We start from the raw sequence: 57,671 nt of genomic DNA, 5'->3' as shown, positions 1-57,671 counted from the left end.
GCTTCACGTTCAACGTGTCGAGCAAGGCCTGGGTGTTGAGGGCCAGTTGCTGGAAACTGAACTGGTAATGGCGAGGTTTGCTCGAGGTGCAGAAACCGATCTGGTCCGGCGCGATGACGCGATAACCGGCCTGGCTGAGGCTGTCGATCGTGCCCTCCCAGGTCGCGGCGCAGAAGTTCTTGCCATGCAGCAGCACGACGGTACGCCCGTTCGCCTTGCCGGCTGCGGGCACGTCCATGTAGCCCATCTGCAGGTGTTGACCTTGCGAAGAGAACTCGAAGTGCCGCAGGGGATGCGGGTAATCGAAGCCTTCGAGCTGCTGGCCATAAGACGACGGCTGATCAGCGAAAGCGTGGTTGCCGACCAGGCAGGCCAGGGTCAGGACGGTAGCGCGCAGCATGAGTACCTCGAGCCAGATCATGTAGGAAGTGGTGACTCTAGCAGGTGGCGAACGCCGCGCTGGGTGATGAGGTGTGACGCCTCATGACCCAGCCTGTCATTCGATGGGCTGTTCGACGTCGAGGTCGCGCAGCAGCAACCCATGCTCCAGCGACACCTGTTCGGGGACGGGGATCAACACCACATGCCCATCGCCTGGCGCCACCTCGAGGGGGGCCTGCCGTGGGTCACGCAGACGCTGCAGTTCGAAAGGGTAGTTGCCCTGAGGGGTCATCAGCTCCAGGTGATCGCCCACGGCGAACCGGTTCTTCACCCTGACCTCGGCCCAGCCGTCGATCCGCGCGCCGGTCAGTTCGCCCACGAACTGCTGGCGCTGGGACACCGACTGGCCGCGCTGGTAGTTCTGGTACTCATCATGGACGTGACGACGCAGGAAGCCTTCGGTATAGCCTCGGTTGGCCAGGGATTCCAGGTCCCCCATCAGGCTGCGATCGAAGGGGCGTCCCGCTGCGGCGTCATCGATCGCCTTGCGGTAGGCCTGCACGGCGCGGGCGCAATAAAAATGCGACTTGGTCCTGCCTTCGATCTTCAACGAGTGCACGCCCATGCGCGCCAGACGCTCGACGTGCTGGATGGCACGCAGGTCCTTGGCATTCATGATGTAGGTGCCATGCTCGTCTTCAAAGGCCGGCATCCATTCGCCAGGTCGGCCGCTTTCTTCGAGCAGGTACGCCTGCCCGGTCGGCGTGCCGATGCCCAGGGTCGGCTCGACCGTGTGCACCATCTCGCCACCCAGCGTTTCGCTGGCCGGAGCGGCGTCGTACTTCCAGCGGCAGGCATTGGTACAGGCGCCCTGGTTGGCGTCGCGCCGGTTGAGATAGCCCGACAGCAGGCAGCGTCCGGAATAGGCCATGCACAACGCGCCATGCACGAAGACTTCCAGCTCCATGCCCGGCGCCTGCTGACGGATGTCCTCGATTTCCTCGAGCGACAGCTCGCGCGAGAGGATCACCCGTTGCACGCCTTGACCGGCCCAGAACTCGACGCTGGCCCAGTTCACCGTGTTGGCCTGCACCGACAGGTGTATCGGCATCTGTGGGTAGTGTCGGCGCACCAGCATGATCAGGCCGGGGTCGGACATGATCAGCGCGTCAGGCCCCATGGCGATCACCGGCTCCAGGTCTTTCAGGAAGGTCTTGAGCTTGGCATTGTGCGGCGCGATGTTGATCACCACGTACAGGCGCTTGCCCAAGGCATGGGCTTCACCGATCCCCTGGGCCAGGGTGGCAAGGTCGAAGGCATTGTTGCGTACACGCAGGCTGTAGCGCGGCTGACCGGCGTACACGGCATCGGCGCCGTACGCGAACGCGTAGCGCAGCGTCTTCAGGGAGCCGGCAGGCGCCAGCAATTCAGGTTTGGCGAACAGGGTCATGGGGCACCGCGCAAAAGGCGCCAATGCTAGCGGTGGGCGGGCTCGGGAATATTGACGTGCGTCAACTCAGGCATGGCACTTTGCCGGAGGCGCGCGCACTAATGTCTGAGCTCACGAGGAACCTCCATGAACGAAACTGCACTTCAAAACAAGGCGCTGGCCGTCTTGTTGACCCTGGTCACGATCGCCTTTGTCTGGATTCTGCTGCCGTACTACGCCGCCGTCTTCTGGGCCGTGACCCTGGGTATCATCTTCGCACCGCTGCAACGCAAGCTGCTGTTGCGTTTCGGGCGCCGTCGCAACCTGGCAGCAGGCGCCACCCTGGCCATCTGCCTGTTGATCGCGGTGCTGCCGGTGATCGTCATCAGTGCCCTGCTGGTGCAAGAGGGCGCGACCCTGTACCAACGCATCCAGGGCGGACAGCTGGACCTGGCCGGTTACCTGGAGCACGGCAAGGACATGCTGCCAGCGTTCGCGCAAAACACGCTCGATCGCATGGGCATGGGTAACCTCGACGGGTTGCGCGACAAGATCTCCCACGGCGCGATGCAGGGCAGTCAATACTTTGCCAGCCAGGTGTTCAGCTTCGGCCAGGGCACGTTCGACTTTCTGGTCGGCTTCGGCGTGATGACCTACCTGCTGTTCTTCTTCCTGCGTGAAGGCGCCGAACTGGCCCGCAAGGTTCGTCTGGCCGTCCCGCTGCCCGAGCAACAGAAGCGTCGACTGCAGCTCAAGTTCAGCCGCGTCGTGCGTGCCACGGTCAAGGGCAACCTGATGGTCGCCGTCACGCAAGGGGCGCTGGGCGGCTTCATCTTCTGGATTCTGGATATCCCCAGCGCCCTGGTCTGGGCCGTGCTGATGGCGTTCCTGTCGCTGCTGCCAGCGGTCGGGGCGGGCATCGTCTGGGCACCCGTGGCCGTGTACTTCCTGATGACCGGTGCGATCTGGCAAGGCATCGTGCTGACCGCGTTCGGGGTGCTGGTGATCGGCTTGGTGGACAACCTGCTGCGCCCCCTGCTGGTAGGCAAAGACACCAAGATGCCCGACTGGCTCATCCTGATCTCCACCCTGGGCGGCATGGCAGTCTTCGGCCTCAATGGCTTCGTCATCGGCCCGCTGATCGCCGCGCTGTTCATTTCCAGCTGGGCGATCTTCGCGTCGAGCAAATCGCAGATCCAGCTGCCCTCCTGAGGCTCAGCGCCAGCTGTAGGCCACGCCCGCATAGACGCCCATGCCCTCACCGGGTGTCGAACGGGCGAGGTCGGCGCCCCTGTCGTCATAGCCTGGCGTGACCGTGGCCGCGTAGCGACGGTCGCCCAGGTTGCGCACATCCAGCCAGCTCTGCCAGTCCCGCTTGGGCGAGTCCCAGCCCAGGCGTGCGCCGAACAATGCGTACGCATCGGCCTGGTAGCTGTTGGCATAATCCACCTGCACCTTGGACACCAGCTGCGTATTGACGCCGGCATATAGCCCGCTCGGCCAGTCATAACGCACTTCGGCCTGGTAGTAGTGCATCGGCAGGCCCGGCAGTCGGTTGTCGCCAAAGCGGTCATCGTGCCGGTAATGGAAGTCGCTGAAAGTGTAGGCCTGGCGCAGGTCCAGGTGACCCCGGTCGGAGGCTTCCCACAGCCGACTGACGAGGCTGGCCTCCACGCCTTGGTGAACGGTGCCGCTCGCGTTGAACTCGGACGGTGTCACACCCGGCGTGATCTCCACGGCCAGCAGCTCGTGGCGCACCCGCGCGTAGTACCAGGCCAGGTCCCAGCGCCCGAGCGCCGCGTTGCCGCGTGCACCCAGCTCCAGGGTGGTGGCCGTCTGGTTCTGCATGGCGATGGGCTGGATCTGACGGCCACCGATGGCCGGTGAACTCCAGATCAGCGACCACGGGTGGGGCGGTTCGACCGAGCGGCTGAGATTGCCGAACACCTGCATGTCGGGCGTCAGGTCATAGCGCAACCCCAGGCGCGGCGCGTAATCCCAATCGTGCTGGCTGACCTTCCCGCCGTCTCGCGGGTAGCTGACCGCGCTTTCCCGACGCGTGTAGATCGCTGCCACGCCGCTGGTCAGCCACAGGTCCGGCAGCAGTTCCAGTTCATTGCTCAGGCGCAGGACCGTGTCCGAGCCCTGGTAGCTGAAATCACGGGTGCGCGTCCCAATCGGCCTGAAGCCATTGCCGGCCTCGGGTACGCGCACGAATTCGGAGGCGCCACTGTTGGGCAGGTGCTTGGTGGTGCGCCAGGCCAGGGTGGTCTTGCTCTCGCGGTCGAACACCGTGTCGCGTCGGTGATAGGCCAGGCTGCCGCTCACGTCGGTGTAGGCGACCTTGAGCCGATTGGCCCCCTCGCGCAAGTCCATGGGGTAGTCGTGGTACACCAGCCCGGTTTCCAAGCGCGACTCGTCGTCGAAGTACAGTGTGGTCTTGTTCGCCAGCCACGTGCTGCCCGGTTGCGGGCGGCTGGCGTCGCGGCGCAGGTAGACCGGGTTGGCTGCGCGCGGATCGTGCCTGATCTGGTCCTTGGTCAGGCGACCGGCCAGGTCGTTGTCGGTTTCGCGATAGCGAAGGTAGAAGCGCGTTTCCAGGTTGGTGTTGAAACGGTAACCCGCATTGGCGGCCAGCCCCTTGGAGCGTCCGCTCGTGTGCCGCTGATAGCCGTCGTACTCGGCGTCGGTCAAGGCCACGTAGTAATCGAAGTTGCCCAGGACCTGCCCTGAGCTGAGCTGACGATGCGCATAGCCGCGACTGCCCACTTCGTAGCGCGCCTGCAGCGGCGCCGCATCGTAGCCTGTGTGGGTGACGTAGTTGATCGCACCGCCCAGGGCCAGCGAACCGAGCTCGAACCCATTGGCGCCCGGCAGAACGTCTGCGCGGCTCAACCAGAGCGGTTCGAACAGTTCGTACGGCGTCCCCCCTGGACCGGTCAGCGGCAGGCCGTCGAACAGGGTGTAGACCCCTGAGCCGTGCGCGCCAGGCGCTCGATTGATGCCGGAGCCGCGAATGGACAGCTTGATGCCGTCATTGCCGGCCGACTGGGCAAAGACGCCCGGTTGGTAGGCCAGGACATCCTGGTTGCTGGCCACCCTGCCTTGCGACACCTCCTGCAGGTCGATCACGCGCACTGCGCCAGGCACTGCCTGAAGACGCTCACGTGCGGCGTCTACCTCACTCTGACGCTGGTCCTCGATCAACACCTGGCCCAGCTCCAAGGGCGGCTGCGCCGCCGCCAGGCCACTGGAAGCCATGAGGCCCAGCACACTGAGGGCAGGAGGGAAGATCAGGACCGGACGCATGACGGACTCCAGGGGCAAGAAAAGAAGGCGATGGGCATCAGACGCTGGCCGAGGGATTCGGAGCACGTCTGCGTCGTGGTTTCTCGGACGCACATTCAGGCTGGTCTTGTACCGCAGTGTTTTACAAATTGCTTCGCTAGGGAGGAAGGGCTGCATTGCTTAAGGTGAGTGCATGCCCATTCGAGCCAGGTCTGACCGGCCTTAATTACCTTGACGAGGACGCTGCCATGTCATCACACGTTCGCCCCCTGACACCCCAGACCGAGACGGACGCCTGTCCGATCAAACTGACCCCACGTGAGGAGCAGGTACTGCTCTGGTGTGCCTATGGCAAGACCTCGTGGGAAATCGGCCAGATCCTGGGCTGCCAGGAATGCACGGTCAATTTTCACATCGGCAACATCCTGCGCAAGTTCTCCGTCACCACGCGAATCGCCGCCGTGATCAAGGCCCTGCGCTACGGCATGCTCAAAGACTGAAGGACGGAGACCACGCATCATGCACATTGATGAGACGTACGCAGCAGTCACCGGCCCGCAACGGCTGGTGGGATGTCACGATCCGTTCTGGCCACGCGTTTCACTGGCCGCATTGCGTCACGCGTTGAGGCTGTCAGCCCACGTCAGCGAGGCGCGACTGGAGGTGGCAGCGTACGCGGCCGTCTCGGTGGCCGCCGACGCGTTCGCGCAATGGCGTCACCGCTTGCGTGCCCGTGGCATCCAGCGCTTGCAGGATCTTGACCGTCACGCGGCAGGGCGACGATTGACCCATTGCTACTGGCAGTGCGTGGTGCTGGAGACACGCAATCGGCTGCGGTCGAGCCTGGTAAGGCAACGTTGGAGTTCGGCGCACTGAAGAGTGGGGATGACGTCATGAATAGCGATTCGGAACAGGCCGCCCGGACCTTCGAGACGGCCCAGACCTTGGTCAACGTGACAGGGTTCGACGGCAATGCCCTGTTCGGGGCGGTGCTTGGCGCCTGGTTGGTCAGCAGCTCAAGGCACCGCGTCAAGGCCTGGATGATGATCAGTTCGCGCAAGCGACTCAAGGCATGGCAGCAGGTCGGCTCCCTGATGATGTCAGCCGGCGTGGGTTATCTGTTCACACCCCTGGTGGAAGCATTGGCGCCTCTGTTATCCAGCGGCATGGCGGCATTCGTCGCAGCTGTGGTGGTAATACCCATCAGCGTCAAGATCATGGTGTGGCTGGACACTGCAGATTTGCGTGACCTTTTCCAGCGTTGGCGCAAGGGATGAGTCAGGCATCGTGCACTCTTTGCAGGGTCAAGGCCTCGAGTTGCCGCTCGAGCTGACGCAAGCGCAGCTTGTCATCGACGCTCGAAGCGATGGCCTGCAAGTCTGCCGGCTCGAGCAGGCGCAGACGTTCGAGCAGGTGCGCGGTTGGCTCATCCTCGATACGTGATCGGGCCTCGGCGGGTGAAGAGGGCGGCAATCGCGGTTCCTTGCCCAGCAGCAGCCAATCCAGCGAAAGATCATGACGTATGGCCAGCTCTACGCATAGTGCATAGGGCACGCTCGCCCGAACCTTCCAACTGCTCAAGGTCTGTGGGCTGATGCCAAGTGCACGTGATAAAGCCGAATCTGTCTGGCAAGCGGTAATTTGTTTGAGTCGTTCCAAGATGTCGGACAACGCGTCATTACTCATTTCAAGTATCCATGGCTGGTTTTGACACATTTATAGTGCGTAAACTATTCACAACGAATATGAATTTGGAACCTACTCAGCCCATGAGGTATTGAAACGACATTATGAAAAAGACTGTAAGACTGCGGATTAAATCCTACAGTACAAAACCATTTGAACTATTGATTTTTGGTCAATTTAACTTTTCAGCTTATCTATCCGCTGGACGTGCCTGGATGGGCAAGGCCAGGCGTACAGATGCCCAAGCCGGGAGGTGCGCATGAGCACGTACAAGTTGGTTTGCCCTCACTGCCAAAGCCGCATGCGCATTCGTACCAGCGAAGGCCGGCACGTCTTTTTGCGCGTCGCTTACCTGCAATGCACGTTGGAGGCCTGTGGTTGGTCGGTACGCGCCGAATTCGAGATGACCCACGAGCTGTCGCCCAGCGGCATGCCCAATCCCGACGTGCACCTTCCCTCGGCGACCAGTGAACTGCGTCGCGCGGTGGCCACCTCTGAACGAGTCTGCGTGAAGGGTATGCCGACGTAAACCGTCCCCGGTTTAGCCGGCCCAAAACAAAACACCCCGCCGAGGCGGGGTGTCATTGTGCATCAGTGGCTTAGCCGATCAAGGGCAAGCCAGCCTGCTGAACCAGCTCCAGCAATGGCTGCGGATAGACCCCGAGCACGAATGCCAGAATGGCGATGCCCAGCAACATCACGCCACCGGCACGCTGCTCCCAACGCAAGGGGGCATCGTGGCGGCGCAAGTTGGGTTCGTTCAGGTACAAGGTCACCATCACCCGGAGGTAGTAGTAGACGCCGATGGCGCTGCCTACGACCAGTGCACCGGTCAACCACCACAATTGCGATTGCACACCCGTGGCAATAATGTAGAACTTGCCGATGAAGCCTGCGGTCAGCGGAATGCCAGCCAGCGACAGCATCATCACGGTCAGCACGGCGGTCAGGTACGGACGGCGCCAGAACAGGCCGCGGTATTCGTACAGCGCATCGGCGTCACGGCCCTTGTACGGGGAAGACATCAGGGTGATCACCCCGAAGGCGCCGAGGCTGGTGACGACATAGGTGACCAGATAGACCCCGATCGCCTCGTTGGCCAGGCCTTTGCTCGCCACCAGTGCGATCAGCAGATAACCGAAGTGGGCGATGGACGAGTAACCGAGCAGGCGCTTGAGGTTGCTCTGGGTCAGCGCCAGCAGGTTGCCTACCAGGATCGACGCCACCGCGATCACGGCCAGTACGGTGCTGAGCACACCACTGCTGGCCGCAGGCGACAGCATGAACAGACGAACCACCACGGCGAAGACCGCCACCTTGCTGGCTGTTGCCAGGAAGGCCGCGACGGGAGCAGGGGCCCCTTCGTAGACGTCCGGCGTCCACAAGTGGAACGGCACCAGCGACAGCTTGAAGGCCAGACCGACCAGCATCATGCCCAGCCCCATCTGCGCGAGCAGCGTCGGCATGCCGGTGGTGGCCAGGACCTTGCCCACGCCCTCGAAGCTCAGGCTGCCTGCATCGGCGTACAACAGTGCCATGCCGAACAGCAGGAACGCCGAGCCGGCGGCCGACAGCACCATGTACTTGATGCCCGCTTCCAGGGAGCGTTTGTTGAAGAAGGCATACGCGACCAGCCCGTAGACCGGTACCGACAGCAGCTCCAGGCCGATGAACAGCCCGGCCATGTGGTTGGCGCTGACCAGAACCATGCCGCCCAGGGCAGACATCAGCAGCAGCAGGTACAGCTCTTCGCGGTTGCCCGGGTAGCCCTGTGCACCTTCGCCCAGGTAAGCATGGGCGAGGGTGACGCAGGCCAGCGTCGCCACCAGCATCAGGGCCATGTACAGGCAGGCGAACTTGTCGATGGTCAGCAGCGGCGTGACGGCCAGCGGCGCGACCTTCAACACCGGCAGGATCGACAGCAAGGCCGCGTTGAGGCCAATGGTGGACAACAGGAAGGTCTGGGAATGGTTGCGCTTCCAGGCGATCGCCAGCATCACCACCACCGTGGTGACGGTGGTGATCAGCATCGGCGCCAGTGCGATGAAGTGTTGAGTGGTGAATTCCATAGCGCTCTTACCGGGCCGAAGCGAGTTGAGTGAAAGCGGAGCCAAGCCACTGCTGCACGCCACTCATGGTGGCGGCGGAGGTGTCGAGGAACGGCTGCGGGTAGACACCCAGCAGGATCAGCAGCACCGCCAGGCTCAGGATCATGGCCAGCTCGCGCCCGTTCATCCCGGCCAGCACCGTGTCGGCCTTGGCCGGACCGAAGTAGGCCCGGTGGATCATGATCAGCGAGTACACCGAACCGAACACCAGGCCGGTGGTGGCGATCACCGTAATCCACGGCACGCTGGCGAAGCTGCCGATCAGGATCAGGAACTCGCCGACGAAGTTGCCGGTGCCTGGCAAGCCAAGCGACGCAGCGGCGAAGAACAGGCTGATGGCCGGCAGGTAGGCGATCCGGTGCCACAAGCCACCCATCTCGCGCATGTCACGGGTGTGCAGACGCTCGTACAACTGGCCACTGAGGATGAACAGCGCCGCAGCGGACACGCCGTGGGCGAGCATCTGGATCACGGCGCCCTGCAGCGCCTGCTGGCTGCCGGAGTAGATGCCGATCAGCACGAAGCCCATGTGCGAGACGCTGGAGAACGCGATCAGGCGCTTGATGTCGGTCTGCGCGAAGGCCAGGAAGGCCCCGTAAAAGATCCCGATCAGTCCGAGGGTCATGGCAATGGGCGCGAACTCGGCCGACGCGTTCGGGAACAGCGGCAGCGCAAAGCGCAGCAGGCCGTAGGCCGCCGTCTTCAGCAGGATACCGGCCAGGTCCACGGAACCGGCGGTCGGGGCCTGGGCGTGGGCGTCCGGTAGCCAGGAGTGGAACGGCACCACCGGCAGCTTCACCGCGAAGGCGATGAAGAAGCCCAGCATCAGCAGGTACTCGGTGCCGGCCGGCAACTGCGCCTTGAGCAGGTCGCTGTAGTTGAAGGTGATGACACCCGTGTTGCCGTAGTTGACCAGCACCAGCGCCAGGATCGCCACCAGCATGATCAGGCCGCTGGCCTGGGTGAAGATGAAGAACTTGGTCGCCGCGTAGATGCGGGTCTTCTTGCCGTCGGCCGAGCTGTGACCCCAGAGCGCGATGAGGAAGTACATCGGCACCAGCATCATTTCCCAGAAGAAGAAGAACAGGAACAGGTCCAGGGCCAGGAACACCCCGACCACGCCGCCCAGGATCCACATCAGGTTGAGGTGGAAGAAGCCGACGTGGCGCTGGATCTCGTTCCACGAGCACAGCACCGACAGCACACCGAGCAGGCCGGTCAGCAGGATCATCAGCAGCGACAGACCATCGAGGGCCAGGTGGATGCTGATGCCGAAGCGCTCGATCCAACGCACCTTGAACTCGAGGGCCCAGGTCGGCTCGACGCCCGGGGCCGGGGCCAGCGTGAAGTCACCGGTGCCCCACAGCCACAGGCCGATACCGAGCAGCAGAGACATGGTCAGCAGCGCGATCCAGCGTGGCAGGGTGGCGCCGAAGCGCTCGCCCAGCCAGCACAGGAAGCCGCCGATGAAGGGGATCAGGATCAGCCAAGGCAGAATCATGACGGGTTCGTTTCCTTTCGCAGAGTCGCAAGGTTCATGGTCATGCCGCCATCAGCACGGCGCCGAGCACCAACACGGCACCCACGGCGATCGAAGCGGTGTACCAGCGCAGTTGGCCAGTCTCGGTCTTGCTCATGGCCACGTGGCCAGCACGCGTCAGGCGCGGGATCAGGCCAATGCCGCGATCGACCGGGTCCTTGCGCAACAGGTGGCTGATCAGCAGGTACGGCTTGACGAACAGCTTGTCGTACAGCCAGTCGAAGCCCCAGGCGGCGAACCACCAGGCCGACAGCGCACGGCCCAGGCCACTGTTGGCAATGGCGGTGACGAAGCGACGCTTGCCGAGGAACAGCATGGCCGCCAGCAGGATACCGGCAATGGCGATGGCGCCCGAAGCGATTTCCAGCGAGTGCTTGGCCTCGCCACCGGCATGCCCGACGCTTTGTGGCAGGACGCCAGCCAGCGGTGGATGGATCCAGGCACCGATGAAGGTCGACAGCACGATCAGCACACCCAGCGGCAGCCAGTGGGAAATCCCGTGGCCCGCATGCGCTTCGGTCTTGGCTTCGCCGTGGAAGGCGATGAAGATCAGGCGGAAGGTGTACAGCGAGGTCATGAACGCGCCCACCAGGCCGGCGTACAGCAAGCCGCTGTGGCCACTGGCGAAGGCTTCCCAGAGGATCTCGTCCTTGGAATAGAAACCCGCGGTCAGGATCGGCAAGGCCGACAGGGCCGCGCCGCCCACCACGAAGCTGGCGTAGGCCAGTGGCAGTTTCTTCCACAGGCCGCCCATCTTGAAGATGTTCTGTTCGTGGTGGCAGGCGACGATCACCGCACCCGAGGCCAGGAACAGCAGCGCCTTGAAGAACGCATGGGTCATCAGGTGGAAGATCGCGCCTTCCCAGGCACCGACGCCCAGGGCCAGGAACATGTAGCCGATCTGGCTCATGGTCGAGTAGGCGAGAATCCGCTTGATGTCGGTCTGGACCAGCGCGGCGAAACCCGCCAGGACCAGGGTCACGCCACCGATCACGCCGACCAGGTGCAGGATGTCCGGCGCCAGGGCGAACAGGCCATGGGTGCGGGCGATCAGGTAGACGCCTGCGGTCACCATGGTCGCGGCGTGGATCAGCGCCGAGACGGGTGTCGGGCCGGCCATCGCGTCGGCCAGCCACGTTTGCAGGGGCAGCTGCGCCGACTTGCCGACGGCACCGCCGAGCAGCATCAAGGTCGCCAGCACCATCCAGGTGTCGCCTGCCTGGAATTTCTGCGACGCCAGCACCAGCAGCTGTTGCACCTCAAGGGTGCCGAGCTGGACGAACAGGATGAACAGGCCGATGGCCATGAACACGTCGCCGATGCGGGTCACGATGAAGGCCTTGAGGGCGGCGTTACCGTTGTTGCGGTTGCTGTAGTAGAAACCGATCAACAGGTACGAGCACAGCCCCACGCCTTCCCAACCGAAGTAGATGAACAGCAGGTTGTCGCCCAGGATCAGGAACAGCATGCTGGCGATGAACAGGTTGGTATAGGAGAAGAACCGCGAGTAGCCGGTCTCGCCACGCATGTACCAGGACGCGAACAGGTGGATCAGGAAGCCGACGCCGGTGACCACGCCCAGCATGGTGACCGACAGGCCATCCAGGTACAGGGTGAAGTTCGGCGCGAAGCCATCCACCGACATCCACTGCCAGAGCAACTGGGTGTACGCGCCACCGGGTGGCGGCGCGACGTTGAACTGCCAGATCACGTAGGCGGCCACGGCGGCCGACAGGCCGACCGAGCCGACGCCGATCAGCGCCGAGAGGTTTTCCGAAAAGCGCCCGCGGGAGAACGACAGCAGCAGGAAGCCGATCAGGGGGAAGACGAAGGTCAGGAAGAGTAGGTTCATCCGCGCATCTCACTGGCAGCATCGATGTCGAGGGTGTGGAAGCGGCGATACAGCTGCAACAGGATCGCCAGGCCGATACTGGCCTCGGCGGCGGCCAGGCTGATCACCAGGATGAACATCACCTGGCCATCGGGTTGCACCCACCGGCTGCCGGCGACGATGAACGCCAGGGCCGAGGCGTTCATCATCACTTCCAGACTCATCAGCACGAAGAGAATGTTGCGACGGACCATCAGGCCGACCAGGCCCAGGCAGAAGAGCACGCCGGCTACTGCCAGGCCATGCTCGAGAGGGATTGCAGGCATGAGTTACTCCTTCGCCTCGTTGCGTCCGAGGTGGAACGCCGTGACCGCTGCGGCGAGCAGCAGCATCGACGCCAGTTCGACCACCAGCAGGTAAGGCCCGAACAGGCTGACGCCGACCGCCTTGGCGTCGACCGTGGTACCACTGATGGCGGCATTGCTCGGGTTGACGAACAGCACGTAGAGCAGCTCGATCAACAGCAGGGCGCCCAGCAATACCGGCCCGGCCCAGATCCCGGGGGTGAGCCAGCCGCGCTCCTGGGCCACCGAAGCCGGCCCCAGGTTGAGCATCATCACCACGAAAACGAACAGCACCATGATGGCGCCAGCGTAGGCGATCACTTCCAGGGCACCGGCGAACGGCGCACCCAGCGAGAAGAAGATCATCGCCACGGAGATCAACGAAATGATCAGGTAGAGCAAGGCGTGCACGGGGTTGGTGCCGGTCACCACCCGAAGGGTGGAGACCACGGCGATCCCGGATGCGAAGTAGAACGCGAATTCCATCTGTCTGTCCTTATGGGAGCAAGCTCTTCACGTTGATCGGCTCGGCTTCGTCCTGCGCGGCACCTTTCGGCTTGCCGGCGATGGCCATGCCCGCGACGCGGTAGAAGTTGTAGTCAGGGTTCTTGCCTGGGCCGGAGATCAGCAGATCTTCCTTCTCGTAGACCAGATCCTGACGCTTGAACTCGGCCATTTCGAAGTCCGGGGTGAGCTGGATCGCGGTGGTCGGGCACGCTTCCTCGCACAGGCCACAGAAGATGCAGCGCGAGAAGTTGATGCGGAAGAACTCCGGGTACCAACGGCCATCGTCGGTTTCGGCCTTCTGCAACGAAATGCAGCCGACCGGGCAGGCCACCGCACACAGGTTGCAGGCCACGCAGCGCTCTTCACCGTCAGGGTCGCGGGTCAGCACGATGCGGCCGCGGTAGCGGGGCGGCAGGTACACGGGTTCTTCGGGGTACTGCAGGGTGTCGCGCTTGCGGAAACCGTGGGAGAACACCATGGCCAGGCTGCGCAGCTGGGTACCGGTGCCTTTTACGACGTCGCCGATATATTTGAACATGGTCGACTCCTTACTGGGCCGCGACGGCTGGCGCGTTGTACAGCACGAGCGCAGCGGTCACCAGCAAATTGATCAGGGTCAGCGGAAGGCAGAACTTCCAGCTGAAGTCCATCACCTGGTCGTAGCGTGGACGCGGGATCGACGCTCGCAGCAGGATGAACAGCATGATGAAGAACGCGGTCTTGAGCGCGAACCACAGGAACGGCACTTGCGGCAGCAGATCGAACGGGCCGTGCCAGCCGCCGAAGAACAGCGTCACCAGCAGCGCCGAGATGAGGATGATGCCGATGTATTCACCGACGAAGAACATGCCCCATTTCATGCCTGCGTACTCGATGTGATAGCCGTCGGCCAGTTCCTGTTCGGCTTCGGGCTGGTCGAACGGGTGACGGTGGGTCACGGCGACGCCGGCGATGAAGAACGTACAGAAGCCGAAGAACTGCGGGATGATGAACCACAGGTTCTGCGCCTGGTATTCGACGATGTCGCGCATGTTGAACGAGCCCACCTGCACTACCACGCCCATCAGAGCCAGGCCCAGGAACACTTCGTACGACACGGTCTGCGCCGATGCCCGCAGGCTGCCGAGCAGGGCGTACTTGTTGTTCGACGACCAGCCGGCGAACAGCACGGCGTAGACCGACAGACCGGCCATGGCGAAGAAGAACAGCAAGCCGATGTTCAGGTCGGCCACGCCCCAGGTCGGGGTGATCGGAATCACCGCGAAGGCGATCAGCAGTGCGCTCATCGCCACCACCGGGGCCAGGGTGAAGATCATCCGGTCGACGAAGGGCGGGTTCCAGTCTTCCTTGAAGAACATCTTCAGCATGTCGGCAGCGATCTGGAACATGCCGAACGGGCCGACCCGGTTCGGGCCGTAACGGTCCTGCCACCAGCCCAGCAGGCGCCGCTCAACGAAGCTGAGCAACGCGCCGCAGACCACCACGGCCAGCAGCACCACGATGGCGCGTACGACGGTGAGGATCACATCGATCACTTCAGGGGTGAACCAACTCATCGTGCTGCCTCCTGCAGGCCTTCGACGGTGGCGCCGAAGATGGCCGGTGGAATGCCCTCCAGCCCTTTGGGCAAGGCGACCAGGCCAGCGCCCAGTTGCTCGTTGATGCGCAGCGGCAGGCGCAGCGACTGGCCAGCGACCTGCAGGCTGAGCAGTGCGCCTTCGTTGACGCCCAGGCGCTCGGCTTCGGACGGTGCCAGGGCCACGTAAGGCGTCGGGATGCGCGTCTGCACCGGTGCTGCACGCGAGGAGGTCTCTTCGCTGCCGAACAGGTGGAAGAACGGAACGGCGGTCCAGGTACCCCGTGCCGGGTTGAAGGCGTTCGGGATGGTCGCGAACCAGCCCAGGCGATCGCCTTGCGACTCGATCAGGCGCACGCCGGGGTCACCGGCACGCAGGTGGCCGCCGACTTCGTCCTGAAACTTGTTCCAGGCCTGTGGCGAGTTCCAGCCCGGCGACCAGGCGAACGGCACCTGCTGGCGCGGTTCGGCCGAGCCGGAGTAGCCTTCCATGGAAAAGGCGAAGGCCGTGTCCTTGTCCTGCGGGATGCGCGGCTCGTGCACGCTGATGTTGGCGCGCATGGAGGTCCGCCCGGAGTAGCGCAGCGGTTCACGTGCCAGCTTCAGGCCCTTGATGCGGAACGCGGCGGACGGTGCGGCATCGACGATGCCGGCCAGCTGCGGCGCCGCGTCGGCGCAGGCGCGGGTGACGTGGTCGAGTTGCGTCCAGTCCACCGGTTTTTCCAGCAGGGTGGCGCGCAGGGCATGCAGCCAGCGCCAGCCTTCGTGGACCAGGTTGCCGCTGTCGAGGAAGCTCGGGTCGAAGACCTGGAAGAAACGTTGCGCGCGGCCTTCCTGGCTGACCAGGGTGCCATCGCCTTCGGCGAAGCTGGCGGCCGGCAGGACCAGGTCGGCACGCTCGACGGTACGGGTACGCGAGTGGTCGGCGACGATCACCACCTTGGCGGCGTTCAGCGCGGCATCGACCTTGGCGGCCGGCAGACGGGCGTACAGGTCGTTCTCCAGCACCACGATGGCATCGGCCTTGCCGTCGATGACCGCGTCCAGCGCAGCGTCGACGGACTCGCCGCCGAGCATCGCCAGGCCAAGGCTGTTGGCTTCCGGCACCACCAGGCTCAGGGAGCCGTTCTTCTCGCGCAGCTTGAGCGCCTTGGCGATGTTGGCAGCGGCCTCGATCAGCGCAGGCTCGGCCAGCGAGGTGCCGGCGATCACCAGCGGACGCTGGGCGGCGATCAGGCTCTGGGCGATGCGCTCGACCAGGGCCTTGGCCTCGTCGTCGAGACCGGCCACGGCCGGCGCGCTCGGGTCGATGGCATGGGCTACGGCGAAGCCCAGGCGCGCCAGGTCGGCGGGGGCGGCGTGCACGCATTCTTCGGCGACGTCATCGAGCTTGGTCTCGGCCAGGCTGGCGATGAACAGCGGGTACAGCGCGTGCTGGCCGATGTTCTTCACCGCGGCGTCGAGCCACGGCTGCACCTTCATGCCTTCGGCCATGGCCACGGCCTTGCCCTTGGTGGCCTGGCGGACGGCCAGGGCGACGCGGGCGGCGGTCTGGGTCAGGTCTTCGCCGAGCACGAACACCGCATCGTGGCTCTCGATGTCGCGCAGGGTCGGCACGGGCAGGGGGCTGTCGTTCAACACGCGCAGCGCCAGGCGCACGCGGGCCAGCTCGCCGGCTTCCATGCCGCTGTGGAAGTACTCGGCGCCGACCAGTTCGCGCAGGCCGTAGTTGCTTTCCAGGCTGGCGCGCGGCGAGCCGATGCCGACGATGGTACGACCGCGCAGCAGGGCAGCGGCCTTGTCCAGTGCCGCATCGACCGTCAGGATCGAGCCGTCGGCCAGCGCCGGCTGACGTGGGCGGTCCTTGCGGTTGACGTAGCCGTAGCCGAAGCGACCACGGTCACAGAGGAAGTACTGGTTGACCGAGCCGTTGAAGCGGTTCTCGATCCGGCGCAGCTCGCCATAACGTTCGCCGGGGCTGATGTTGCAGCCGCTCGAGCAGCCATGGCAGATGCTCGGGGCGAACTGCATGTCCCACTTGCGGTTGTAGCGCTCGGAGTGGGTCTTGTCGGTGAACACGCCGGTCGGGCAGACCTCGGTCAGGTTGCCGGAGAACTCGCTTTCCAGCACGCCGTCCTCGACGCGACCGAAGTACACGTTGTCGTGGGCGCCGTAGACGCCCAGGTCGGTGCCGCCCGCGTAGTCCTTGTAGTAGCGCACGCAGCGGTAGCAGGCGATGCAGCGGTTCATCTCGTGGGCAATGAACGGGCCGAGGTCCTGGTTCTGGTGGGTGCGCTTGGTGAAGCGATACCGGCGCTCGTTGTGGCCGGTCATCACGGTCATGTCCTGCAGGTGGCAGTGACCGCCTTCCTCGCACACGGGGCAGTCGTGCGGGTGGTTGGTCATCAGCCATTCGACGACGCTGGCGCGGAACGCCTTGGACTCGTCATCGTCGATGGAGATCCAGGTGCCATCGGTGGCAGGGGTCATGCAGGACATGACGATGCGACCCCGAGTGTCGTTCTCGTCGGTGTACTGCTTGACCGCGCACTGGCGGCAGGCGCCGACGCTGCCGAGCGCCGGGTGCCAGCAGAAATAAGGGATGTCGAGGCCGAGCGACAGACAGGCCTGTAACAGGTTGTCTGCGCCGTTGACTTCGAGCGCTTTGCCGTCTACGTGGATAGTGGCCATGGTTCAAAGTTCTTCGTTGGCCCGCGTGAGCAGGCGTGGCTAATGGAAAACGGTGGGCCAGCGGCCGACGCCGGTCGAACCGGCGGGCCTGCGTGGCCGACAGGTGGCACGGACCACCTGCCAGTCATCTTGTTATGCGCCGACCACGATGGGTCGGGCCAGGTTCGGGCGCAGGGCGTCGCTGCCCACGGGGGCGACACCGGCCTCGAACTCGGCACGGAAGTACTTGATGGCGCTGCCCAGCGGCTCGACCGCGCCCGGTGCGTGGGCGCAGAACGTCCGGCCAGGGCCGAGGAAGTTCACCAGCCCGAGCAGGGTCTCGATGTCCTCCGGCTTGCCCTGGCCCTTTTCCAGGGAACGCAGCATCTTCACGCTCCAGGGCAGGCCATCACGGCAGGGGGTGCACCAGCCGCACGATTCACGGGCGAAGAACTCCTCCATGTTGCGCAGCAGCGACACCATGTTGACGCTGTCGTCGACCGCCATGGCCAGGCCGGTGCCCATCCGCGTGCCGACCTTGGCGATGCCGCCGGCGTACATCTGCGCGTCCAGGTGCTCGGGCAGCAGGAAGCCGGTCCCGGCGCCGCCTGGCTGCCAGCACTTGAGGGTGAAGCCGTCGCGCATGCCGCCGGCGTAGTCTTCGAACAGCTCACGGGCGGTGACGCCGAAGGGCAGCTCCCACAGGCCGGGATTCTTGACCTTGCCGGAGAAACCCATCAGCTTGGTGCCGTGGTCCTCGCTGCCTTCGCGGGCCAGCGACTTGTACCAGTCCACACCGTTGCCGACGATGGCCGGCACGTTGCACAGGGTCTCGACGTTGTTCACGCACGTTGGCTTGCCCCAGACGCCGACGGCGGCGGGGAAGGGCGGCTTGGAGCGCGGGTTGGCGCGGCGCCCTTCGAGCGAGTTGATCAGCGCGGTCTCTTCACCGCAGATGTAGCGCCCGGCCCCGGTGTGCACGAACAGTTCGAAGTCGAACCCGCTGCCCAGGATGTTGCGACCCAGCAGACCGGCGGCCTTGGCCTCGTCGATGGCACGGTTGAGGTTGCGTGCGGCGGTGGTGTACTCGCCGCGCAGGAAGATGTAGCCGCGGTAGGCCTTCAGTGCCCGGGCGCTGATCAGCATGCCTTCGATCAGCAGGTGCGGCTGCTGCTCCATGAGCATGCGGTCTTTCCAGGTGTTGGGCTCCATCTCGTCGGCGTTGCACAGCAGGTAACGGATGTTCAAGGACTCGTCCTTGGGCATCAGGCCCCACTTCACGCCGGTGGGGAAGCCTGCGCCACCGCGACCCTTGAGGCCGGCGTCCTTGACGGTCTGCACGATCTCATCCTGGGACAGCTGCGCCAGCGCCTTGCGAGCAGCCGTGTAGCCGTTCTTGGCCTGGTACTCCTCGAGCCAGATCGGCTCGCCGTCGTCACGCAGGCGCCAGGTCAGCGGGTGGGTCTCGGCGGCGCGCGCGATGCGGTTGGCCGGGCCGAAGGAAGTGATGGTCATGCGTAACCCTCCAGCAGCTTGGCCACGCCAGCCGGCTGCACGTCGCCAAAGGTATCGTCGTCGATCATCAGCGCCGGGGCCTTGTCGCAATTGCCCAGGCAGCAGACGGGCAGCAGGGTGAAGCGCCCGTCGGCGGTGGTCTGGCCCAGGCCGATGCCCAGTTCGCTCTGGATCTGGTCGACGACCGACTCGTGGCCGCCGATGTAGCAGACCATGCTGTCGCAGACGCGGATGATGTGGCGCCCGACAGGCTGGCGGAAGATCTGGCTGTAGAACGTGGCCACGCCTTCGACGTCGCTGGCAGGGATGCCCAGCACCTCGCCGATCGCTGGGATGGCGCCGTCCGGGACCCAGCCGCGCTGCTTCTGGACGATCTTCAAGGCTTCGATGGACGCCGCGCGCGGGTCCTCGTAGTGGTGCATCTCGTGCTCGATGGCCGAGCGCTCGGTTTCGCTCAGGGCGAAACGGTCGGTTTGGATCAGCGTGCTGTTCATGCTTAGCGGTCCACGTCAGCCATAACGAAGTCGATACTGCCCAGATACGCGATCAGGTCGGCGACCATACTGCCCTTGATCACCGAAGGGATCTGTTGCAGGTGCGGGTAGCTCGGGGTGCGGATCCGGGTGCGGTAGCTCATCGTGCCGCCATCGCTCGTCAGGTAGTAACTGTTGATGCCCTTGGTCGCCTCGATCATCTGGAACGACTCGTTGGCCGGCATGACCGGGCCCCACGAGACTTGCAGGAAGTGAGTGATCAGGGTCTCGATGTGCTGCAGCGTGCGCTCTTTCGGCGGCGGCGTGGTCAGCGGGTGATCCGCCTTGTACGGGCCGGCGGGCATGTTGCGCATGCACTGGTCGATGATGCGGATGCTCTGGCGCATCTCCTCGACGCGCACCATGCAGCGGTCGTAGGCATCGCCGTTGTGCGCCAGGGGCACTTCGAACTCGAAGTTCTCGTAGCCCGAGTAGGGGCGAGCCTTGCGCAGGTCGAAGTCCAGGCCGGTGGAGCGCAGGCCGGCACCGGTGACGCCCCACTCGAGCGCTTCCTGGGTGTTGTAGGCAGCCACGCCGACGGTACGGCCTTTGAGGATGCTGTTCTGCAGCGCCGCCTTGGTGTACTCATCCAGGCGCTTGGGCAGCCAGTCGACGAAGTCCTTCACCAGTTTTTCCCAACCGCGTGGCAGGTCATGGGCGACGCCGCCGATCCGGTACCAGGCCGGGTGCAGGCGGAAACCGGTGATCGCTTCGATCACGGTATAGGCCCGCTGGCGGTCGGTGAAGGTGAAGAACACCGGCGTCATGGCGCCCACGTCCTGAATGTAGGTGCCCAGGAACAGCAGGTGGCTGGTGATGCGGAAGAACTCGGCCATCATGATGCGGATGGTGTCGACCCGGTCCGGCACCTTGATGCCGGCCAGCTTCTCGACCGCCAGCACGTAGGGCAGGTTGTTCATTACCCCGCCCAGGTAATCGATCCGGTCGGTGTACGGGATGTAGCTGTGCCAGGACTGGCGCTCGGCCATCTTCTCGGCGCCACGGTGGTGGTAGCCGATGTCGGGCACGCAGTCGACGATCTCTTCGCCGTCCAGCTGCAGGACGATGCGGAAGGCGCCGTGCGCCGAAGGGTGGTTGGGGCCAAGGTTGAGGAACATGTAGTCCTCGTTGGCGCCCTGACGCTTCATGCCCCAGGCTTCCGGATTGAAACGCGCCGACTCTTCTTCGAGCTGCTGTTTGGCCAGGTTCAGGCTGTACGGATCGAACTCGGTGGCACGTGCCGGGAAGTCCTTGCGCAGCGGGTGGCCTTCCCAGGTCGGCGGCATCAGGATGCGCGACAGGTGCGGGTGCCCGGCGAAGTCGATGCCGAACATGTCCCAGACCTCACGCTCGTACCAGTTGGCGTTCGGCCAGATGCTGGTGATCGAGGGCAGGTTCAGGTCGTTTTCGGTCAGCGCGACCTTGATCATCACGTCGCTGTTACGCTCGATCGACATCAGGTGGTAGAACACGCTGAAGTCGGCGGCAGGTAGGCCACGGCGGTGCGTGCGCAGGCGCTCGTCCATGCCGTGGAGGTCGTACAGCAGGCTGTAAGGCTTGGCGACGTTGCGCAGGAAGACGAGGACGTCCTTGAGCCTGGCACGCTCGACCCACAGGACCGGCATGCCGGTACGGGTCTCTTGGGCGACGAAGGCGTCGGCGCCGAAGCGCGTGTGCAATTCGACGACCACATCCTGGTCGTCAGCCTTGTAGGGCGGAATATAAATAGCGGTGTCCGCTGTCATGGTCTCGGTCGCTTTCGGTCAACGTAGAGAATGAAGCCAGGCCGCCGGTTCGCAGGAACGGGCGGCAGGTCGCTGGATCAGACTTCGTCGGGGCTGCGCAGGTTGGTGACCTGAATGCGCTGTTCACGTCGCAGGTCTTTCTGGGCGGGCATCTCGGCACGGTAGATGCCTTGGTCTCCGACCACCCAGGACAGCGGGCGACGCTCCTGCCCGATCGACTCCTGCAACAGCATCAGCCCCTGCAGGAAGGCTTCGGGGCGTGGCGGGCAGCCCGGCACGTACACGTCCACCGGGAGGAACTTGTCCACCCCCTGGACGACCGAGTAAATGTCGTACATCCCGCCGGAGTTGGCACAGGCGCCCATGGAGATCACCCACTTCGGTTCCAGCATCTGTTCGTACAGGCGCTGGATGATCGGGGCCATCTTCAGGAACGGCGTGCCGGCGATGACCATGAAGTCGGCCTGACGCGGCGAGGCCCGGATGACTTCGGCGCCGAAGCGCGCGATGTCGTGGGGTGCCGTGAAGGCCGTGGTCATTTCCACGTAGCAGCAGGAGAGACCGAAGTTGTACGGCCACAGCGAGTTCTTGCGTCCCCAGTTGACCGCACCGCTGAGCACATCTTCGAGCTTGCCCATGAAGATGTTCTTGTGGACCTGATCCTCGAGCATCTGGTCGGTGACGGTGCCGCGCTCACCGACAGGGTATTGCTCGTTGGGCGCGTCCGGGTCGATTCGGGTGAGATTGTATTGCATGCCAAAGCCTCATTGTTTCAGCTTCGCTTGCCGCTTGCGACGACTCTCGGGTGCCCAATCGAGCGCCCCGACCCGCCAAAGGTAGACAAGACCTGCCAACAGAATTGCTATGAAAACGAGTGCTTCGACGAATCCGGTCCAGCCGCTTTCGCGGACGGACACAGACCAGGCAAAGAGAAAGAGGGCTTCGATGTCGAAGATCACGAACAGCATCGCGACCAGATAGAATTTGGCGGACAGGCGCAGGCGCGCGCTGCCGGTCGGCAGCATGCCGGATTCGAACGGCTCGTTCTTGGCGCGGCCCCAGGCCTTGCTGCCGAGCAGGCTGGACAGGCCCAGCATGAAGGCGCACAAACCGATGACGCCCAGAAGGAAGATGGCGAAGCCCCAGTTGTGGGCGATCAGTCCTGCCGTATCGGACATGCTGAAATCCTTATATAGAGGCCGAGCTCTACAGTCTGAAATAAGTAGCGCAGTGACGACGTGTCGCGGAAGCAGTGACGAAATGTCGCAGCGGGATCAATGGCGGCGATTTTATGGGTAAACCCCGCGCAAGTAAAACCGCCAGGGTAAATTTATTCGTAAGCTTAGGAACAAAAAGCATTCATGCCAGGCTGCAGGCCCCGGAATACGGGGATTGGGTGACGAGGCCGCAAGGCTCTTTCTTGTAAAATGCAGTAATGGTCGCTCTGCGCAATGATAATTAATCTCATTCTCACAAGTTGTAACTTTGTACAGGCCGCCTGGTGATTCAAAGTTCATGTGGCCACCTTGCCTTGCACGCCGGAGAAACACACACGTTTTACCGGAGTTGCCAGGCGTCCCTATCGATCTGGATCAATGCCTTTAGGATTATCGGCGTACCTGACGCGTTCCATCGAAAGCATAGACGGCCATGACGAACGGTGCGTCGCGAGGCGATCTACGGTGGCGAAGCGGGAGGTGGGGAAGGGGAAGGGCCCGCCAGGCAGGCCCTGTTCACGCGTGGAAGGGGCGGTCGATCAGTGGAACTGCTCTTCCTCGGTGGAGCCAGTCAGTGCCGTGACCGATGAAGCGCCGCCCTGGATCACCGTGGTCATGTCGTCGAAGTACCCGGTGCCCACCTCCTGCTGGTGCGCCACGAAGGTGTAGCCCTTGCTGGCATCGGCGAACTCCTGCTCCTGCAGCTTGACGTAGGCGGTCATGTCGTTGCGTGCATAGTCGTGCGCCAGGTTGAACATGCCATGCCACATGTTGTGGATGCCAGCCAGGGTGATGAACTGGTGCTTGTAGCCCATGGCCGACAGCTCGCGCTGGAATTTGGCGATGGTCGCGTCGTCCAGGTTCTTCTTCCAGTTGAAGGACGGCGAGCAGTTGTAGGACAGCAGCTGATCCGGGTATTCCTTCTTGATCGCCTCGGCGAAGCGGCGTGCCTCGTCCAGGTCGGGCTTGGCGGTCTCGCACCAGATCAGGTCGGCGTACGGCGCATAGGCCAGGCCCCGGGCGATGGCCTGGTCCAGGCCGGCGCGTACCTTGTAGAAGCCTTCGCGGGTCCGCTCGCCGATCACGAACGGCTGGTCGTACGGGTCGCAATCGCTGGTCAGCAGGTCCGCCGCGTTGGCATCGGTCCGCGCCAGGATGATGGTCGGTACCCCGGCCACGTCGGCTGCCAGGCGCGCGGCCACCAGCTTCTGCACGGCTTCCTGGGTCGGGACCAGCACCTTGCCGCCCATGTGCCCGCATTTCTTCACCGAGGCCAGCTGGTCCTCGAAGTGCACGCCGGCCGCGCCGGCCTCGATCATGTTCTTCATCAGCTCGTAGGCGTTGAGCACGCCGCCGAACCCGGCTTCGGCATCGGCCACGATCGGGGCGAAGTAATCGATGTAGCCGTCGTCACCGGGCTGCTTGCCGGCTTTCCACTGGATCTGGTCGGCGCGGCGGAAGGCGTTGTTGATGCGCTTGACCACGGTGGGGACGGAGTCGACCGGGTACAGCGACTGGTCCGGGTACATCGACTCGGCGGAGTTGTTGTCGGCGGCGACCTGCCAGCCGGACAGGTAGATGGCCTGGATGCCCGCCTTGACCTGCTGCACGGCCTGGCCGCCAGTGAGCGCGCCCATGCAGTTGACGAAGTCCTTGTCGGGACGGAAGGTCGGGTGAGCGCCCTCGGTGACCAGTTTCCAGAGTTTCTCGGCGCCTAGCCGGGCAAAGGTGTGCTCCGGTTGTACGGAGCCGCGCAGGCGGACGACATCGGCGGCGGTGTAGGTACGGGTCACGCCAGTCCAGCGCCGGTTCTCGGCCCAGTCTTTCTCGAGGGCTGCAATTTGCTGTTCGCGTGTCAGTGCCATGGGATCAACCTCGTCGCATCAGTCTTGGAGTTGTGTACCGAGGCTCGACGTCCTGATCGGCGGATGCGGTTCGAAGGCTGTGGCGGCGCAGAAGGGTGTTCCAGGGGGCAGGGCATGATCGAAGGGGCGAGCGCGTCCCTGGCAGGCGAACGTGAGACGTCCTGCTGGCGGTATGACGCGATTGCCGGTTACTGCTCGATCCGCTTCCGTTCCTTGAGACAACGTTCTCTGTGCAGCCGCAATCCGATCGAACCGCCTCGTGGGCCGTTGGGGTGGGCATCCTTGCGGTGGAAGGCGCCTGCCCAGGGCTTTTAAAGCCCGTGATCAGCGTGAGCGAGGTCATCATGCCCAAGGGGAAATTCGCCTGTCAACGCTTTTGTAGTGAAAAAATAGGTCCACTACATCTTTGGTCGTAGACGACTCATCGGTCATCTTTCGAAGCTTGGGTCTTGGGTGATCAGGGGATCACATCCACCTTGACCCGCAGGGCGACATCCCGATTGCGTTGGGTGCTGTAGGTATAGGCCGAATCGGACGAGCGATACTGCGACTGCCCGTTGCTGCCCCCCAGGTAGAGCCATTCGCCCAGAGGCCCGCTGAGCGTCGTGTCGCTGCTCTGAACGTCCACTACATCCTGACGTTCGCGGCTGATGTGGTCGTTATTGGTGCTGATCTTCAGATGAACCGTGTTGCCCGACACGGTGGGCGTCACGTAGAAACCCTGGGTGACGTTGCGGTATTCGGTGTTCGTCTGCGCACCGTAGGGTGTCGCCGTGCCAGTGGTGATGGGAACGCTCTGGCCCACCTGGATCAAGGCTGTCTGCCCGTCGGTAGTCTGGACCTGCTGAAAACCACCTTCGCGGTTGCTGGTGCCGTATTCGATGATCCGTGCCGACCCGCGTCGGTCCTGATTTTGGGTGTCATCGGTGTCGACGCTGATCAGCAGGCGCCTGGCGCGGGTGTCGAGCTGGCGCAACAGCGCGCGCACGTCATCGATACGCTCCGGGGGCGCATTGACGATCAGCTTGTCTTCGAAAACGCTCACCGTCCCGTCTCGCCCCAGCGCAGCCTGGGCAGCCGGAAGCAGCTCGGCCCCCGCGCGGTGCTGCAGGGCGATGACCTCGGAAGCGGCCTGGGCATGCAGGCTTGCACAGGCCGACAGGCAGGCCAGAAAAAGGCGTCGTTTCATGTCCAATACCTCAGCAGGAGGGGGAGAAGGCCATCATGGCAAATTCGTTGGCCGTTGTATCGCCCGCGGGCATCGCCACCTCGCGTCATCAGGCCGCACGGCTGACGCGGCGTGACAAGGCTTGCGCCCGAATGGGCCGGGTGCACGACGGGCCTGCGTCGACGGGACAGTGGTCCATTTCAGACAAATTCCGTAACATTCACCGCCTGATCACGGCGCTCCAGAGCGACTGGAGCCCGCGTTTCACTCTCGCGCCCGCGGTCCTCTCCAGCCGTCGACCTGCCCTTGGGGCTCGGTCGTCCTGGCCTGTCCGCGTACCGGCAGCGTAGATCGCCCATCACAGGAAGCCCATGAAACCCACCCCGATCCGTGCCGACGTACTCGCCGGCCTGACCACGTCGTTCGCCCTGGTGCCCGAGTGCATCGCCTTCGCGCTGGTCGCCCACCTCAATCCGCTGATGGGCCTGTATGGTGCCGTCATCATCTGCACACTGACCGCGCTGTTCGGCGGGCGCCCCGGCATGATCTCGGGCGCCGCCGGTTCGATGGCGGTCGTCATCGTCGCCCTGGTCGTCCAGCACGGCGCCCAGTACCTGTTGGCCACCGTCGTCCTGGGCGGGGTGATCATGCTGCTGTTCGGCCTGCTGCGCCTGGGCAAGCTGGTCCGGCTGGTGCCTTACCCGGTCATGCTCGGCTTCGTCAACGGCCTGGCGATCGTGATCGCCATGGCACAGCTCGAGCATTTCAAGCAGGGTGAACACTGGCTCAGCGGCGCGCCGCTGTACCTGATGATCGGGCTGGTCGCGTTGACCATGCTGGTGGTCTATGCCTTGCCGAAGCTGACCCGGGCCGTGCCGCCTGCGCTGGTGGCGATCCTGGGCGTGGGCCTGCTGGTCTACCTGCTCGACCTGCCGACGCGCACCCTCGGCGACATGGCGCACATCGCCGGCGGTCTGCCGACGCTGGCCTGGCCCGACGTCCCCTGGAGCCTGGACACGCTGCGCATCATCGCCCCCTATGCCGTGCTCATGGCCATGGTCGGCCTGCTGGAGACCCTGCTCACCCTCAACCTGACCGACGAGATCACCGAAAGCCGCGGCTATCCGGATCGCGAGTGCATGGCCTTGGGCGCGGCCAACCTGGTCTCGGGCCTGTTCGGCGGCATGGGCGGGTGCGCGATGATCGGCCAGACCGTGATCAACCTGAGTTCCGGCGGCCGTGGACGGGTCTCCGGGGTCGTGGCCGGCGTGATGATCCTGCTGTTCATCCTGCTGCTGTCGCCGCTGATCGAGCGGATCCCGTTGGCGGCCCTGGTCGGCGTGATGTTCGTGGTGGCGCAGCAGACTTTCGCCTGGGCCTCGCTGCGCGTGCTGCACAAGGTGCCGGTCAACGACGTTCTGGCGATTATCGCCGTGACCGTGGTGACGGTGTTCACCGACCTGGCGACCGCCGTACTGTTCGGCATCGTCATCGCCGCCATCAGCTTCGCCTGGCAGCATGCCCGCGAACTGTACGCCAACGGCCACCTGGAGGCCGACGGCAGCAAGCTGTACACGGCGCACGGCACCTTGTTCTTCGCGTCCACCACGCCTTTTCTCGACCAGTTCGACCCGGCCGGAGACCCTGACCGGGTCACCCTGGACTGCCAGCACCTGACCTTCGTCGATTATTCGGCGATCGCCGCGCTGAAGACCTTGCGCGAGCGCTATGCCAAGGCCGGCAAGCACCTGCGTGTGGTGCACCTGTCGGAGCGCTGCAAGAAGCTGCTCAAGCGCGCCGGGGAGCACTGATCCACGGGCAGGGCGCGGGCGTCAGTCGCCCACGGCCTGCAGGTGCCAGGTGCCTGCATCCTCGCGCGCCAGCCCGCTGGCCGGCAGCAGGGCCAGCAGGCGTTCGTGCAGGCTGGCGTCGGTGAAGCCCTTCACGGTCTCGATCTCGAGCTCGCCCCGGGCGTTCAGGTCGGTCTTGGTGTACGACAGCCAGGCCTTCTTCAGGGCCTGCAGCACGTCGCTGCCTGCGGTCATGGCGAAGCGTCGGTGCACCGGTTGGCCCTGCATCACGAAGGTGTGCCGATACGTGTAGCCGCTTTCGTCGCCCTGCAGCTCCAGGCAGCGGTGGCAGCGGCACGGGCCGTCACCGAAGGCATTGCGCAGGTAGGTGTTGAAGTCGACCACCGGCTTGAGCGTCAGGCGTTTGTCGGTCTCGAACAGGTCGGCGATCAGGGGTGGCTCGGTGCTCACGGGCGATCCTCAAGGTGGTATGGCGGGCTTCGGCGCGCACCCTAGCAGATCGCACCCAGCGAGGCCATGACGGCGGCGTCGCAGCCCAGGCTCGCCTATCGGCGCGTGCTGGCATACCCTACGCACCTTCCGGCACCGCGGTGCCGTCCATTGCACCCCATGAGGTAGATCGCTTGAGCCAGTTCCCGTACACCGCCACCGTGACCATCAGCGCAGAGTCCCACGGGGGCGAGGTCGAGGCCGTGGAGAACACGGCCATGCGCATCGGGCTGGAAGCCGTGACCGACACCCTGAAGAAAGCGCACTTCGTCGGCACGCTGGCCGCACCTGAAGGGGCGACTCACATCTGCGTCACCCTGGAGAACGGGCTGAGCTACTACGGCCCGATCGTCAACGGGCATGCCGAACTCGAAGGCGGCTGGATCGCCTTCGAGTCGGACATGCTGACCCCTCAGGAGCTGGGGCTCTAAGCACGCTATAGGTCGGCCAGGCACTGCTCGAGGATGTCCAGGCCTTCCTCGAGCACCGAGGGCTCGATCGTCAGCGGCGCCAGCAGGCGTACGATGTGCCGGGCCTTGCCGCTGGGCATCAGGAGCAGCCCCCGCTCGCGCGCCAGGGTCAGCAGCCGAACCAGTTGCGCGGGCGCCGGCTTGCCGTCGGCATCGACGAGTTCGAAACCACGCATGGCGCCCACGCCGGTCAGGCGGCCCAGGGCAGGGGTCAGGCCCGTCTTGATCCAGCGATCATGGCGCGTGACGATGGCCTGGGCCTGGCGTTCGCCCCAGGTCGCCAGGTGCTCGTCGCTCATCTGCGCCAGGCTTGCCAATGCAGCGGCGCAGGCGATGGGGTTGCCTGAATAGGTGCCGCCCAGCCCGCCCTTGGGCAACGCGTCCATCAGCCCACGACGGCCCAGCACCGCGCCGAGCGGCATCCCGCCGGCGATGCTCTTGGCCAGCAACAGCACATCCGGCTCGATCCCCAGGCGCGGGAAGTCGAAGCGCTGGCCCGTGCGGCCGAAGCCCGACTGGATTTCATCGACGATGATCAAGATCCCCCGTTCATCGCAGAAGCGCCGCAGGGCCTGGGCGAAGCCCGGATCCAGCGCCAGAAAGCCGCCTTCGCCCTGCACGGGCTCCAGGATGAACGCGGCCACGTCCTCCACGGCCAGCTCCACGCTGAACAGTCGCTCCAGCGCTGCCCAGGCCTGGGCGCAGGTCACGCCGGTGTCTGCGCTGGGGTAGGGCAGGTGGTAGGCCGGGCCAGGCAGCTCCCCGACCCGTTGCTTGTAGGGCGCGACCTTGCCGTTGAGGTTGAGCGTCGCCAGGGTTCGCCCGTGAAAGGCACCGTCGAAGGCGATGATCGCGCGCTTGCCGGTGGCGCCACGCACGATTTTCAGGGCGTTCTCGGCGGCCTCCGCGCCGCTGTTGGTCAGCATGCCGGCCACCGGGTAGGAGACCGGAACGAACGCGGCCAGGCGTTCCATCAGGGTCAGGTAGAGCTGATGAGGCGCGGCATTGAACGCCGAGTGCGTCAGGCAGGCCGCCTGCTCCTGGATGGCCGCCACCACCGCCGGGTTGCAATGGCCCAGGTTGAGCACGCCGATGCCGCCGATGAAGTCGATGTAGCGCTTGCCCGTCGTGTCCCAGACTTCGGCGTTGCGGCCATGGGAGAGCGTGAGGGGGTGCACGATGGCAATGGACGAGCTGATGCTTTCCGGGTTCATGGGTGCCTGGGCCTGGATCGAAAAGGAGGCTCATCGAACCCTGGCCCGGCACGCCGTGCAAACGAATAATTGGATTGCAGTCATTCCATCGATTCTTGAATGAGGTCGATGAGTCCTGCGTGTCGAGTCAAGTGCGCTGGAAGACGCTCTTGTGCATTCCTCCATGGAATCACGAGCATCCAAAAGGTCGTTTGTTGGGCCGCGCTACGTGACGGGATACTGACCTGCATCAACGATGACAGTCCGCCAGCGATGCAGGAGTGAGAACAAGATGGTTGTTGATGCGCTTCCCCACCCGGATGGACTCGCCAGGCCGTGTGCCCTGGCCCCCGTCGATCGATCCTTTGCGACGTCCACAGGCCAGGCGCGTTCACCACGCCGCTGAACACCCCGCCAGCCTCTTCGTCGATCCATCGCCGCCCCGGGCGGCTGCCCACTCGAGGGTTACCCATGGCTTCACACCCACAAAAAAAGCAACGTGCCCTGCAGCACGGCCTCAATGCCCGCCAGGTCTCGATGATTTCCATCGCCGGGATCATCGGGGCGGGCCTGTTCATCGGCTCCTCCAACGCCATCGCCACCGCAGGCCCGGCGATCCTGATCTCCTATGCCATGACGGGGCTGCTGGTCTTGCTGGTCATGCGCATGCTCGGTGAAATGGCCATCGCCAACCCCAACAGCGGGTCGTTCTCCACCTATGCCAGCGAGGCCATCGGCCCCTGGGCAGGGTTCACCATCGGCTGGCTGTACTGGTGGTTCTGGGTCCTGATCATTCCGGTCGAGGCCATCGCCGGGGCCGACATCCTGCATGCGTGGTTCCCAGCGGTGCCCTCCTGGGCCTTCGCCTTTCTGATCATGCTCGTGCTGTCGGCCAGCAACCTGGTCAGCGTTAAGAACTTCGGCGAATTCGAATACTGGTTCGCGCTGGTCAAGGTGATCGCCATCGTGGCCTTCATCGTCGTCTGCACCCTGGCGGTGACGGGCTTCTGGCCGCTGGCGCAGGTGTCCGGGGTCAGCCGGCTCTGGGCCCATGGCGGGTTCATGCCCAATGGCTTCGGCACGGTGCTGGGCGGCGTGCTGATCACCATCTTTTCCTTCTTCGGTGCCGAGATCGTCACCATCGCGGCGGACGAAACCGCCAACCCACAGGAGAAGATCCGCCGTGCCACCAACCTGGTGGTCTACCGCATCGCCATTTTCTACCTGGCTTCCATCTTCCTGGTGGTGTCGCTGGTGGCGTGGGACGACCCGGCGCTCAAGTCGGTGGGGTCGTTCCAGCGCGCGCTGGAGGTGCTGAACGTGCCCGGCGCCAAGCTGATGGTCGACCTGGTGGTGCTGGTGGCCGTGACCAGTTGCATGAACTCGGGGCTGTACACCGCCTCGCGCATGCTCTACTCGTTGAGCACCCGGGGCGAGGCGCCGCTTGGCGTGCGTCGCATTTCCGGAAGCGGCGTGCCGACGGTGGCCGTGGTGCTGTCGACCCTGGCCGGGTTCGTCGGCTGTCTGGTCAACTACGCGTTCCCTGGTAAGGTCTTCGGCTTCCTGCTCTCGACCACTGGCGCCATCGCCCTGCTGGTGTACCTGGTGATCGCGGTCTCGCAGCTGCGCATGCGTGCCCGGGCCGAGCGCGAGGGGACGGTGCTGGCGCTGAAGATGTGGTTGTTTCCCTGGCTGACCTGGCTGGTGATCGGCCTGATCGCCCTGGTGCTGGGGTACATGCTGTTCAGCGACGCCTACCGCTATGAAACCCTGATGACCGTGGGTGTCGCAGCTGCGATCCTGGGTATCTACGCGGTGCGCCGTCGACCAACGGGTGCGGGGCGCGTCACGCAGGTGGCCGAGCACGGCAGAACATGAGCGCTACCTGAGGTGCCGCCCGGGTGCGGGGGGGCGACAGCGCGCACGGGTTGATCTTGTGGGTCCGAAGGGCCCATAACGTCAGTCCAGCCGACCTTTGCGCACAGCGAGACTGCCGTCATGGACGCATACCCTACCGTCGACCTGCTCCCGGCCACCGAGGCCGATCTGCCGTTCGCCCGCACCCTCACTCGCCAGGCCATGCAGCCGTACTACCAGCGCTTCGATCTGCACTGGACCGACGAGGCCTTCGACCAGGCCTGGGGTTGGCGCGAGCAGTGGTGCATCCTGCATGACGGCAGGCGGGCAGGGTATTGCAGCCTCAGCCAGGATCGCCACGCGCTGTTCATCCGCGAGCTGCACCTGCTGCCCGAGCATCGCGGCCAAGGGGTAGGGGCGCGCGTGCTGGAGCGTCTTGCCAGTCAGGCCGTCGAGCGGCGCCTGCCGGCCATGCGGTTGATGGTCTTTCGCGGTAATCCGGCGCGCCACCTGTACCTGCGTCATGACTTCGTCGAAGTGGGCGAGGATGCGTGTTTCCTGCGCATGCAGCGTCTTCTCATGCCCAGGACCGTCGCCTCTGACACGCCTGCGGCAAAACTGCAATTGGACGATGGGATGCGCTAGGTGAGCCATGCAAAATTTTGTTAAGGTACGCGGATCCAATCGCTCCATGCCGAGGTGTCTGCTTGATTAGGGTCCTTGTGGTCGACGATCACGATCTGGTGCGTTCCGGTATCACCCGCATGTTGGCCGACATCGACGGCCTGGAGGTGATCGGCGAAGCGGATTCCGGGGAAGCGGCGCTCAAGGCCGTACGCGAATCCAAGCCGGACGTCGTGCTCATGGACGTGAAAATGCCAGGGATCGGCGGGCTCGAGGCGACGCGCAAACTGCTGCGCAGTCACCCGGACATCAAGGTCGTGGCGGTGACCGCCTGCGAGGAGGACCCGTTCCCGACGCGCCTGCTCCAGGCCGGCGCGGCAGGCTACCTCACCAAGGGCGCCGGGCTCGAGGAGATGGTCCAGGCCATTCGCCTGGCCTTCGCCGGGCAGCGCTACATCAGCCCGCAGATCGCCCAGCAGCTGGCGCTCAAGCCCTACCAGTCCCAGAGCTCGCCCTTCGACGCGCTGTCGGAGCGCGAAATCCAGATCGCCCTGATGATCGTCGGTTGCCAGAAGGTGCAGATCATCTCCGACAAGCTGTGCCTGTCGCCCAAGACGGTCAACACGTACCGCTATCGCATTTATGAAAAACTCTCGGTCAGCAGCGATGTCGAACTCACATTGCTGGCCGTCCGCCACGGTATGGTAGACGCCAGCCTCTAACGGCGAATTGTTCAGGTACCCATGTCGCAGACTTTCGATGCCAGCGCGTTCCTGGCGACCTGTAGTGGTCACCCCGGCGTGTACCAGATGTTCGATGCCGAGGCTCGGCTGCTCTACGTGGGCAAGGCCAAGAACCTCAAGAAACGCCTGGCCAGCTACTTCCGCAAGACCGGCCTGGCGCCCAAGACGGCCGCGCTGGTCGGCCGCATCGCCCAGATCGACACCACCATCACCGCCAACGAGACCTCGGCGCTGCTGCTCGAGCAGACGCTGATCAAGGAGTGGCGACCGCCCTACAACATCCTGCTGCGCGACGACAAGTCCTACCCTTACGTGTTCCTGTCCGACGGGCAGTTCCCACGGCTGGGCATCCACCGCGGCCCGAAGAAGGCCAAGGGTCGCTATTTCGGCCCTTACCCCAGCGCAGGCGCGATTCGCGAGAGCCTGAGCCTGCTGCAGAAGACCTTCTTCGTGCGCCAGTGCGAGGACAGTTACTACGCCAACCGCACCCGGCCCTGCCTTCAATACCAGATCAAGCGCTGCAAGGCGCCGTGCGTGGGGCTGGTCAGCGATGACGAGTACGCCGAGGACGTGCGTCACTCGGTGATGTTCCTCGAAGGTCGCAGCCAGCAGCTGCACAACGAACTCAACGGCGAGATGGAGCGTGCCGCGATGGCTCTGGACTTCGAGAAGGCCGCAGCTTTGCGTGACCAGATCGGCCTGCTGCGCCGTGTGCAGGACCAGCAGCACATGGAGGGCGGCTCCGGCGACGTGGACGTGGTCGCGGCGTTCGTCAACCCGGGCGGCGCCTGCGTGCACCTGATCAGCGTGCGCGGCGGACGCGTGCTGGGCAGCAAGAACTTCTTCCCGCAAGTCGGCATCGAGGAAGACACCGCCGACGTGATGGCGGCCTTCCTGTCCCAGTACTACCTGGGCAACGCCGAGCGCGAGCTGCCCACCGAACTGATCGTCAACGTGGTCCACGACGACTTCGCCGTCATCAGCGAAGCGGTGCAGACCTTGCGCGGCCGCGACCTGACCATCACCCACCGCGTGCGCGGCACCCGCGCCCGCTGGCAGCAACTGGCCGTGACCAACGCCGAACAGGCGCTCGGTGCCCGGCTGGCCAACCGGCAGCACATGGCCTCGCGCTTCGAAGCCCTGGCCCAGGTGCTGGAACTCGACGAAGTGCCACAGCGCCTGGAGTGCTACGACATCAGCCACTCCAGTGGCGAAGCCACCGTGGCCTCCTGCGTGGTGTTCGGCCCCGAAGGCCCGATCAAGTCCGACTACCGCCGCTTCAATATCGAAGGCGTGACCGCCGGCGACGACTACGCGGCCATGCACCAGGCCCTGACCCGGCGCTTCCGGCGCATCAAGGACGGGGAGGGCAAGCTGCCCGACGTACTGCTGGTCGATGGCGGCAAGGGCCAGCTGAACATGGCCCGCGAGATGATGCAGGAACTCGGCCTGACCGACCTGACCCTGCTCGGCGTGGCCAAGGGCGTGACCCGCAAGGCCGGCTTCGAGACCTTGTACCTCAACGACGTGGCCCACGAGTTCACCCTCAAGGGCGACTCCCCGGCGCTGCACCTGATCCAGCAGATCCGTGACGAGGCCCACCGCTTCGCCATCAGCGGCCACCGTGCGCGCCGTGGCAAGGCCCGGCGCACCTCGAGCCTGGAGGACGTCGCCGGCGTCGGCCCGAAACGTCGCCGCGAACTGCTCAAGCACTTCGGCGGTCTACAAGAGCTCAATCGCGCCAGCGTCGACGAAATCGCCAAGGCGCCTGGCATCAGTAAAAAGCTCGCGGAGTCGATTTATGCCAACTTGCATAGCGAGTAGAATGCCGTACTCACCTCGTGGCCAGTCGTATCGATGAATATTCCAAACCTGCTCACCGTTCTGCGCGTACTGCTCATCCCGATCTTCATCCTGCTGTTCTACATGCCGTACCACTGGAGCTACACCGCCGCCAGCAGCGTTTTCGCCGTCGCCGCCGCCACCGACTGGCTCGATGGCTACCTGGCCCGCCGCCTCAAGCAGAGCACCCCCTTCGGTGCCTTCCTCGACCCGGTCGCCGACAAGCTGATGGTGGCCGTGGCACTGGTGTTGCTGGTGCAGACCCATGCCAACCTCTGGCTGACCCTGCCGGCGGCGGTGATCATAGGCCGCGAGATCGTGGTGTCGGCCTTGCGCGAGTGGATGGCTGAACTGGGCGCACGGGCGCACGTGGCCGTGTCCAACCTGGGCAAATGGAAGACCGCCGCACAGATGCTGGCCCTGGTGATTCTGCTGGCCAACCCGCCAGTGCTGAGCGTTTGGGTGGTCGCAGGTTATCTGCTGCTGGTGATTTCGGCAGGGCTGACCTTGTGGTCCATGGTGCACTACCTGCACGCCGCCTGGCCGCACTTGCGCGAAGGTGCCGAACAGAAATAAAGTTTTTTTGAATCAAAGGCTTGACGTGATTGGCCAGATCGCTAGAATGGCCCCATCACGACGCGGGAATAGCTCAGTTGGTAGAGCACGACCTTGCCAAGGTCGGGGTCGCGAGTTCGAGTCTCGTTTCCCGCTCCAGTTATAAGTCTACAGCCTCTAGTGGGGTGTAGATGTTCGAAAAAAGGGCCTTCGGGCCCTTTTTTTGTGCCTGACGCTGACCCGGCTGTTCCTACATAGCGCGCACGAGGCGGTGGGTCGAGCAAGCGCTGCGGCGTCGAGATGACGCGGCAAGACATCGTCAGACTCGTAGCCGCAAAGCCCATATGCCCAGCCCGTCAAATTCGCTGCTGGGTGACGATCAAAGCCGGCACGGCACGTGCGCGCCTTTTGCAGTGGATGGCCAAGGCTGCAATCATCACGGGAAGGGTCAGCAGGATGAGGATATCCGTTATCGTCCATCCCATGTCGCGATGAGTGCGCCTGAACCGGTGCCCAGCATGGCGCCTACCCGACCAGTACCGATTACCCAGTTGACCCCGGTAGCCCGGATCTGTGTGGAGTAATGGGACGCCCCAAGGGGAAAGCAGCCCCCGTCCGCGGGCATCAGCACGTACCGTAACAAGCAGACAAGCGTGCCTGCGCGTGCGAATGAATCGCTGAACAGTGCGACCAGCAGGGTGAGCACGACGCAGCCGGCGAACATGAGCCCCACGATGCAGTTCGGCTTGAAACGGTCCATTTACAGACCGACCGTGAAGTTGCAAAGAGTGCCTCTCACCTGCAGGATCATCCCCCAATGCAACCGCCTGCAGTAGGTCATCCCGGCGGCGTTGGCGGTTCGACGCTGTGCTCACTGTTGATGAATCGGGTCTCGCCGCCGGCACTGCCAGACCTTAGTTGATTGGCTGCCGCCACGAGGCGCTCATAAGGGTGGTGACGTTACAGCTGAAGCCTGAACGATTCCGGCAGTCAGAAGAGGAACACTAGCCCCAGGACAAGCGGTAGGGCGCCGCCGGTGACGAACACCGAGCGCCAGCTGTAGAGCTGGATCAAGTGCTCGCTGACCAAGCTGCACAGCGTGCCGTCCAAGCCGAAGCTACACCACGCCGAAGTAACGAGGAGCGAGCGCCGACGCAGAGGGGCGCATTCAGCAAGCAACGTGATGATGTTGGGCATCGTCGCGCCGGTGGCCATCCCGGTGAAGCTATGCAGGCTGCTCATGAAAGCGAAGGTCAGGCAAAAGAGGCCCATCGCGCGCAAGGCGGCAATGATGATCCAGAGCTTGCCGAAACGATCAGCCAGGGGGCCGGCGAGCAAGGTGCCGATCGAAAGGTCAATGATGCCGCTCATCATCAAGAACCGACTACCGGGTGTCTCTGCTGGTGAACGAGGCCAACCGCACAGTGGCGTAGGTGACAAACGACATCGCAACACTGGACAAGCCAGACGTCACCTTTGCAGTCAGTCGTGATGTCCAAGCGCGCCGATGTGCTGGTCGATGCCAGCGACACCAACCATTTGTTCGCACTGGCCAACCCTGACTGGACCCGCGAAATCCTCCCGAAACCGGCATTGGCCAAGCAGGGCGTCTCGTTTGGCCTGCGTAGTGATATCTCGGCTGCCGACCTGGACGTGCTCAACATCTACCTGCGCCAGCGCCGCGACACCGGCGAGATCCAGCAACTGATCGACAAGGCGTCGACGCAGGCGAACGCCGCCAAATAAAGGTACCGAAAGCCGCTCGCCCGCCCCGGCGCGAGTGGCTTCTCTTGATTTTGACAATGGAAGGTGAACGCTCATGAGTGACACGAAAGGCCCGCTCGCGGGGCAGACCGTCTTGGTGACCGGGGCATCGGGAGGCATCGGCGCTGCCATCGTCGAGCAGTTGGCAGCCGAAGGCGCTCGTCCCGTCATCCACTACAGCCGTGACGCACAAGGTGCCCAGCACCTGTTGGACCGAATCGGAGGCAATGGCTGGATCGTGCAAGGCGACCTCAGCGATGCCTCCGGCCCCGAGCGCTTGTGGAGCGCTGCCCTCGAGGTGAGCGGCGGGCGGATTCACGGGCTCATCAACAACGCCGGCATCCGTACTGAGATACCGCTCGAGGCACCGTCTGCCCAATGGCGTGAGGCGTGGCGTCGCGAGTTCCAGGTCAATTTCTTCGCCGCGGCCGATCTCTGCCGTGAGGCGGTTGCCCACTACCGTGACCAAGGAGGCGGGCGCATCATCAATATGGCCAGTCGCGCGGCTCAACGGGGTTACGCCGCTGACGCGTTGCCCTACGGCTCAAGCAAGGCCGCGCTGATCAACCTGACCAAGTCCCTCGCCCGCAGTGTCGCCGGCGACGGTATCGTGGCGTTAGCGATTGCGCCTGGGTGGGTGCGCACGGACATGGCCGAACAGTTCATCGCCCAGCATGGGGAAGCGGCAGCCGTTGCCGATATTCCCGTGGGGCGCATGGCGAGTCCCGTCGAAATCGCTGAGGTGGTCGCATTTACGCTGCGCCCCTCCCAGGCGTCGCTGAACGGCGCCACGCTGGATGTCAATGGAGGGAGTTATATCCGTTGACTTGCATCGTGGGCGATCTTGTTCATGAGTGAGTGGCGTGCCTGGTGCAGGGAGGTGCCCACTCGTCAGTCAATAAAGTGGAGGCTTAGTTGATGGGCGCCATTGAGCGTGCGTAGTGCTCAGGGTCAATGACCTGCATCCGCTTTTGATCGATCAACCAGCTTAGGTTCTGTACGAAATTTTAGGAAACCTAATCCGGCCCCCCTGATGACCTAAGGTTTTATAGAGCTTCCGACTATCTGCAGCAATGGATTCTGTGTGATGGCAAAGTGTTATGAAATCTCAGACGAAGCTTGGACCATGGCGGCTGACCTATTCGTTTAAAAGCGCAAATCGAGGTCGGCCACGCTTGAACGATCGCCTAATGCTTGATGGCGTTCTTTGGGTCTTATGCTTAGGTGCCGCCTGACGAGACATACCTGATCGATTAGGTTCCTGGTCCACGGTGTACCAGCGGTTAAGGAGATGGCGAAATCAAGGCACGTTCGAACAGATGCTTAGACGTTTGCATTTGAAACTCAATGACCAGGGCCTCATAGATTTGCGGGTCTGGATGATCGACTCGACCGTTGTACGTGCTACCCGAGCCTCCTCAAGCGCCGGGAAAAAAGGGAGTCTGGAGAGCCCTTCGATCACGCTTTAGGCCGTAGTCGCGGCGGACTGACTACTAGGCTCTGTACGAAAAAAGATATCGCAAACACCGCATGGCACAAGCCAGTGAGACCATGGCGGCGTAGCTTTTTGCGAGCTTGTCAAAGCGTGTGACGATCCGGCGGTTCTCTTTCAGCCAGCCAAACATACGCTCGATGATGTTGCGTTTACGGTGCTTGGGTCGGTCAAACAACCGGGGCAAGCCAGGCCTGGGTTTGCGCTTCATCGAGCGCAGTTGAATGACCGACCTCATCCGATAATTGTCACAGTAGCGGCGCAGCGCTTCGCAGTCGTAGCCTTTGTCGGCAAGCAGCCACTTGCATCGCTTGCGCGGATGACCGCGACCGCTCGAAGGGATACTGACGTCGTCCAAAAGCGGCTGAGCATAAGCAATGTCGCTGACCTGACCGCCGGAGAGCAGGAAGCGTAGCGGCACACCTTGGGCATCACACAGCATATGAATCTTGGTAGTCAGCCGCCGCGACTGCGGCCTAAAGCATGATCGGCAGGTTCTTCTGGCCCCTTTTTTCCCGGCTCTTGAGGAGGCTCAAGTAGCGCGTACAGCGGTCGAATTGATCATCCAGACCTGCAAGTCTATGAGGTCTTGATCATTGAGTTTCAGATGCAAGCGTCTGAGCATCTGGTCGAACGTGCCTTGATTACGCCACGCCGGAATCGCTGGTACCCCGTAGGCCAGGGACCGAATCGCTCAGGCATGTCTCGCCAGGCGGCACCTGAGCACAGGACCCAAAGAACACCATCGAGCATCAGGTGATCGCTCAAGCGTGGCTGGCCTGGATTGCACTTTTCCATGAACAGGTCAGCCACCATGGCCCAGGCTTCGTCCGAGAGTTCATAACGCTTTGCCATCACACAGAATCCATTGCTGCAGATGGCCGAAAACTCTACAAAACCTTAGGTCATCAGGGGGCCGGATTAGGTTTACTGAAATTTCGTACAGAGCCTAAGGCTGAAATTTCGCTCTTATAGTAGACGTACCCGGCTATACGCTTCTAAGGACTGGTCGTGTTCCTACGCCTTTAGCGGTCTTTGAGAAGTTTGAAGGTATGTTTGGGATGAGTTCTGCTGGATAGCATCATCCTTTAGGTTCCTTTCCCCGGCAGGAGAGTCTGGAAGGTTGCAGGCGCCATCCGGCAAAACAAAGGGGCGTTAAAGTGCTATCATCGCGACAGATTGGTCAATCAGATTAGGACGAACGCTGTAGATGGCAAGGATGATCCCGGAGCATGGCCCCCACCACACAGAGAGCCATGGAGAACGTCACCTTTATTCTGTTCTGAAAACCCAGCTCCCTGATGGATACACGGTCATTCATAGCCTTCCGTGGCTGTGCTCCGCAGTCACCAAGCTTGATCGAGAAGCAAGGCCTACTGGTGAAATCGACTTCCTAATCATCCATCCTGAGAACGGGGTCTTGGCCCTTGAAATCAAAAGCGGCGTCTATCGGCTCCAGAATTCGTGTTTCATACACGTTCGCAAGGGCTACAAGATAGATCCATTGAGTCAAACGAAAAAGAATGTCCATGGATTCGCTTCTTGGCTTGGGGCAGAGCCATCGCTGCGTTTGAGGATCGGATACGGATTTATTTTTCCTGATTCGGATTTTGATCGCGCCAACATCCCTGGGATGTTTGACACTCGATCAACCCCACCCCAGCCGCTGTATATCGATATTGAAGCTTACCCCGACGTAGCCCAGAACATCATCAATCTGATGACGTATTGGAAGAAAGCGCTGAAAAATCCTGATTTAGGACAGGATCGAACTCAGCAACTGATTGATTATCTTTCGCCCCAGATCGATGGTCACCCATGTTGGGCAAGCCGTATCCGCTTCGACAACAAAATGTGGCTCCGACTGACGAGTGAGCAGAGTGCTGTAGTTCGTAATGTCATGCAAAGTGGCAGGTCTCTTATCACAGGCTGGCCTGGCACCGGAAAAACCCTAATAGCTATCGAATCCACAAGAAAATATTCGGTTGTCGGCAAGCGGGTGTTGGTTCTCACATTCAACAAGCGACTAAAAGACCACATCTGTGAGCAGCTAGAAGGTTATCGCGCATGTACAGTTTTGACATGGCACGGGCTTTGTCGCCTGGCATCGGATACCTTGGGCCAGATCGCGGCTGGTGAGGCTTGGTACAAAATAAACTGCGTCAAGCATCTAGATGCTGCTATCCGAGAAGGGTTGATGGATGAGTATGATGCGCTTGTAGTAGATGAATCTCAGGCCTTGGCTGAATCTTGGTGCAAAACTTTAGTAGACTGGTTTGAAAACAAGCCTATAACATTTTTTTGCGATGAGACTCAGGTATTCAGTTTTGAAAAGAGCGGTGTGACATTGAGTGTCTTGGAAAAGGTATTGGGGATAACTGCATTCCCCCTCACAATCATTCTGCGAATGCCTAAAGCCGTTACGGAAATTCTTTCTGAGGTGGTTCCTCCTAAGCTTCAATTGTCTTCTCCTCGAATAGTGGAGGAGGATACTGCGCGCGAGATAATTACCCTAGATCCTGGGCAAGAGCTTGTCCGCATCAGAAAAGGATTAATCGAAGGTGGAGTAAGCCCGGGCGATATTGTCATTTTAATGGGCGCAATCAACTCAAAATTTTATGTTGATTTGATCGGTTCTAAAAAGCTCGCGACTGAAAATATAGCTAAATTCCGAGGTTTAGAAGCACCGGTGGTAATTGTGTTAGGGGCGGAGAGCCTAGACACTGCCGAGCTATTTAACGCCTACTCACGAGCTACAACAAGGTTTGTGGCGATTTACAATGCCGTCAATCCTGAATGGAGAGGTCATCAAGATTTTCAGGCGAGGCTGCGAAACAATCCGGACAATGCCTCATTCCTGATGGAGGCACAGTACCCACTGCGAATCCGGAGCCGGGTTAGTGAAGCTACTCCTCTCATCTCTCTCGGGATGATGAGCATTGACGCTATGTGGGCTAAAACCTGGAATGCATTAGTCATCGAAATTAAAACTCAAGATAGTCAGGTCCATCTTTGGATTGATTACTTGCAGCGTGTAATTATGCACCCAATTTTCATCTGGTATGGAGCTACGCTTTCTAAGTTTCAAATGGTCGAGCCAGTGAGGGAAGAGGGGGTTAATTCATACTGTCTTCATGCTGTTACCTTGCAAAATTGTAAAGACTGTGGTGGTGTAACTCCGCACCTGAATTCTGGTAACAGTGTTTGCGCTCTTTGTGCTAGGGCAGAAGCTAGGTTGCTACCATATGACCAGGAAGTGATAAAAAAAGTTGTGTTGCACGATGCGGTGATTACATCTCAAGTTTCAAAAGAGAGTGCTGCACAGCTAAGGCGTAACCTTCCAATTGAGGTGGCAGCTGTAGGGGCTTTTATGCATGCGACTGTAAACAAGCGCAGGAGCCACGCGCTGCAGGTTCCTAAACCGAATGGCCGGCTTTTATACGAGATAGCTTTCGTTTTCGTGCAGTCTCGGATTGCGATTTTAGCGGTAAACAATCATATATCCGTTGATGAGACAGCCGACCTAATCCATGGCCGATACAAAGTATTAGAGTTAGTTCCATTGGCGGAGTGGCGATCGAATGTCGCAATGGCTTTCGCTAAGATGAAAGAAAAAGGTTATATTCGGAATGTTGGAAAAAAGCTGTATGTGGCCGTCGATGATAGGGAAACATTGCCGCCAAAATTGTATAGCTATGACTAGTTTTCTTTGGGTGGATGTTAATTGAGCAGTTATTGCGTTAAACGAAGGTAAAGGTATGACTGCGCTTACAACCATGCAATAAATTCTGGAAGAACAGCTTGCAGATGCTTTCTCCTTGAAATTCTGCGCGATGTCATCCCACTGGTAAATCTCGAGCGGCATTCTCTCTCATACGGCCGAAACGGCCCGATGTATTTAGATGGCCTCAGATTGATACCACGGGCTGAGGGTTGTGAGTAGGGGTGCGCAAAGATCTGACGCCAACTTTTCAGGAAAGAATGACCGAGATCAAATGCGGTACTGAGGAGTGATGAATCAAAATGAGGTGAAAACACGCTATCTCAGCGTGAGCTATGCGGCTCAAAGGGGGCGCTGATGATGGTGCAGTCCCATAGAAGCTCGAAATGTGGCGGGAAATCAGCATGGAACAGAGGCAAGGCTGTGGGCGCTATTGAATTAACTGTCAGAGCGCTGGTACATTTAGGTAATAAGTTAATAAAATCATAAAACTGTCCAGTCGCTTGCGATATACACATAGGTGTGACATGTCACTAGTAGCAGGTCATCTTGCTTGGCTTGAACAAACGGGTACGTATACATCTGCCTGCGGGCAAGCTATATCTGTATTCGCTCTAAAATATGATGCTCTAGATGTCAAGGTCATGTCTGAGTGGGCTAGGCATTTTCGCAACCACTACTGTCTTGATAAGCACTTGCAGTTCATCAAAAATCCGATGATGAGCAATTCGGAATATCTGACTTCAGAGAAGTTTCCGAGTAGAAGTGTCGCGCCTGGTCCGAGTATTCGAGCGGGTGATTTTGCCGAAATCCTAATTGCAGATTACCTACAATATTTGAGAGATTACCACGTCCCTCGCACGCGCTATGATCGGAAGGCAATTGCTAATGAATCAACAAAAGGTTCTGACGTTATTGCATTCAAAAAAGCTCCAAATGTTATTAGCGATAATGACGAGCTTTTAATTTATGAGGTCAAGGCAAAAGCGACTGAGAATTCGAAAAATAATGTGCTTCAAGATGCAATTGATCATTCTATAAAGGATGAGCTTCGAATTGCAGAGTCACTTAATGCAATGAAGCAAAAGCTCTATGATAGAGACGATTTCAATGGAATGGAATTGGTAGAACGATTCCAGCGTGAGCCCGATTATCCTTGTAAGCGCTGCTACGGTGCGGCAGCTGTCTGCACATCTACGTCTGTAGACGAGGATATAGTGTCAACCTCCATTTGCAGTAACCACCCAAATGCCGATAAATTGGAATTGTTAGTTGTGAGTGCTGATCAGCTGATGGACCTTGTTCACGAGCTATATCGGAGGGCGGCAGATGAAGCTTGAAACAAAAGCGCGGGTAATTTTGGACGTCACCCGCGTGAAGGCGAAGCAGTACGAGTTTGGTATCGATGAGAAATATCACGTAACCCTCCAACAAGACCCGAAACGTTTATTGGTCTTTACGGTTGGTATTCTTGGCGAGTTAGCCGCTCTAGAATCGAGGCCAAATGATGAGCGGAGGATTTTGAAAGAAACCCTAAAAGAACAGTTAGTCCTAGCCGGTCAATATTTTGAGTCCATGAGCACAGCTAGAATCAGCTCGGGTGCGGATGAGTATTTAAGAGTATTGAGCTCCTCTTCTTACTACCTTGCAGATATGCCAGGAAGCTCATTGGTTTTGGCTAGGACTGTTGCAGATATACCTGTAGAACTTACGGATAGCGGATTAGAGCGCTTTCTCGTGTGGCTGCTTAAGTCGGAGTTGGATAAGGGCTTTAGCCTTGTCCCTTCAAGGCTCTTTAATAACAGTATTTTTAACATGGCGAGAACATATCGCTCGTTCATGAATATGGAGGCAGATCTTACTGATGTAGAGGATGAGTTGGTGAGCTTTAGGGAGCAGATTTATTTGAGCGGGACAGATCGAGAAATTTTACTTGTTGATATAATCGCGGCGCTAATTAAAAGAAAGGTAGAGAACTCATCCCTGATTTGCTTGCCAAAATATTCAGGGCTTGAAATTGATCGGTGGAAGCATGTTCTGAACAATGATCATTTTATGAAGGAATTTTGGCCTGGACAACGACTAGTTGGTCGTCTCGGGGTGCTGCGGGGGATTTCAGCCGTAATGCAGATGCCCACAAGCGCTGGAAAAACCAAATCCGCAGAGTTGATTATTCGAAGTGGATTTCTCTCAGGGCGAGCTAAGCTCGCCGTAGTCGTTGCACCGTTCCGAGCGTTGTGTCGTGAAATTACTCAGGGTTTTTTGCGTACATTCGAGCACGATTCGATTAATGTTAATGAGCTGAGAGATGTTACAAATGTTGATTATGAAGAGCAGGAGTTTCTCAAGTTCTTACTGGGAGATGATTACAAAGGGAGGCATGATCATACCATCATCGTTTCCACTCCAGAGAAGCTGGTTTATCTGCTTCGTCATGAGCCATCATTGGCAGAAAAAATTGACCTGCTAATTTTCGATGAAGGGCATCAGTTTGATAGTGGTAAGCGTGGTGTAACGTATGAGCTTTTGATCGCTTCGCTTAAAGAAAGTATTCCGCAAAGTGCTCAAAAGGTTTTAATTTCCGCAGTAATGCCAAATGCGGAAACCATCGGTGAATGGCTTAATGGAGAGTCAGGAATCAACATTCAAGGGAGTAACTGGCTACCCTCGATCAAAAGTGTTGCATTCCTCAGTTGGGTCACAGACATGGGGCAGCTGAGTTATTTGCGGCAGGATAACAAAGCTGCCAGCGGCCTTTATGTGCCTCAAATTATTCAGCAAGTAAACCTTGGTCGTCGTGGCAGGGAGAAGAAAGATTTTATTTTTCCCGATAAAGAGAAAAGCCAGACTATTTCTTGTTATCTCGGTCTGAGACTTTGTCGCCAAGGGCCAGTTGCGATATTCTGTGGAGACAAAAGATCAATAGCTTCGCTTAGCAAGGTAGTGGCTAAAGCCTATGAGCGGGGGTTTAATACCCCGGCGCCAAAAGATATTTCAGACGGTATAGAGCTGGAAAAGTTGGCTTTCCTGTCGGAATTACACTTCTCAGACAAGCATATATTCTCGAAGGTTATTCCCTTAGGTGTTCTTCCTCATAGTTCCGCTGTGCCAAATGGCCTAAGGATCGCTGTGGAATGGGCGATGGATCATAAGGCTGCTCACCTTGTGATTTGTACTTCGACACTTGCTCAAGGGGTTAATTTACCTATTAAATATTTATTAATATCTAATGTGATGCAGGCGGGTCGCAAAATATCTACCAGGGATTTTCAGAACTTAATTGGGCGAGCTGGACGGGCGGGCTACCATACTGAGGGGAGTATTATTTTTACCAACCCCAAGCTTTATGATGGTCGATATGGTTGGAAAAGCAAGAAAAGGTGGGAAGAAGCACTTAAGCTGCTTGACTTTAATAATTCTGAGGAATGCTTAAGCAGTTTGATTGAGGTAATCAAGCCGTTTGAGTTCGAGGCCGCAAGCGATGACCTTGTCGAATTTGTGCGCCGGCCATCCGCCCGACGAGCTGAGTGGAAAGCATGGGAAGCTGAGGGTGGGGGCGATGTCAGCACTTTGATGGCTGAGATGGATGATAAAGAGCAGACGCTCAGTGCTATCGAAAGTTATTTTCTATCTATGCTCAAAGATGATGAGACCTTGCTTCAAAAAGATTTGTTTCTTGATCTGGCGCGGGAAACCTTGGCGTACCACCTTGCCAATGATGAAGATAAAGCGCGCTTGCTAGAAGTATTTGAGGTAATTCATTTTCGTTTGCAATCAGTGCCGCCTGAAAAACTCCCTTATTATGGAAAGACTTTGCTAGGGCTTGATCAGCTAAGATTTATTGAGGCTTGGATTGATGAAAATATCTGGGATCTTGAATTTAGCGGATCACCTCAGGATTTACTGAGTATTTGCTGGCCAATTATTACGAAATATTCGTCTGCTAAAATAATTTCCAATATTCGCCCTGCGAGTCTGGCAGTTGAATTGGCTGCGCGTTGGTGCAAAGGTGAAAGTTATTACAGTATTTTAAGTTATGCAAAGGACTCGGGAATAAAGATTCAGGCCAATACAAAAATGCGTACAGTTACGCAAGAACATATTGTCGATTTCTGCTCCGCTATATCATACGATGGAATGCTGCTGATCGGTGGGCTGGCTGATATCGTAGAAGGTAAGGCGCTGGATGAAACTATTCTTGCTAATGCCAGGGTTTTGCAGAATCAACTAAAGTTTGGGCTTTTTGATGAGTTTCATTTTTGGCTTCACAGCCAAGGCTATGCTGATAGAGAGGTATGTAAATACTTAGCTGAAGCACTTGGTCGAGTCATGGTTGGGAAAAAAATTATAGATTACAAAGTCCTTAAAGATAATCAGAGCGTCCTAGCTGATGTGCTGAGCAAACTGCCCACTGTTTTTTCCGAAATAAAAGTAAATTGAGGTTTTCCGTGCCTGCGTTTGGCTCTATACAAAATTTCAGGAAACCTAATCCGGCCCCCTGATGACCTAAGGTTTGTGGAGTTTTCGGCCATCTGCAGCAATGGATTCTGTGTGATGGCAAAGCGTTATGAACTCTCAGACGAAGCCTGGGCCATGGTGGCTGACCTGTTCATGGAAAAGTGCAATCGAGGCCGGCCACGCTTGAGCGATCTCCTGATGCTCGGTGGAGTTCTTTGGGTCCTGTAGTCAGGTGCCGCCTGGCGAGACATGCCAGAGCGATTCGGCCCTAGTCCACGGTATACCAGCGATTCCGGACGTGGCGTAATCAAGGCATGTTCGACCAGATGCTCAGACGCTTGCATCTGAAACTCAATGATCAAGGCCTCATAGACTTGCAGGTCTGGATGCTCGATTCGACCGCTGTACGCGCTACCCGAGCCTCCTCAGGCGCCGGGAAAAAGGGGGCTGAAGAACCTGCCGACCATGCTTTAGGCCGCAGTCGCAGCGGGCTGACTACCAAGATCCATATGCTGTGTGATGCCCAAGGTGTGCCGCTACGCTTCGTGCTTTCCGGCGGTCAGGCCAGCGCCATTGCCTATGCTCAGCCGCTTTTGGACGACGTCAGTATCCCTTCGAACGGTCGCGGTCGTCCGCGGAAGCGATGCAAGTGACTGCTTGCCGACAAAGGCTACGACTGCGAAGCGCTGCGCCGCTACTGTGACGATTATCGGATGAGGTCGGTGATTCCATTGCGTTCGATGAAGCGTAAACCCAGGCCTGGCTTGCCCCGGTTGTTTGACCGATCCAAGTACCGTAAACACAACGTCATCAAGCGTATCTTTGGCTGGCCGAAAGAGAACCGTCGGATCGTCACGCGCTCCGACAAGCTCGCAAAAAGCTTCGAGATAGCCACTCCAGCTCGCCCTATATGTTTGCTTTTGATTGTGGACAGCTCCCCTTGACGTGAGTGAATGCTCATTTTGAGTTAATCTTGGCAGACATATACAGAAATAAAGAACCTAGTAGGAATGCATCGAATTTTTTTCAAACTGATATTTGAGTTTACTTCCAGATATCCCAAAGCGAAGCTGTTTGTAAGTAATTTCTTCTGAAGTGTCGGCGCGTACGCCATGGCCAAAATTGTTAACGGTTTCAAGGGGTTCTGTTATCACTCAAGTTGAGTATTTCCAAAAAAATATTCCTCAGTCTATGGGGGCCTGAATTTTTGTTCCATACTATATGGTTTTTTACCGCTGAAAAACTTGGTACATAATGTCCAGTTATGTTTGGGTTGTTTTCAACTTGACGGAAAAGACTTTCTGGCATAACTGAGATGCCTAGGCCTGCCTTGATAAAGCTTATAATTGTCCCATAGCTTCTGATGGTTGTTATTTTGTACGGCACAGTACTTTGCGTGAGCCATGTTTCTAGGGCTTTCCGGTATGGACATCCCAAGGGCCACATGTAAATGCACTCTTTGGCAACTTCGTCTTGTGTTGCGAAGGAACCACTCGTGGAAGGCGATACAACTACGAGAGTTTCTTCGGAAATTTTAGTATAAGAAAGGTCTGCATGTGGATAGTCGTTGGCTATGATCGCTCCATCGAGATTATGGTTTATTACCGCATCGATAAGCTCCGGCCATTGAGCAATAGTTAGTTGTATTTGCAGGTTTGGATAATGTTGCCGACACTTCATCAGAAGTTTAGGTAGTCGTCTCGCAGCAGCCGACTCAATAGATCCTATTTTTAGTAAGCCCTTGGGTTCTGAGTTTGGCGTTAGGGAGCGGCTAGCTTCTTGTGATAGGAGAATAATTTGATTTGCATAATCTAGAAGTATCTCGCCGGCAGTGCTGATGACAAGACCTCTTCCTTTTTTATTGAATAATGTGACGCCTAGTTCTCTTTCAAGCGACTTTATCCTATTTGTAATGTTGGAAGGTACGCAGTGAAGTTGTGTGGCGGCGCGGCTTATGCTTCCGTGGTCTGCTACAGTTTTAAAAATTTTAAGTTGAGATAGTTCCATCGGAATCCTCATTTTAAAGTGAGCAGTATGTTCATTATAAGTTAATTGTTGATGTCTGTAAGCTCATATAGGATCACGCTGCCTTGGCTGGAAAGCTTCAAGACTTGGCTGGGCATAGATTATAAACAGGGAGCAAATCATGGGCGCATCGAAAATGTGTGAAAAAAATTACAAAACTATCCTGTTTTAAAGGCGCATTACAACTCAATGCATTGCATTAGTAAAAAATTTTTAGAGTGCTTGCCAGCGGATTTTAGCAAGATTGCAACGCCGGCTCGCTGGATTGACAAAAATACACGTAAGCCGCCTATTGCAGCAGACTCGAGAAAGGTTAAAGAAATTCAAGCAGCTATAGATTATGTATTGAATGACACTGTCACTGCGCAAGCCCAGTGCTATGCGGCGGAGACTTTTGCCGCGCTTTTCAAGAGGCCAGGCTCTAATAAGTTAGCTGGTTTTTTCAAGGGTTGGAATGAGACTCATAAAACCACGAGTTTGGTTTCGTGCAAGGTAATCATGCGACTCGCGGCAGATGCCCATTGTATTGGTGCTGAAAATGCTGAACTTTATCATCGAGTTATGGCGCATATGCACGAAGTTGCTAAAGATGATTTTGGATTGGGTCAGGCAAGCCATGATGGAATGTTCAGTCATATGAGGCGGGCTTTCAATATTCCGGAATTCGCTCCGCATGAAGAGGTAAGCGCTTGTAGTGCATTCTCAGAGTATCTATATGATGTAGGCGTGGCTGGATGTAAAAGTGCAATAGGTGACGTTCTCCATAAGAAAGCAATGCTGCGAGCTATGATGGTTTCAGTCTCTTCAGAATTTTGGAGCGGGTCGGAATACAATTTTCTTGCCCAGTTTGTTGAAGATCTAATCCTTCTGTATAGTCCTCATTTGCGAGATGATAAGAAGCTTCTTCGGTGTGCAAAGGCCTATGTGATGGGGCATTCAGGTGATGTGGAAATGAGGCATGGACTGCATGCGCTTGCAGCTACTCAGCTGTATGCTAATTTTTTAGAGGAGACTTTTAATGTTGATGAGCTATCCTCAATAATGCTCGACTATAATCTTAGGGTTGGTCAGGCATTTCGTGGGTTGGCCGAGTTGCTATCAAGCTAGCAATTCTGGGAGTCATATTTTCTGCCATCAAGAGTTGAGGTCATCTTTGATAAATATTGCGCAAAGATAATATGATCGACATGAGCTTAGATTATCAATTGATTGTCCTCGGCCTTTTCGCCTTCTGCGGCGGTCTCATCGACGCCGCGGTGGGCGGAGGAGGGCTCATCCAGCTGCCAGCCCTCATGCACGCCTTGCCTGGCACCAGCCTGGCGACGGTCTTCGGCACCAACAAGCTGGCGGTCTGGATGGGCAGCGTGGCCGCACTGCCGCGTTACCTTAAACGGGTGACGTTGGTCTGGTGGCTGCTGCTGCCCATGTTCATGGCCGCGTTCCTGTTCGCCTACCTGGGCGCGCTGTCCGTCGCACTGATTCCCAAGGCCCTCATGCAGTACGCCGTTTTCGTTCTGCTGGTGGTCATGGCGATCTACACCTTCATCAAGAAGGACCTGGGACGCCTGCACGCCCACCCTCGCTACGGCATCGGCAGGCTGTGGGCCGGTATCGGCTTCGGCGCCGCGATCGGGTTCTACGACGGTGTCTTCGGCCCAGGCAGCGGCAGCCTGCTGCTGTTCGTGTTCGTCCGCGTCTTCGGCTTCGACTTCCTCAACGCCTCGGCCTCGGCGAAGCTCATCAACCTGGGCACCTTCAGCGCCGCGCTGCTGTTCTTCGCGCCGTCCGGTCATGTGCTGTGGCTGATCGGCGGGCTGGTGGGGGTGTGCAATATGGCCGGGGCCGTCGTGGGTGCCTTCATTGCGTTGCGCTACGGCAGTGGCGTGATTCGCATACTGTTTCTGGTGCTGCTGGTGGCGCTGATCGTGCGCATGGGTGTTTCGCTGTTTTGGGCGTGAAGTCATCCTTTCGTCTCGCCACGCCGATTTCGCAGTCGCTTGGCAAGAGGCGAGGCTACTCGAGTGCCGGTTCAAGCGTACCGATACGATCCGTAGAATGAGCTGACCGCAAAGCGCGGGTGCTGAATGCGAAATGAAGACAGAGGTGGATATGAAGGTCTTTAACGCTACCCATATAAAGTGCTACGAAGAAGATGACGTCCTGATCGTTGCAGTGGGTGATGATGCAGCTGATCCACACAACTTCATCATCATGACCCGTTTGGATGACGAAGACATCCCTTTCACCGAAGGCGACATTGGCCTTCAGACCGAGAGCACAGAGTACGAAATCGCAGGCGCCATACAAAAGATAGGGCTTTCGGAGAGCAGGCTGAAGGTGGAGATAAAATCGAATGTTCAAGAGCATTTCAATGGCGAGACCATCGTTGCCGAATTTCAAGGAACGGCAATCGATGAAGAAAGTATCGATCTCTTGAGAAAGTCGTTGCACACCCTAGTGGAGGGAAGTGGTATCGAAAGGGACTTCTAGTTTCTCGTATTCAATCCACGTCTTCGACGTCAATGCTTGCTGTTCACAGTTGCGAAGCATTACCATTCAAGTTCCGGTTGTTGCCCCCTTATCCAGGACCCATTCGATGGCCCCTCGCTTCCCGTCACGCCCGACCCTGCTCGCGTTCTGCTGTTCGGCCACCCTGATGGCCAACGCCGCCGAGCCCCTCGAACTGGAAGCGACCGACGTCAACGCCGATGCCTTCAAGCGCACCCCCAGCACGCTGCCCGAGGTCTTTGCCGGTGGCCAAGTGGCCCGCGGCGGACAACTGGGCGTGCTCGGCAATCAGGACAACCTGGACGTGCCGTTCTCCCTCACCAGCTACACCGCCAAGGTGATCGAGGACCAGCAGGCCGAGGACATCGGCGACGTGCTGGCCAACGACCCTTCGGTGCGCGAGTCCTTCGGCTTCGGCAACCAGGCCAAGGTGTTCGTGATCCGTGGCCTGCCGCTGGCCGGTGACGACATCGCCTTCAACGGGCTGTACGGCATCCTGCCGCGGCAGATCATGTCCACCGACGGCGTCGAGCGGGTGGAGGTGTTCAAGGGGCCGAACGCCTTCCTCAACGGCGTCAGCCCGACCGGCAGCGGCCTGGGCGGCAACGTCAACCTGCAGCCCAAGCGCGCCGACGAGGTGCCGACACGTCGCTACACCCAGGACATCAGCAGCGATGGGCGCATTGGCGAGCACCTGGACATCGGCCAGCGTTTTGGCGAGGACAATCGTTTCGGTGCGCGACTGAACCTTAGCCAGCGCGAGGGCGAGACCGCCATCGACGACCAGGACCAGCGCACCAAGCTGTTCGTCGCCGGGCTCGACTACCGAGGCGACGACATGCGTGTATCCACCGACTTCGGCTACCAGAAGCAGCGCATCAACCACCTGCGCAACTCGGTACGCCCTGGCACCGCCACCCAGGTGCCGACCGCGCCGGATGCCAGCCACAACTACGGGCAGGCCTGGAGCTACAGCGAGTCGGAAGACACGTTCGGCATGCTGCGCGGCGAGTGGGACCTGAACGACAGCTGGACCGCCTACCTGGCCGGGGGCGCGCGGCATACACGCGAGCAGGGTACGTATGGTACGCCCGTGCTGACGGGTAACAGCGGCGCGGCGAACATTACCGCTTCCGATATCGTTCATGGCGAGGACAACAGCAGTTTCAGTACGGGCCTCAACGGGCGCCTGCAAACGGGTGCGGTAAGCCATCAGATCGCGCTGGGCGCCAGCATGCTCTGGACCCAGGCTGAAAACGCCTACGTGTTCTACAGCGCACGCCCGACCCACATCTACGACGGCGTTGCATTCGCCAAACCCACGCTTGCGACCAGCACTGGCGGCGACATGGGGGATCCCGGTGTGACCGCCAAGACGCGCAATCGCAGCATCGCGTTGTCCGACACGATCGGCCTGTTCGACGACCGCCTGCTGCTGACCTACGGCATTCGCCGTCAACAACTGCGTGTCGAGAACTACTACTACGACGGCACCTCTCCGGTAACGCCTGCGCGCCCCTATCGCGACGGCAGCCGCAATGGCGAACCCTACGACGAAGGCATCACCACACCGGTCTACGGCCTGGTCTTCAAACCTACCGACAGCCTCTCGCTCTACGCCAACCGTATCGAAGGCCTGGCCCAGGGGCCGACCGCGCCTGCCAACGTCGTCAATGTCGGCGAAATGTTCCCCCCAGGCCGCACCAAGCAGCTCGAGGCGGGCATCAAGTTCGACCGACAGACCTACGGTGCCAGCCTGGCCGTGTTCCGCATCGAGAAGCCATCCGACGGCTATACCTCAGGTGACCGCTACATCCGCGACGGCGAGCAGATCAACAAAGGCCTCGAACTCAGCCTCTTCGGCGAGCCTATCGAAGGCCTGCGCGTGATGGCCGGCGGCACCCGCATGACCTCGGAGCAGAAGAACACCGCCAACGGCGCCAACGACGGCAACCATGCCATCGGCGTGCCGACCTTCCAGCTCAACGCCAGCGTCGACTGGGACGTGCCCGGCGTCCCTGGCCTGGCGCTCAATGCGCGTATGCTGCGCACCGGTGGGCAGTTCGTCGATGCTGCCAATACCCTCAGCCTGCCGACCTGGAACCGCTTCGATGCCGGTGCCCGCTACACGATGCGCGTGGCCGAGAAGGACCTCACCTTGCGGGTGAACGTCGAAAACCTCACGGACAAGAACTACTGGGCTTCGGCCAACGGCGGTTACCTGACCCAGGGCGATCCGCGGCTGGTGAAGTTCTCCGGCACGATCGACTTCTGATCGAGCGCCTCCCACGCACGCGCAGGGGCTCCGAGGACCTGCGCCGTGTCGCACAGGGGCATGGACGGCGCACGCGGTACTAATTAGAATCACTCTCATTTACCGCCGTCCTGGTCCAAGGCCCCTGACATGACCCCAGCAGAGACGCTTCCACCGCAGACGGTGCAGACGCTCTACCGCGACCACCATAGCTGGCTGGAGAGCTGGTTGCGCCGGCGCCTGGGCAACGCCTGGGATGCTGCCGACCTGAGCCAGGACGCTTTCGTGCGGGTGCTGTGCAGCACGCAATCGCTAACCGAGTTGCGCGAGCCGCGTGCCTACCTGGTCACCGTCGGCAAGCGCCTGCTCAGCAATTTCCATCAACGTCGCAGCCTCGAACAGGCGTACCTGGACGCACTGGCGCGGCTGCCGGAAGACAACGTGCCGTCGCCTGAGCACCGTTGGCTGCTGCTCGAAACGCTGCATGCGCTCGATGCGCTGTTGGAAGGCTTGCCGTCGGCCGTGCGCCGGGCGTTTCTCTGGAGCCAGCTCGATGGCCTGGGCTATCGCGCCATCGCCGAGCGCCTGGCCGTCTCCGAGCGGACCGTCAAACGCTACATGGCCCAAGCCTACGAGCACTGCCTGCTGGCGGACCTGTGAGTCGATCGACTGCGCCGGACGCGGCGCTCGACGCCATCCGCAGCGCCGCACGCTGGCTGGCACTGCTCGAATCCGGCCAGGCCAGCGAGCAGGATCATGAGCGCCTGCGGCAATGGCGCGAGCGCGACGCTGCCCACGAGCAGGCGTGGCAGAAGGCCCAGCACTTGCGTCAGCGCTTCGCCGCGCTGCCCAGCGGCCTGGCCATGGCCACCCTCGACCGCCCCGGCGCGACCCGACGCCAGGTGCTCAAAGGTGCCTTGGGCGTCCTGGCGCTGCTGCCCAGCGCCTGGCTGGCGAACAGGCAGTGGCCACTGGAAACCTGGGGCACCGACCTGCGCACCGCCGTCGGCGAGCAGAGCCGATGGGTCCTGGCCGACGGCAGCGTGCTGCACCTGAACACCGACAGCGCGGCGAACCTCGATCAGGCCGCTCGACAGGTCACGCTTATCCGCGGCGAGCTGGCCCTGCGCGTGCCCATCGGCACCGCTTGGCACATCGAGACCGACCAGGGTCGCCTCGACGTCAGGCAGGCCGATGTCTGCGTTCGTCTGGAGGGGGCCCAGTGCCGAGTGTCGGTGGTCGCCGGCAGTGTCCACGTGTCCCCCAGGACGGGATCGACGCTGACGCTGCACGCCGGGCAGCAGATCGACCTGGGCCGTGAAGGGGCAGGGCAGGCCCGCACGTTCGACGCCGCCTTGCCGGGCTGGCGCGAGGCCGTGCTGAGCATGCAGGACCAGCCCCTGGGCGAGCTGTTGCGAGAGCTGTCGCGCTATCGCCCGGGGTTGTTGCGGTGGGATCCGGCCCTGGAGCGGCTGCGGGTGACGGGCAGCTTCAGGCTCGACGACACCGACCGCGTCCTGACGCTGCTGGCCGCCACACTGCCGCTGGAGGTGCAGGCGCGCACGCGCTATTGGGTCACCCTGGTGCCCAGGGGGCAGGGCGCTGCAAAAAAGACGACGTGAGGCTGTCCCCTTTTTTCGTCTCGTCGGTCATTCCAGGCAAGAGCAAAACAACGAGAGCCTTCCGCCATGCCCGCCGTTCGTACCCCCTCCCTGCGTCCCCTGTTGCGCGCCAGCCTGCTGCTGACGATCACTACCAGCCCCTTGTTCATGACCGATGCCTGGGCCGACCCCTTGGCCCGGCGCGCCTATGCCGTGCCGGCAGGCACCCTCGGCGTGGCCCTGACCCGTTTCGCCGGCCAGGCCGGCGTCGACCTCTCCGTCGACCCTGCGCTGGTCGAGGGGCGGCGCAGCCCCGGCCTGTCGGGCAAGTTCGCGATCGAGGAGGGCTTCACCCGGTTGTTGCAGGGCTCGGGGCTGCAGTGGGTCCCGCTCAGCGCGCAGGCCTACACGCTGGCTCCGGCGCCTGAAGGCACCGGCCTCGAGCTGGCGCCGATCTCGATCCTGGGCGCGGGCGCCACCACCGAGGGCCAGGCGTATGCGGGCGGCCAGGTGGCGCGCAAGAGCAGCCAGGGGTTGCTGGGGTCGCGCGACTTCATGGACACGCCCTTCAGCGTGATCACCTACACCCAGCAGGCCATACAGAACCAGCAGGCCCGCACCCTGGGCGACCTGATCGCCAGCGACCCCTCGGTGCGCGCCACCAACCCGGCAGGGGGGCGCTTCGAGCAGTTCACCATCCGCGGCCTGAGCCTGTACAACAGCGACGTGTCCTACAACGGCCTGTACGGCATCCTGCCGACCTACACCATCGACATGGCGATGGCCGAACGGGTGGACATCATCAAAGGGCCAAGCCAGCTGATCAACGGCATCTCGCCCCGTGGCAGCGTCGGCGGGGGCATCAACGTGGTGCCCAAACGTGCCACCGATACCGCGATCACCGAGTTCACCACCAGTTATGCCTCCAAGGGTCAGGTCGGCGCGGCAGTGGATGTGGGGCGGCGTTTTGGTGAGGGCGACCTGTTCGGCATTCGCTTCAACGGCGTCAAGCAGTCAGGCGACACCGAATGGGATCACCAGCGCGTGAACCGCGAAATGGCCGTGCTCGGGCTGGACGTTCGCGGCGAGCGCCTGCGCCTGTCGACCGATATCGGCCACACCGAGCGCGACACCGACGCACCCCAGGAGCGTGTGCTGGTCGCCGCCAATGCCAAGGTGCCCAAGGCCGATGACGTGCGCCACAACTACGCCCAGCCCTGGAGCAAGGCCCGCACCGAAGACACCTTCGCCACCGTGCAGGGCGAGTACGACGTCAGTGACGCGGTCATGCTCTACGGCGGTGTCGGGGCCCGCAAGAGCGATCACGACTTCCTGCGCCATGCCGTGTCGGTGGTCAACGATGCCGGTGACTTCAACGTCCAGCCACGCGACTTCACCCGCGACGAGCGCGTGCGCACGGCCACCGTCGGCGTACGCAACTGGTTCCAGACCGGGACGGTGAGCCATGAAGTGAACCTGTCGGCCACGCATTTCTACATGGACTTCACCAACGGTGGCAGCCGCTACGCCACGGCACGCAGCAAATTATACCACCCCAAAGAGACAGCCGCGCCAGCCATCCCCACCCGACTCGATTCCAAGGTCTACACGGAAAACCGCTTCAGCGGCGTGGCGCTGAGCGACACCCTGGGCTTCTTCGAGGACCGTCTGCAACTGACCCTGGGGGCGCGCTGGCAGCGGGTCAAGGTCGACGACTGGGAAGAGGGCATCAAGGGCGACACGGGCTACGACGAGGAGAAGGTCTCGCCCTCGGGCGGCCTGTTGTACAGGGTCAGCGATCGGCTATCGGTGTACGCCAACTACATGGAAGGCTTGAGCCAGGGCAAGATCGCACCGTCGGTGTCGATCAACGAGGACGAGATCTTCCCGCCGTTCGTGAGCCGGCAGGTCGAGGTCGGCGCCAAGTACGACCTGGGCGATGTGGCCCTTACCGCCAGCGTGTTTCGCATCCGGCAGCCCGCCTACGAGACCAACGCCACCTCGCGGGTGTTCGGCCCCAATGGCAAGCGACGCAACGACGGCGTCGAGCTGACCGTGTTCGGCGAGCCGGTCAGCGGCGTGCGCCTGCTGGGGGGTGTGATGTACCTCGACAGTCAGCTCACCGGCACCGTCAGCGGCGCCTTCGACGGCAACCGTGCGCCGGCCACGCCCGAGTACAACGTCAACCTCAGCGCTGAGTGGGACGTACCCGGTGTCACCGGCTTGACCCTGACCGGGCGCGGGATCTACACCGGCTCACAGTACCTGGACCAGGCCAACAGCAAGGCGATCGACGCTTCGAAGCGTTTCGACCTGGGCGCTCGGTATGCCTTCAAGATCGACCACAAGGACGTCACGCTGCGTGCGAGCGTCGAGAACGTGTTGGACGATCATTACTGGAGCTCGGCAGGCGCGCCGGATGACAGTGAACCAGGGCTGACCCTGTCAACACCCCGGACGTACCTGCTGTCGGCGACGGTAGGGTTCTGACCCATCAGCGCTGCGGCCCAACACGGACCTTCAGCGCTTTCATACAGCCTGTGTGGGGAGCAGGCTTGCCCGCGATAGCATTCGGCCCGGCACCGCCTGCATCGCGGGCAAGCCCGCTCCCACAAGGGGATGCGCCGGTCTGCCAGATCAGTGATGCAGCCCAAACACCTACGACCACGCCGCGATGAAACCGGCCGCCACGGGCCTGTGGGAGCGGGCTTGCCCGCGATGGCGTCCGACCCGTCACCGCCTGCATCGCAGACAAGCCCTCCTATGGGCATGGCCCTGGTCTGTCAGACCTACCATGGCGTCCAAACTGTGCGGCCTTGCCGGGCCGCGACAGGGCCAGCGGTTTTACAGGGGCGCAAGGG

The 57,671-nt window shown here is 60.7% G+C and carries 47 protein-coding genes, 1 tRNA gene and 3 pseudogenes (1 of these 51 running past the window's edge); 27 read left to right on the top strand and 24 right to left on the bottom strand.

Annotated features, from left to right (window positions below):
- Together G7Z99_RS16875 and trhP are read right to left on the bottom strand one after the other, a co-directional pair.
- On the bottom strand, positions 1-400 hold the 5' portion of the coding sequence (locus G7Z99_RS16875; RefSeq protein WP_181095786.1) for an alpha/beta fold hydrolase. The gene continues 608 nt to the left of window position 1, outside the view; the window shows 400 of its 1,008 coding nt (coding positions 1-400); it begins with the start codon at positions 398-400; the stop codon falls past the left edge of the window.
- 96 nt (positions 401-496) lie between these two features.
- Complete coding sequence (trhP, locus tag G7Z99_RS16870) at positions 497-1,831, bottom strand: prephenate-dependent tRNA uridine(34) hydroxylase TrhP (protein WP_181095784.1); 1,335 nt, start codon at positions 1,829-1,831, stop codon at positions 497-499.
- Between the two features lie 126 nt (positions 1,832-1,957).
- Between trhP and G7Z99_RS16865 the strand changes: the two genes are divergently transcribed.
- Positions 1,958-3,022 (top strand): AI-2E family transporter, encoded by a 1,065-nt coding sequence (locus G7Z99_RS16865; RefSeq protein WP_181095783.1) that lies wholly within the window; start codon positions 1,958-1,960, stop codon positions 3,020-3,022.
- 3 nt (positions 3,023-3,025) lie between these two features.
- Here G7Z99_RS16865 and G7Z99_RS16860 read toward each other — a convergent pair whose 3' ends face one another.
- Positions 3,026-5,119, bottom strand: coding sequence for a TonB-dependent receptor family protein (locus tag G7Z99_RS16860; protein WP_181095781.1), 2,094 nt, complete (start codon positions 5,117-5,119; stop codon positions 3,026-3,028).
- A 227-nt stretch (positions 5,120-5,346) separates the two neighbouring features.
- Here G7Z99_RS16860 and G7Z99_RS16855 point away from each other — a divergent pair, with 227 nt between their 5' ends.
- Genes G7Z99_RS16855 through G7Z99_RS16845 form a run of 3 tightly spaced genes read left to right on the top strand, consistent with a single transcriptional unit; the run spans position 5,347 to position 6,375 of the window.
- Positions 5,347-5,598 carry a helix-turn-helix transcriptional regulator gene (locus G7Z99_RS16855; protein ID WP_181095778.1) on the top strand — a complete coding sequence of 84 codons (252 nt, stop codon included), beginning with the start codon at positions 5,347-5,349 and terminating at the stop codon, positions 5,596-5,598.
- 19 nt (positions 5,599-5,617) lie between these two features.
- Positions 5,618-5,974, top strand: a complete 357-nt coding sequence (locus G7Z99_RS16850) for a head completion/stabilization protein (RefSeq protein ID WP_181095776.1) — start codon at positions 5,618-5,620, stop codon at positions 5,972-5,974.
- Entirely contained in the window at positions 5,956-6,375 is a 420-nt protein-coding gene (locus G7Z99_RS16845) for a putative holin (protein ID WP_258197061.1), read from the top strand. Before G7Z99_RS16850 ends, G7Z99_RS16845 begins: the two co-directional genes overlap by 19 nt.
- Position 6,376: 1 nt before the next feature.
- Here the strand turns inward: G7Z99_RS16845 and G7Z99_RS16840 are convergent, their stop codons facing one another.
- The gene (locus G7Z99_RS16840) at positions 6,377-6,784 is read right to left on the bottom strand and encodes a helix-turn-helix domain-containing protein (protein WP_181095774.1); all 408 of its coding nucleotides are present in this window, start codon (positions 6,782-6,784) and stop codon (positions 6,377-6,379) included.
- A gap of 259 nt (positions 6,785-7,043) precedes the next feature.
- Here G7Z99_RS16840 and G7Z99_RS16835 point away from each other — a divergent pair, with 259 nt between their 5' ends.
- Positions 7,044-7,313, top strand: coding sequence for an ogr/Delta-like zinc finger family protein (locus G7Z99_RS16835; protein WP_181095773.1), 270 nt, complete (start codon positions 7,044-7,046; stop codon positions 7,311-7,313).
- A gap of 70 nt (positions 7,314-7,383) precedes the next feature.
- On the opposite strand, the gene nuoN is transcribed toward G7Z99_RS16835, so the two are convergent.
- The 15 genes from nuoN to G7Z99_RS16760 all read right to left on the bottom strand — a co-directional run bounded on the left by nuoN (position 7,384) and on the right by G7Z99_RS16760 (position 25,424).
- Complete coding sequence (gene nuoN, locus G7Z99_RS16830) at positions 7,384-8,853, bottom strand: NADH-quinone oxidoreductase subunit NuoN (protein WP_181095771.1); 1,470 nt, start codon at positions 8,851-8,853, stop codon at positions 7,384-7,386.
- Positions 8,854-8,860: 7 nt separating this feature from the next.
- Positions 8,861-10,393, bottom strand: coding sequence for an NADH-quinone oxidoreductase subunit M (gene nuoM, locus G7Z99_RS16825; RefSeq protein WP_181095769.1), 1,533 nt, complete (start codon positions 10,391-10,393; stop codon positions 8,861-8,863).
- Positions 10,394-10,433: 40 nt separating this feature from the next.
- Positions 10,434-12,284, bottom strand: coding sequence for an NADH-quinone oxidoreductase subunit L (gene nuoL, locus G7Z99_RS16820; protein WP_181095767.1), 1,851 nt, complete (start codon positions 12,282-12,284; stop codon positions 10,434-10,436).
- On the bottom strand, positions 12,281-12,589 hold the full coding sequence (nuoK, locus tag G7Z99_RS16815) for an NADH-quinone oxidoreductase subunit NuoK (RefSeq protein WP_060393339.1): 309 nt from the start codon (positions 12,587-12,589) through the stop codon (positions 12,281-12,283). The genes nuoL and nuoK overlap by 4 nt, the downstream gene beginning before the upstream one ends.
- A 3-nt stretch (positions 12,590-12,592) precedes the next feature.
- On the bottom strand, positions 12,593-13,093 hold the full coding sequence (gene nuoJ / locus G7Z99_RS16810) for an NADH-quinone oxidoreductase subunit J (RefSeq protein ID WP_181095765.1): 501 nt from the start codon (positions 13,091-13,093) through the stop codon (positions 12,593-12,595).
- Positions 13,094-13,103: 10 nt separating this feature from the next.
- The gene (gene nuoI / locus G7Z99_RS16805; protein WP_060393341.1) at positions 13,104-13,652 is read right to left on the bottom strand and encodes an NADH-quinone oxidoreductase subunit NuoI; all 549 of its coding nucleotides are present in this window, start codon (positions 13,650-13,652) and stop codon (positions 13,104-13,106) included.
- Positions 13,653-13,662: 10 nt separating this feature from the next.
- The gene (gene nuoH / locus G7Z99_RS16800) at positions 13,663-14,670 is read right to left on the bottom strand and encodes an NADH-quinone oxidoreductase subunit NuoH (RefSeq protein WP_060393342.1); all 1,008 of its coding nucleotides are present in this window, start codon (positions 14,668-14,670) and stop codon (positions 13,663-13,665) included.
- The gene (nuoG, locus tag G7Z99_RS16795; protein WP_181095763.1) at positions 14,667-17,381 is read right to left on the bottom strand and encodes an NADH-quinone oxidoreductase subunit NuoG; all 2,715 of its coding nucleotides are present in this window, start codon (positions 17,379-17,381) and stop codon (positions 14,667-14,669) included. The genes nuoH and nuoG overlap by 4 nt, the downstream gene beginning before the upstream one ends.
- Before the next feature lie 132 nt (positions 17,382-17,513).
- Positions 17,514-18,875, bottom strand: a complete 1,362-nt coding sequence (nuoF, locus tag G7Z99_RS16790; RefSeq protein WP_181095761.1) for an NADH-quinone oxidoreductase subunit NuoF — start codon at positions 18,873-18,875, stop codon at positions 17,514-17,516.
- Positions 18,872-19,369, bottom strand: a complete 498-nt coding sequence (gene nuoE / locus G7Z99_RS16785) for an NADH-quinone oxidoreductase subunit NuoE (RefSeq protein ID WP_181095759.1) — start codon at positions 19,367-19,369, stop codon at positions 18,872-18,874. The genes nuoF and nuoE overlap by 4 nt, the downstream gene beginning before the upstream one ends.
- A 2-nt stretch (positions 19,370-19,371) precedes the next feature.
- Positions 19,372-21,153 carry an NADH-quinone oxidoreductase subunit C/D gene (gene nuoC / locus G7Z99_RS16780; protein ID WP_181095757.1) on the bottom strand — a complete coding sequence of 594 codons (1,782 nt, stop codon included), beginning with the start codon at positions 21,151-21,153 and terminating at the stop codon, positions 19,372-19,374.
- A gap of 77 nt (positions 21,154-21,230) precedes the next feature.
- On the bottom strand, positions 21,231-21,908 hold the full coding sequence (locus G7Z99_RS16775; protein WP_060393347.1) for a NuoB/complex I 20 kDa subunit family protein: 678 nt from the start codon (positions 21,906-21,908) through the stop codon (positions 21,231-21,233).
- Positions 21,909-21,917: 9 nt separating this feature from the next.
- Positions 21,918-22,331 (bottom strand): NADH-quinone oxidoreductase subunit A, encoded by a 414-nt coding sequence (locus G7Z99_RS16770; protein WP_181095755.1) that lies wholly within the window; start codon positions 22,329-22,331, stop codon positions 21,918-21,920.
- A gap of 578 nt (positions 22,332-22,909) precedes the next feature.
- Positions 22,910-24,235 (bottom strand): isocitrate lyase, encoded by a 1,326-nt coding sequence (gene aceA / locus G7Z99_RS16765; RefSeq protein WP_181095753.1) that lies wholly within the window; start codon positions 24,233-24,235, stop codon positions 22,910-22,912.
- Positions 24,236-24,692: 457 nt separating this feature from the next.
- The gene (locus G7Z99_RS16760; RefSeq protein ID WP_181095752.1) at positions 24,693-25,424 is read right to left on the bottom strand and encodes a secretin N-terminal domain-containing protein; all 732 of its coding nucleotides are present in this window, start codon (positions 25,422-25,424) and stop codon (positions 24,693-24,695) included.
- A 350-nt stretch (positions 25,425-25,774) separates the two neighbouring features.
- On the opposite strand from G7Z99_RS16760, the gene G7Z99_RS16755 reads away from it, so the two are divergent.
- A complete protein-coding gene (locus G7Z99_RS16755) occupies positions 25,775-27,214 on the top strand; it encodes a SulP family inorganic anion transporter (protein ID WP_181095750.1) in 1,440 nt (479 codons plus the stop codon).
- Between the two features lie 21 nt (positions 27,215-27,235).
- On the opposite strand, the gene G7Z99_RS16750 is transcribed toward G7Z99_RS16755, so the two are convergent.
- A complete protein-coding gene (locus tag G7Z99_RS16750) occupies positions 27,236-27,664 on the bottom strand; it encodes a hypothetical protein (protein ID WP_181095748.1) in 429 nt (142 codons plus the stop codon).
- A gap of 173 nt (positions 27,665-27,837) precedes the next feature.
- Between G7Z99_RS16750 and G7Z99_RS16745 the strand changes: the two genes are divergently transcribed.
- Positions 27,838-28,134, top strand: coding sequence for a hypothetical protein (locus G7Z99_RS16745; RefSeq protein ID WP_181095746.1), 297 nt, complete (start codon positions 27,838-27,840; stop codon positions 28,132-28,134).
- 5 nt (positions 28,135-28,139) lie between these two features.
- On the opposite strand, the gene G7Z99_RS16740 is transcribed toward G7Z99_RS16745, so the two are convergent.
- Complete coding sequence (locus G7Z99_RS16740; protein ID WP_181095744.1) at positions 28,140-29,387, bottom strand: 2-aminoadipate transaminase; 1,248 nt, start codon at positions 29,385-29,387, stop codon at positions 28,140-28,142.
- A 450-nt stretch (positions 29,388-29,837) separates the two neighbouring features.
- Between G7Z99_RS16740 and G7Z99_RS16735 the strand changes: the two genes are divergently transcribed.
- The 6 genes from G7Z99_RS16735 to G7Z99_RS16710 all read left to right on the top strand — a co-directional run bounded on the left by G7Z99_RS16735 (position 29,838) and on the right by G7Z99_RS16710 (position 35,146).
- Positions 29,838-31,244 carry an amino acid permease gene (locus G7Z99_RS16735; RefSeq protein ID WP_181095742.1) on the top strand — a complete coding sequence of 469 codons (1,407 nt, stop codon included), beginning with the start codon at positions 29,838-29,840 and terminating at the stop codon, positions 31,242-31,244.
- A gap of 120 nt (positions 31,245-31,364) precedes the next feature.
- The gene (locus tag G7Z99_RS16730; protein ID WP_181095740.1) at positions 31,365-31,868 is read left to right on the top strand and encodes a GNAT family N-acetyltransferase; all 504 of its coding nucleotides are present in this window, start codon (positions 31,365-31,367) and stop codon (positions 31,866-31,868) included.
- 62 nt (positions 31,869-31,930) lie between these two features.
- Entirely contained in the window at positions 31,931-32,569 is a 639-nt protein-coding gene (gene gacA, locus G7Z99_RS16725) for a response regulator transcription factor GacA (protein ID WP_181095738.1), read from the top strand.
- A gap of 21 nt (positions 32,570-32,590) precedes the next feature.
- Positions 32,591-34,414: an excinuclease ABC subunit UvrC gene (gene uvrC, locus G7Z99_RS16720; protein WP_181095736.1), complete on the top strand. Its 1,824-nt coding sequence runs from the start codon at positions 32,591-32,593 to the stop codon at positions 34,412-34,414.
- Between the two features lie 33 nt (positions 34,415-34,447).
- Entirely contained in the window at positions 34,448-35,008 is a 561-nt protein-coding gene (gene pgsA / locus G7Z99_RS16715; protein WP_181095734.1) for a CDP-diacylglycerol--glycerol-3-phosphate 3-phosphatidyltransferase, read from the top strand.
- Positions 35,009-35,070: 62 nt separating this feature from the next.
- A tRNA-Gly gene (locus tag G7Z99_RS16710) sits at positions 35,071-35,146 on the top strand.
- Positions 35,147-35,977: 831 nt separating this feature from the next.
- Here the strand turns inward: G7Z99_RS16710 and G7Z99_RS16705 are convergent.
- The gene (locus G7Z99_RS16705; RefSeq protein WP_181095732.1) at positions 35,978-36,358 is read right to left on the bottom strand and encodes an MFS transporter; all 381 of its coding nucleotides are present in this window, start codon (positions 36,356-36,358) and stop codon (positions 35,978-35,980) included.
- A 120-nt stretch (positions 36,359-36,478) separates the two neighbouring features.
- On the opposite strand from G7Z99_RS16705, the gene G7Z99_RS16700 reads away from it, so the two are divergent.
- The 3 genes and pseudogenes from G7Z99_RS16700 to G7Z99_RS19920 all read left to right on the top strand — a co-directional run.
- Complete coding sequence (locus G7Z99_RS16700) at positions 36,479-36,733, top strand: hypothetical protein (RefSeq protein ID WP_181095730.1); 255 nt, start codon at positions 36,479-36,481, stop codon at positions 36,731-36,733.
- Between the two features lie 73 nt (positions 36,734-36,806).
- Positions 36,807-37,577, top strand: a complete 771-nt coding sequence (locus G7Z99_RS16695; protein ID WP_181095728.1) for an SDR family NAD(P)-dependent oxidoreductase — start codon at positions 36,807-36,809, stop codon at positions 37,575-37,577.
- A 261-nt stretch (positions 37,578-37,838) separates the two neighbouring features.
- Positions 37,839-38,252 (top strand): annotated as a pseudogene (locus tag G7Z99_RS19920) (IS5 family transposase); the annotation flags it as partial.
- Here the strand turns inward: G7Z99_RS19920 and G7Z99_RS16690 are convergent.
- Positions 38,245-39,098, bottom strand: a pseudogene (locus G7Z99_RS16690) (IS5 family transposase). The pseudogenes G7Z99_RS19920 and G7Z99_RS16690 overlap by 8 nt on opposite strands.
- Before the next feature lie 355 nt (positions 39,099-39,453).
- Here G7Z99_RS16690 and G7Z99_RS16685 point away from each other — a divergent pair.
- The 4 genes and pseudogenes from G7Z99_RS16685 to G7Z99_RS16670 form a co-directional block, all read left to right on the top strand.
- Positions 39,454-41,946, top strand: a complete 2,493-nt coding sequence (locus tag G7Z99_RS16685; RefSeq protein ID WP_181095726.1) for a nuclease-related domain-containing DEAD/DEAH box helicase — start codon at positions 39,454-39,456, stop codon at positions 41,944-41,946.
- A gap of 545 nt (positions 41,947-42,491) precedes the next feature.
- A complete protein-coding gene (locus G7Z99_RS16680) occupies positions 42,492-43,304 on the top strand; it encodes a Hachiman antiphage defense system protein HamA (RefSeq protein WP_181095724.1) in 813 nt (270 codons plus the stop codon).
- Positions 43,294-46,404, top strand: coding sequence for a DEAD/DEAH box helicase (locus G7Z99_RS16675; protein WP_181095722.1), 3,111 nt, complete (start codon positions 43,294-43,296; stop codon positions 46,402-46,404). Before G7Z99_RS16680 ends, G7Z99_RS16675 begins: the two co-directional genes overlap by 11 nt.
- Positions 46,405-46,518: 114 nt before the next feature.
- Positions 46,519-47,306: pseudogene (locus G7Z99_RS16670) on the top strand (IS5 family transposase); the annotation flags it as partial.
- A 250-nt stretch (positions 47,307-47,556) separates the two neighbouring features.
- On the opposite strand, the gene G7Z99_RS16665 reads toward G7Z99_RS16670, so the two are convergent.
- Positions 47,557-48,429: a LysR family transcriptional regulator gene (locus G7Z99_RS16665; protein WP_181095720.1), complete on the bottom strand. Its 873-nt coding sequence runs from the start codon at positions 48,427-48,429 to the stop codon at positions 47,557-47,559.
- Between the two features lie 207 nt (positions 48,430-48,636).
- Between G7Z99_RS16665 and G7Z99_RS16660 the strand changes: the two genes are divergently transcribed.
- The 7 genes from G7Z99_RS16660 to G7Z99_RS16630 all read left to right on the top strand — a co-directional run bounded on the left by G7Z99_RS16660 (position 48,637) and on the right by G7Z99_RS16630 (position 57,300).
- Positions 48,637-49,554 carry a hypothetical protein gene (locus G7Z99_RS16660; protein ID WP_181095718.1) on the top strand — a complete coding sequence of 306 codons (918 nt, stop codon included), beginning with the start codon at positions 48,637-48,639 and terminating at the stop codon, positions 49,552-49,554.
- 80 nt (positions 49,555-49,634) lie between these two features.
- Complete coding sequence (locus G7Z99_RS16655; RefSeq protein ID WP_181095716.1) at positions 49,635-50,405, top strand: sulfite exporter TauE/SafE family protein; 771 nt, start codon at positions 49,635-49,637, stop codon at positions 50,403-50,405.
- 133 nt (positions 50,406-50,538) lie between these two features.
- Positions 50,539-50,937: a hypothetical protein gene (locus tag G7Z99_RS16650; protein ID WP_181095714.1), complete on the top strand. Its 399-nt coding sequence runs from the start codon at positions 50,539-50,541 to the stop codon at positions 50,935-50,937.
- 106 nt (positions 50,938-51,043) lie between these two features.
- Positions 51,044-53,230, top strand: coding sequence for a TonB-dependent receptor (locus G7Z99_RS16645; RefSeq protein WP_181095712.1), 2,187 nt, complete (start codon positions 51,044-51,046; stop codon positions 53,228-53,230).
- A 129-nt stretch (positions 53,231-53,359) separates the two neighbouring features.
- Positions 53,360-53,869 carry a sigma-70 family RNA polymerase sigma factor gene (locus G7Z99_RS16640; protein WP_181095710.1) on the top strand — a complete coding sequence of 170 codons (510 nt, stop codon included), beginning with the start codon at positions 53,360-53,362 and terminating at the stop codon, positions 53,867-53,869.
- A complete protein-coding gene (locus tag G7Z99_RS16635; protein WP_181095708.1) occupies positions 53,866-54,831 on the top strand; it encodes a FecR domain-containing protein in 966 nt (321 codons plus the stop codon). The genes G7Z99_RS16640 and G7Z99_RS16635 overlap by 4 nt, the downstream gene beginning before the upstream one ends.
- Positions 54,832-54,897: 66 nt before the next feature.
- Positions 54,898-57,300 carry a TonB-dependent receptor gene (locus tag G7Z99_RS16630; RefSeq protein WP_181095706.1) on the top strand — a complete coding sequence of 801 codons (2,403 nt, stop codon included), beginning with the start codon at positions 54,898-54,900 and terminating at the stop codon, positions 57,298-57,300.
- Positions 57,301-57,671: the final 371 nt, after the last annotated feature.

This window comes from Pseudomonas entomophila, assembly GCF_013523165.1.
Taxonomy (GTDB): domain Bacteria; phylum Pseudomonadota; class Gammaproteobacteria; order Pseudomonadales; family Pseudomonadaceae; genus Aquipseudomonas; species Aquipseudomonas entomophila_A.
The sequence above is the reverse complement of the archived record's forward strand: the minus strand, read 5'-3'. Positions and strand labels throughout refer to the sequence as shown.

Bases quoted from the DNA above. Each gene is read 5' to 3' on its own strand.
- trhP (WP_181095784.1), bottom strand. From the start codon at position 1,831: ATGACCCTGTTCGCCAAACCTGAATTGCTGGCGCCTGCCGGCTCCCTG.
- G7Z99_RS16865 (WP_181095783.1), top strand. From the start codon at position 1,958: ATGAACGAAACTGCACTTCAAAACAAGGCGCTGGCCGTCTTGTTGACC.
- G7Z99_RS16860 (WP_181095781.1), bottom strand. From the start codon at position 5,119: ATGCGTCCGGTCCTGATCTTCCCTCCTGCCCTCAGTGTGCTGGGCCTC.
- G7Z99_RS16855 (WP_181095778.1), top strand. From the start codon at position 5,347: ATGTCATCACACGTTCGCCCCCTGACACCCCAGACCGAGACGGACGCC.
- G7Z99_RS16850 (WP_181095776.1), top strand. From the start codon at position 5,618: ATGCACATTGATGAGACGTACGCAGCAGTCACCGGCCCGCAACGGCTG.
- G7Z99_RS16840 (WP_181095774.1), bottom strand. From the start codon at position 6,784: ATGAGTAATGACGCGTTGTCCGACATCTTGGAACGACTCAAACAAATT.
- G7Z99_RS16835 (WP_181095773.1), top strand. From the start codon at position 7,044: ATGAGCACGTACAAGTTGGTTTGCCCTCACTGCCAAAGCCGCATGCGC.
- nuoN (WP_181095771.1), bottom strand. From the start codon at position 8,853: ATGGAATTCACCACTCAACACTTCATCGCACTGGCGCCGATGCTGATC.
- nuoM (WP_181095769.1), bottom strand. From the start codon at position 10,393: ATGATTCTGCCTTGGCTGATCCTGATCCCCTTCATCGGCGGCTTCCTG.
- nuoL (WP_181095767.1), bottom strand. From the start codon at position 12,284: ATGAACCTACTCTTCCTGACCTTCGTCTTCCCCCTGATCGGCTTCCTG.
- nuoK (WP_060393339.1), bottom strand. From the start codon at position 12,589: ATGCCTGCAATCCCTCTCGAGCATGGCCTGGCAGTAGCCGGCGTGCTC.
- nuoJ (WP_181095765.1), bottom strand. From the start codon at position 13,093: ATGGAATTCGCGTTCTACTTCGCATCCGGGATCGCCGTGGTCTCCACC.
- nuoI (WP_060393341.1), bottom strand. From the start codon at position 13,652: ATGTTCAAATATATCGGCGACGTCGTAAAAGGCACCGGTACCCAGCTG.
- nuoH (WP_060393342.1), bottom strand. From the start codon at position 14,670: ATGAGTTGGTTCACCCCTGAAGTGATCGATGTGATCCTCACCGTCGTA.
- nuoG (WP_181095763.1), bottom strand. From the start codon at position 17,381: ATGGCCACTATCCACGTAGACGGCAAAGCGCTCGAAGTCAACGGCGCA.
- nuoF (WP_181095761.1), bottom strand. From the start codon at position 18,875: ATGACCATCACTTCCTTCGGCCCGGCCAACCGCATCGCGCGCGCCGCC.
- nuoE (WP_181095759.1), bottom strand. From the start codon at position 19,369: ATGAACAGCACGCTGATCCAAACCGACCGTTTCGCCCTGAGCGAAACC.
- nuoC (WP_181095757.1), bottom strand. From the start codon at position 21,153: ATGACAGCGGACACCGCTATTTATATTCCGCCCTACAAGGCTGACGAC.
- G7Z99_RS16775 (WP_060393347.1), bottom strand. From the start codon at position 21,908: ATGCAATACAATCTCACCCGAATCGACCCGGACGCGCCCAACGAGCAA.
- G7Z99_RS16770 (WP_181095755.1), bottom strand. From the start codon at position 22,331: ATGTCCGATACGGCAGGACTGATCGCCCACAACTGGGGCTTCGCCATC.
- aceA (WP_181095753.1), bottom strand. From the start codon at position 24,235: ATGGCACTGACACGCGAACAGCAAATTGCAGCCCTCGAGAAAGACTGG.
- G7Z99_RS16760 (WP_181095752.1), bottom strand. From the start codon at position 25,424: ATGAAACGACGCCTTTTTCTGGCCTGCCTGTCGGCCTGTGCAAGCCTG.
- G7Z99_RS16755 (WP_181095750.1), top strand. From the start codon at position 25,775: ATGAAACCCACCCCGATCCGTGCCGACGTACTCGCCGGCCTGACCACG.
- G7Z99_RS16740 (WP_181095744.1), bottom strand. From the start codon at position 29,387: ATGAACCCGGAAAGCATCAGCTCGTCCATTGCCATCGTGCACCCCCTC.
- G7Z99_RS16735 (WP_181095742.1), top strand. From the start codon at position 29,838: ATGGCTTCACACCCACAAAAAAAGCAACGTGCCCTGCAGCACGGCCTC.
- G7Z99_RS16730 (WP_181095740.1), top strand. From the start codon at position 31,365: ATGGACGCATACCCTACCGTCGACCTGCTCCCGGCCACCGAGGCCGAT.
- uvrC (WP_181095736.1), top strand. From the start codon at position 32,591: ATGTCGCAGACTTTCGATGCCAGCGCGTTCCTGGCGACCTGTAGTGGT.
- pgsA (WP_181095734.1), top strand. From the start codon at position 34,448: ATGAATATTCCAAACCTGCTCACCGTTCTGCGCGTACTGCTCATCCCG.
- G7Z99_RS16705 (WP_181095732.1), bottom strand. From the start codon at position 36,358: ATGAGCGGCATCATTGACCTTTCGATCGGCACCTTGCTCGCCGGCCCC.
- G7Z99_RS16700 (WP_181095730.1), top strand. From the start codon at position 36,479: ATGTCCAAGCGCGCCGATGTGCTGGTCGATGCCAGCGACACCAACCAT.
- G7Z99_RS16695 (WP_181095728.1), top strand. From the start codon at position 36,807: ATGAGTGACACGAAAGGCCCGCTCGCGGGGCAGACCGTCTTGGTGACC.
- G7Z99_RS16685 (WP_181095726.1), top strand. From the start codon at position 39,454: ATGGCAAGGATGATCCCGGAGCATGGCCCCCACCACACAGAGAGCCAT.
- G7Z99_RS16680 (WP_181095724.1), top strand. From the start codon at position 42,492: ATGTCACTAGTAGCAGGTCATCTTGCTTGGCTTGAACAAACGGGTACG.
- G7Z99_RS16675 (WP_181095722.1), top strand. From the start codon at position 43,294: ATGAAGCTTGAAACAAAAGCGCGGGTAATTTTGGACGTCACCCGCGTG.
- G7Z99_RS16665 (WP_181095720.1), bottom strand. From the start codon at position 48,429: ATGGAACTATCTCAACTTAAAATTTTTAAAACTGTAGCAGACCACGGA.
- G7Z99_RS16660 (WP_181095718.1), top strand. From the start codon at position 48,637: ATGCATTGCATTAGTAAAAAATTTTTAGAGTGCTTGCCAGCGGATTTT.
- G7Z99_RS16655 (WP_181095716.1), top strand. From the start codon at position 49,635: ATGAGCTTAGATTATCAATTGATTGTCCTCGGCCTTTTCGCCTTCTGC.
- G7Z99_RS16650 (WP_181095714.1), top strand. From the start codon at position 50,539: ATGAAGACAGAGGTGGATATGAAGGTCTTTAACGCTACCCATATAAAG.
- G7Z99_RS16645 (WP_181095712.1), top strand. From the start codon at position 51,044: ATGGCCCCTCGCTTCCCGTCACGCCCGACCCTGCTCGCGTTCTGCTGT.
- G7Z99_RS16640 (WP_181095710.1), top strand. From the start codon at position 53,360: ATGACCCCAGCAGAGACGCTTCCACCGCAGACGGTGCAGACGCTCTAC.
- G7Z99_RS16630 (WP_181095706.1), top strand. From the start codon at position 54,898: ATGCCCGCCGTTCGTACCCCCTCCCTGCGTCCCCTGTTGCGCGCCAGC.